Below are 42,997 nucleotides of genomic sequence, written 5' to 3'. Positions count from 1 at the left end.
AAGTATGCCGGGGCGGCCCGGGCGCCCCGGGCTGTGGGGGCGGGGGGGTGCGTTCCCGCGGGAACGCCCCCGTCGGCCCCGAGCGCCCAGTCGTGCCCAGCCTCGCCTCAGCGACCCGTCGAGCCGTACCAGGGACGGCACACGCCCTCGTCCGTCGGCGCCGAGGTGATCTCGAGCAGGTGGCCGGTGGCGGTGCGCACGAAGGTCGGGGAGTAGTTGGGGCAGTAGTTGTTCCACGGCTCGTCGACGGGGACGGGTGCGGGCTCCGTGATCCAGCGGACCCGGCCCTTCAGCGAGCGGCTGCGGGTGCGCAGGACGACCTGGCCGTTCGCGGCGGAGGTCTCGCCGTCCGGTCCGTAGTGCATCTGCGCGCCGAGCAGCACCGAGCCGTCGTCGTCGACCAGCAGCGTCGGCGTGTGGCGCGGCTCGGTGCCGTCGATAGCGCGGATGATCTCGTCCCGGGCCGTGACGGGGCCCCAGTTGCGTGGGTCGCGGGCCGTGCGCACGAAGGTGCGGCAGTGGTCCGAGGGGCCGCAGATCTCGTAGCTCATGGCCCAGTCGCCCGTGCTCAGGCGGCGCACGTTGGGCATCCCGGGTCGGGCGGCGGGATCCGCGAGGGCGATCGTGTCCTCCCGATCGGTCCAGGTCAGACCGTCGACCGAGGTCTGCTGCACGATCTTCTGCGAGTGCCTCTCCCCGTCGGTCTCGTCGCAGTACCAGAGCACCAGGGTGTCGTCGTCGGCGAGGGCGAACTCGGGCTCCCACAGCCCGCCGGCGTTCGCAGCGACGGCCGTGATCGCGATCCGCTCCCAGGTGCGGCCGACGTCCGTGCTCGCCCAGATCCGGATGGTCATGCGGCGGTCCGGCTGGTCCGCGCCCACCGAGGCGCTCCACAGGAGGGTGCCCGCCGGCAGGTCCCCGACGGCGCGCGGCAGCTCGTAGAGGGTCGCGCAGCACAGCCCCTCGCCTCCCGCGGTCGCCTCGTCGGACACGGTCCCGACCTGCGCGAAGGTCTCGCCGCCGTCGACCGACTCCCAGATCGCCCCGTAGCCGGAGGGCCCGTCGAAGGAGACCACCGAGGCGAGCAGCCGGTCATCGGCCTCCCCCTGGTGCGCGAGTCGGATGGCCCGCGGGTAGAGCCCGGTCCCGTCCACGAGCAGCCGGGGCGGACGGTCCCCGGGGCGGCCCGGTCGCCCGGTGCCGTCGGCGGGGTGGGTGCCGTCCTCGGCCAGCGCGGGGGCCGCGAGGGCGGAGGCGGCCGACGCGGTCAGCGCGGCGGTCAGGGCAGTGGTCACGGTGCGTCGTCGCATGGTGCGGTCACGTCCTTCTGTCGGGGTGGGGTCGTGGGTTGGGAGTTGGGGTTGGTCTGGTCGGGGGTCGGCCTGCTGGAACTCCGTTCGTGGCGTGAGCTGACGCTCTGTGGGTCGGTGAGGTCACGTCAGGCGCGGAGTTTCAGCAGGTCCGGCGGTGAGGGGCGGTGGATGGGGGCGTCGCCGGTGGGGAGAGGGGCGTGGCCGGAGGGCCGGTGGGAGGGAGGCCGGCGGTGGCGCCATCGCCCGGTCAGCCCCTCCGGCCGAGGCGGAACATCGCCCAGCTGGTCGGGGGCAGGGTGGCGGTCAGCCGGGGGCCGCTCGCCCTGCCGGCCGAACCTCCCGGGGCATCCGAACCGGCCGAACCCGTCGGATCGTCCCTGTAGGCGGCGGCCACCTCCGCCCCGCCCGCCTCGGCCCCGCCGCCCTCGACCCTCGCCCCCTCGAGCACCCGTGCGACCACGCGGTCGGGATCCTCGGCCGTGTTCGTCGCGTACGGGTCCTCCTCGTGCAGGGCGACAGCCTCAATCAGCTCGAGCCCCGCGAACCCGGTCAGCGGCACCTCGAGTGCGAGCTCCTGGTCGACCGAGCGGTTGACGGCGAGGACCACGAGCTGGCCGGCCTCCGCGTCCCAGGTGGCGACCGCGTCCAGCACGGCGCTCTCCCCGAAGCGGGCGTTCTCGGCGCGCGGGGTGTCGATCGCGACGCGCAGCACCTCGCCGGAGACGTGCCGGGAGGTGAGCGCAAAGGGGTGGAAGATGGTCTGCCGCCAGGCCGCCCCACCAGGAACGGTGCGGATCGGGCCGAGCACGTTGACCAGCTGCGCCTGCGAGGCCGAGGCGACGCGGTCCGTGTGCCGCAGCAGGCAGATCAGCAGCGAGCCGACGATCACCGCGTCCTGCGCCGTGTAGGTGACCTCGGCGAAGCGCGGGGCGACGGGCCAGTCCGCGCCGCTCGGCTCCTCCCCGGCGTCGCCCTGGCCGGAGCCGGTCACGTTCCACTCGTCGACGCTGATCATGACCCGCTTGTCGCCGCGGCGCAGGGCGCGCACGTGATCGACGGTCGCGGCGACGGCGTCGAGATAGGCGTCGAGGTCGTCGGCGACCGCGAGATAGGAGGCCCGGTCGCCGTCGCGCTCGCCGTAGTAGACGTGCGCGGAGACCATGTCGACCTCGTCGTACCCGGCCTCGAGCACCGCCTGCTCCCAGGCGGGGAAGGTGGGCATCGAGGCGTGGGAGGAGCCGCAGGCCACGAGCTCGAGATCGGGGTCGGCGCGGCGCATCGCCCGGGCGGCCTCCGCGGCGAGGCGCGCGTAGTCCGCGGCGGGCCGGTGCCCCAGCTGCCACGGCCCGTCCATCTCGTTGCCGAGGCACCACATCCGGATCGGGTACGGCTCGGGGTGCCCGTTCGCCGCGCGACGGTCGGCGAGCTCGGTGCCGGGGGCGCCGGTCGCGTACTCGAGCACGTCCAGCGCCTCCGGGACGCCGCGGGTGCCGAGGTTGATCGCGTACATCGGCTCGACGCCCGCCCGCTCCACCCAGGTCATGAACTCGTCGAGCCCGAAGGCGTTGGTCTCGGTCGAGTGCCAGGCGAGGTCCCGGCGCACGGGCCGCTCCTCGATCGGTCCCACGCCGTCCTCCCAGCGGTAGCCGGAGACGAAGTTCCCGCCCGGATAGCGGACGGTGCTGACGCCCAGCTCGCGGGTCAGGTCGAGCACGTCGGTGCGCAGCCCGTCGGCGTCGGCCGACGGGTGCCCCGGCTCGTGGATCCCCGTGTGCACGCAGCGCGCCATGTGCTCGACGAAGCTGCCGAAGGTGCGCCGCCGGACCGGGCCGACGACGTGGGCGGGGTGGAGGTGGAGGGTGCCGTGCAGGGTCATCGATGACTCCCGGGAGTGGGGCGGCGGGTGGTTGCCGACTCTAGTTCAACGATGTACCTTGTGCCACACCTCACAGGAATTCGTGACTGCGAGGGGTCGGACGGCCATAGGGGGCCCCGACGTCCCACCCCGGTCGGCACGGGCCGCCGGGTCGGTCTCGACGACGAGACAGAACGGAACACGATGAGACGACGACGATTCCTCGCCGGCGCCCTGGGCGCCGCCGCAGCCGGGGCGACGGGGCTCGCCACCGGCTGCGGCAACCTCCACTCCTCCGACCCCGACCGCCTGACCTTCATGTTCCGCGGCTCGACCGAGGAGCGGGACGTCTTCAGCCGCGCCGTGGACATCTTCCAGGAGCGCACCGGGCAGCGCGTGGACCTGATCTCCACCTCCGCCGACCAGTACGGCACGAAGCTGCAGACGGCGATCCTCGGCAACTCCACCCCGGACGTCTTCTACTTCGACGCCTCCCGGGCCACGGCCTACATGGTCAACGGGGTCCTCGCCGACCTCACCCCCTACGTCGAGGCGACCTCGCTGCCCGTGGACGACATCTGGCCCGCCGGCCTCGAGCTCTACCGCTTCGACGGCGATCAGCGCGGACAGGGCCCGATCTACGGCATGCCGAAGGACCTCGGACCGTTCTCTTTCGGCTACAACAGGACGCTCTTCGAGGAGCTGGGCGTGGAGCCGCCCGATCCGGAAGCACCGCTGACGTGGGACGAGTTCCTGGCCCGCTGCCAGCAGCTGACCCAGGACCGCGACGGCGACGGCGCGACCGACTCCTGGGGGACCTCGGTCAACATCGGGGCCGAGATCCACTCCTACGTGTGGTCGAACGGCGGGAACTGGCTCAGCGAGGACCTCCGCACCGTCACCGTGGACACCCCCGAGTTCGCGGAGGCGCTGCAGTACGTGGTCGACCTGAGGGAAGTCCACGGCGTGACCCCCTCGATCAACGAGACCGAGGGCCTGGACGGCTACCAGCGCTGGCTGCGCGGCCAGATCGGCTTCTTCCCCGTCGCCCCCTGGGACCTCACCCTCTACCGCACCCTCGACTTCGACTTCGACCTCTGCCCGTACCCGGCCGGAGCGACCGGCACCTCCGCGACGTTCATCGGGTCCCTCGGCATCGGCGTCTCCGCGACCAGCCGCAACCCCGAGGCGGCCGCGGAGCTCGCCATGTTCCTGGCCTGCGACCCCGAGGCGCAGGCCCTCATCGTCGGCGAGGGGCAGACCATCCCCAACACCCGCACCCATGCGGCCGAGTGGGTGCAGGACACCTCCTCCGAGCCGCAGAACAAGCAGGAGTACATCGACGTCGTCGAGGACTACGGACGCTTCGTCCCCGACATGCTCACGTACACCCCGGAGTGGCTGAACGCCTTCCACACCAACCTTCAGCCCGTGCTCGAGGGACGCCGGGGAGCGGCCGAGTACCTCGCCGAGACCCAGCCCGTCATGCAGCAGTTCCTCGACACCGGACACGAGCAGTTCCTCATCGACCGGGAGGCGAACGCCCGATGAGCACCCTCACCACCACCACCGCGCCCGCCCCCGTCGGCGTCGCGGGAACCTCCGCGCGCCGGCCCGGCCGCGGCCGACTCACCCAGCCCGAGAGGTTCTGGGGCCGGATCTTCATCGCGCCGCCGGTGATCGGCTTCGCCCTCTTCGCGCTGGCGCCGCTGCTCTTCTCCTTCTACGCCTCGTTCACCCACTGGAACGGGCTGTCGGCCCCGCTGTTCTCCGGCTGGACGAACCTGCGCACCATGGCCGCCGATCCGCAGTTCTGGCAGTCCCTCGCGAACACCGCGTTCCTCATGCTGGGGATCCCGATCGGGCTCGCGATCTCGCTCGCCCTGGCCCTCGCCCTGAACCGGCGCATCCCCGGCCGGGCCGCCTTCCGCGTCATCTACTACCTGCCGGGCGTGAGCTCGGTGGCCGCGATCTCGATCCTCTGGCAGTGGGCGCTCAACGGCGACTTCGGCCTGGTCAACCAGCTCCTCGCCGGCGTCGGCATCGAGGGTCCGAACTGGCTGGCCGAGAAGGTCTGGGTCAAGCCCGCGCTCATCATCATGGGCGTGTGGAAGGGGATCGGCTTCTCGACGCTGCTCTACCTCGCGGCGCTCCAGTCGGTGCCCCGCACTCTGCTCGAGGCCGCGATGCTCGACGGCGCCGGGGCCTGGCTGCGCTTCCGCCACGTGGTGCTGCCGATGCTGAGCCCCGTCACGTTCTTCCTGGTCGTCACCGGGATCATCGGCGGTGCGCAGATGTTCGCGGAGATCAACATCATGACCCCGACGGGCGGCCCCGAGTTCGGCTCCGCCACCATCGTCTGGTACATCTGGCAGCAGGGCTTCCAGAACCTGAAGCTGGGCTATGCGACCGCGATGAGCCTCGTGCTGGGGCTCCTGATCTTCGTGGTCACGGCCGTCCAGTTCTACCTCAACTCCCGCAACGTCTTCACGGTGGAATGAGGAGGCCCGACATGGCTGCCACCAGTGCCGTCCCGACCGCCCCGCTCCCGACCTCCGGCGCCGGCGGGCTCCGCTCCCGGAGGCCCCGGAGCGAGCGCGCCTTCCGCTCCCCGGCCGATGTGATCGTCTTCGTCGTCCTCTGCCTCGGGGCGATCACCATGCTGCTGCCGCTGGCCTGGATGCTCTCGACCTCGCTGAAGACGCAGGAGAACGTGTTCATCCTGCCTCCCCAGTGGATCCCGGACCCCGTCGAATGGGGGAACTACCTGCGGATCTGGGAGGCGGGGCCGCTGCTCAGCGGCATCGTGAACTCCTCGATCGTCTCGCTCACCGTGATCACCGTCGGCACCGTGACCTCGTGCTACGCCGCCTACGGCTTCTCGAAGCTGCGGATCCCGGGGAAGAACGCGATCTTCCTGGCCCTGCTCGCGGGGATCATGATCCCGTTCCCCGCGCTCATGATCCCGACGTTCATGCTGTTCTCGCAGATCGGCTGGGTCGACACCCTGCTGCCGCTCATCGTGCCGGGCCTGTTCGGCAACCTGATGATGGTGTTCTTCCTGCGTCAGTACCTGATGAGCGTGCCCGACTCGCTCATCGAGGCGGCCGTGATCGACGGCGCGACCCACCCCCAGATCTTCGCCCGGATCGTGCTCCCGCTGATCCGTCCCGCGATCGCCGCCCAGGTGATCCTGTGGTTCATGGGCACCTGGAACGACTACCTGGGGCCGATCATCTACCTGAACTCGGAGAACGTGCACACCCTGCAGCTGGTGATCGCGAACTTCAACGCGACCTACGCGGTCCAGACGGACTACCCGCTGATCATGGCGGCATCGATCGTCGCGCTGCTGCCGGTGCTGGTCGTCTTCCTGCTCTTCCAGCGGCAGATCATCGAGTCCATTGCCCTGACCGGCAACAAGGGCTGAGCGATGGCGGAACGGCCCGGCGGTCCGACGGCGGCGGACGCGCCGGTGGGCGGGGCGCTGGGCGGGGTCATGGCCGCCCTCGCCTGGGTGCCGCGGCTGCTGCTGCTCCATCTCGCCTGGGTCGTGCTGGTCCTCGCCGGCGGCGTGGTGGGCGGCCTCGCCCCGGCCACCACCGTGCTGGTCGCCGAGCTGCGGCGCGGCGCGGCGGCCGACGGCGGGGCCCCGCCGGCCGGGGGCCCCGGGCTCGGGGCGCGGGGGCGCGATCTGCTGCGCCGGTACCGGCGCGAGCTGGTCCCCGCGAACCTCGTGGCCGGTCCGTTCGTGCTCCTCGCCCTCGCGGCCGCGGCGAACCTGGCCCTCGGCACGGCCGGGGAGCTGCCCTCCTGGTTCGCCCCGGTCGGCCTCCCGGCCGCGGTGCTCCTGCTCGTCCTCGGCACGATCGGGGCGGCGCATGCCGTCGCCCTCCATGTCCTGCGGCCGACGGCTCCGGCTCCGCTGCTCTGGCGGGGCGCGCTCGCCGGGGCGGTGCTGCTGCCGGTGGCGACGGCGTCCTGGGCGACGACGCTCCTCGCGGCGGCGGCTGCGACCGTGGTGATCCAGCCGATCGGCCTCCTGCTCGGAGGTGGGATCCTGGTGGCTGTGACCACCCATGTCCTCACCCGCGCCTGGCAGGCGCGCCTCGAGCAGGCCGCCCCGTCCGAGGGCGACGCCGCAGCCCGGCCCGCGCTCCGACCATGAGCACCGAGGCCGGGACGCGGCCGCCGGCCGAGCCGCCGCGTCGGCGCAACGCCACCATGCGGGACATCGCCGAGCTCCTCGGCGTGTCCATCAAGACCGTCTCGAACGTCGTCAACAACCGGCCCAACGTCGGCGCCCGCACCCGCGAGCAGGTCCAGGCGGCGATCCGCGAGCTGAACTACCGCCCCCAGGTCGGTGCCCAGCAGATGCGCACCGGGACCAGCGGACTCATCACCCTCGCCATCCCGTCGCTGGCCAGCACCTACTTCTCGGAGCTGGCGCAGGCGTTCGCGGACGAGGCGCAGCGGCGGCGGCGCAGCATCATGCTCCACTCGACCGCCGCCGGGGCCCAGGAGGAGCGCAGCGTCCTCTCCGGCTTCACCCGCGTGCTCGGCGACGGCGTCGTCTTCAACCCGCTCGAGATCGGCGAGGACGTGCTCGCCGCGCTGGACCGCACCATCCAGCCGACCGTCTTCATCGGCGAGCACGTCGAGGAGGCGGACCTCCCGCTCGGCAGCGACTACGTGCGCACCGACAACCCGGGAGCGGCCTACGACGCGACCCGGCACCTGCTCGAGCTCGGCCGCACCCGCCCCGCCTATCTCGGCACCCTCGCCGACCCCATCGCCCGGCAGGCCCACTCCACGAGTCACCTCCGCCTGCGCGGCTACCACCGCGCCCTCGCCGAGGCCGGGGGGATCGAGCCCGTGGAGCAGGTGGTCGGATCCTGGAGCCAGGAGGGCGGCCTCGCCGCGGTGCGGACGCTGCTGGGCTCCCATCCCGGGATCGACGGGATCGTCTGCGGCAACGACGACCTCGCCCGCGGCGTGCTCATGGGGCTGCGGGCCGCCGGGGTCGACGTCCCCGGGGACGTGGCCGTGATCGGGCACGACGACATCCACGACGCCGCCCTCACCACGCCGCCGCTGACCACGATCGACCCCGACAAGGACACCCTCGCCGCGATGGTGCTCGACCTGCTGATCGAGCGGATCGACGGCTACGACGGGCCGCCCCGGGTCGTCCAGGCCCCGCACCGGCTGGTCCTCCGGGGCAGCACGGCGCCAGCGACCTGACCCGGGCGGACCGGCGCCGACGGATCGGGGACGTCGGACCTGCCCCACCCGGTCACCCCTCTGACTAGGATCGTCGTCGACCGTGACCGCTCCGACGACGGAGAGCACCCATGTCCCTGAAGGCCCCGCCGGAGTCCCTCCGCGTCGGCATCATCGGCACCGGCGGGATCTCCCGCGCCCACGCCCCCGGATGGATCGAGGCCGGGGCGGAGCTGCACTGCCACAGCCTCGACGGTGCCGCGGAGTTCGCCGCCGAGTTCGGCGCCCGCCCCCACGAGACCCTCGAGGCGCTGCTCGCCGCGGTGGACATTGTCGACATCTGCGCCCCCACCCCCTTGCACGCCGAGCTGATCCACCGGGCGCTCGACGCGGGCCGCCACGTGGTGTGCGAGAAGCCGCTGACCCTGACCGCCGAGGACGCCCGGGCCGTCGCCGAGCACGCCGAGCGCGCGGGCCGGATGCTCTTCCCCGCGCACGTGGTCCGCTTCTTCCCGCAGTACGCCGCGGCGCAGCGGGCCATCGTGGACGGCGCGATCGGCCGCCTCGCCGTGCTCCGCTTCGAGCGCACCGGCTCCTTCCCGAAGCAGCCGTGGTTCGCGGACGAGGCGCAGTCCGGCGGGCTGGTCATGGACCAGATGATCCACGACATCGACCAGGCGCTGTGGCTCGCCGGGCCCGCCGAGCGGGTCTACGCCCAGCAGTCCATGGCCGACGGCGACGCGACCGTGCGCACCGCCCACGTGGTCCTCACCCACGAGAGCGGCGCGATCAGCCACTGCCGCGGCTTCTGGGGCCCGCCCGGCACCGTCTTCCGCTACACCTTCGACCTCGCGGGTGACGCCGGCCGCCTCCAGTACGACTCGGCCGCGGATCCGGAGGTGCGCCTCGACGAGGTCGCCGCCGCCGGTCAAGGCGCCGACGACGACTACCTGCCCGACGTCACCGGACTGCGCAGCCCCTACGCGGAGGAGATCCTCGCCGCGGTCCGCGCGCTGCGCACCGGCGAGGCCCCGCGCGTCTCCGCGGCCGACGGGGTCCGCGCCGTTGAGGTCGCCCGCGCCGCCCTCGAGTCCCTGAGCACCGGACGGAGCATCGCATGCTGACCCCCGAGAATGCCCTCCCGTCGGCGGCCCCCGTCGAGCCGCTGCGCGTGGCGCTGCTGAGCTGCGCCCACACCCACGCCGCCGGCTATGCCGCCCTGCTCGACGCCCGCGAGGACGTCGACCTCGTCGTCGCCGATCCCGACGGCTTCGGCGACGTGACCGCGCAGCTGGTCGTCGGCAGCTACGACGAGGCGTGGACGGCCTGGCCCGAGGGGCCCGACGCCGTGATCGTGACCAGCGCGAACGCCCACCACAAGGAGCTCGTGCTGGAGGCCGCCCGCTGCGGCGTCCACGTGCTGTGCGAGAAGCCGCTCGCGACCACCGTCGCCGACGCCGAGGAGATGGTCGCCGCCTGCCGCGAGGCCGGGGTGGTGCTGATGACCGCCTTCCCCGTCCACTTCTCGCCCGCCGTGCAGACCCTCCGCGCCGCGATCGCCGACGGCCGGCTCGGCCAGGTCATCGGCCTGACCGGCACCAACAACGGCATGCTGCCCACGGCCCGCGACTGGTTCACCGACGTGGAGCTCTCCGGCGGCGGCAGCCTCGTCGACCACACCGTCCACGTCGCCCAGATCCTCGACGAGATCTTCGGCCCGCCCGCGACCGTCCACGCCGTGACCAACCGGATCCTCAGCGCCGACCGCGCCGGGGCCGGCGCCGAGACCGGCGGCCTCGTCACCCTCACCTACGCGAGCGGCACGGTCGCCACGATCGACTGCTCCTGGTCGCAGCCGGTCGACGCCCCCACCTGGGGCGGCCTCACCCTGCAGGCCGTCGGCACCGGCGGACAGATGCAGATCGACGCCTTCGCCCAGCACGTCGGCGGCCCCGGCCGCTGGCTGCCCTACGGCGTGGACCTCGACGCGGAGATGCTCCATGCCTTCCTCGCCGCGGTCCGCGCCGGGGAGGCGGTCGCGCCGACGGGCCAGGTCGGCCTGGCGACCGTCCGCATCGTCGCCGCCGCCCAGGAGTCGGTGCGGACCGGGCAGCCGGTCGCGCTCGCCGGGGGCTGAGGTGCACACGGCGGGGGAGCCGGTGCTCGAGGACCGGACGCTGCGCTGCATCCTCGCGGTCGCGCAGGCGGGCTCCCTGCGGGCGGCGGCCCGGGACCTGGGCATCGCGCCGTCGGCCGTCCAGCGCACGATCGCGGCCGCGGAGCGCCGGCTGGGCGAGACGCTGTTCGAGCGCGGGGCCGATGGGGCCCGGGTCACGGAGCTGGGGCGGGTCGCGGTGCGCTACGCCCTGGAGCGCCGGGACCTCGACGCGCTGTTCGTCGACGAGGTCGCCCTGGGGAGGAGCGCCGCGACCGGCACGGTGCGGCTCGCGGTGGGCCTCGGCTTCCTCGAGCAGGTCGACGAGCACGTGCTCGACCCCTTCCAGCGCGCGCATCCGGACGTGACGATCGTGGTGCAGGCCGGGGGCACCGACTCGATGGTCGAGACGCTCGCCCGGGACGACGCCGATGTCGCGATCGCCCTGCACCCCGCGCCTCACCCGCGGGTCGCGGTGCTCCGTGAGGCCCCCGAGCCGCTGCGGCTCACCTGCGCGGCCGATCACCCGGTGGCGGCCGCGCATCCCGAGGGCGCGGTCCTCGCGCCGTCGGACCTCGAGGGCCTGGACGTGGCGGTGATGGCCCGCGGGTTCGGGCTACGCGCCCTCCACGACGAGTTCCTCCGCGTCCACACCGTGGGCGTACGGACGGTGCTGGAGACCGACTCGCAGACGGTCCTCCTCGGCGCCGTGGCGCGGGGCCGTGCCGTCTCGCTGCTCCCGCCGGTCTTCCTCAGCCCGCGCCCCGCGGGCCGCGCCCTGCAGACCTTCGACATCGCCGACGACCACCTGCGCGCGGTGCGCTCCGCGCTCATGGTGCGCCGCGACCGTCGACTCCCACCCGCCTCCCGAGCACTGCTGCAGGCCTGCTCCCGCTGGATGGCTGGCGAGAACCCCTGAGCGTTGCCGTGCGGACAACACCGTGTCGCCCGATCGAGGTCTTCCCGGTGCGCCGCGGACCTCCTACGCTCCAAGGATCCCTCCCCACCCGCCGACCCGCGCCCCCTCGACGACGAGGAGCGCCCGTCGGCCCCGTCCCCGAGGAGTCCTCATGGAGACAGTCCGCGGACTGGCCCGGCTCTGGCCCCTGCACCTGGCGGTCCTGGTCATCGGCGTCGTCAGCCAGCTGATCGGGATCCTGCGCATCCCCATCGGCATCGGCACGATCCTGCTGCTGCCCATGCTCTTCGCCTTCGCGCTGGCGCTGCTGCTCAACCCCAACATCGTCCCCGCGGTCTCGCGGATCATGCCCGTACGCCGGGTCGCGGCGGCCAGCCCCCTGATCGTCGTCGCGATCATGCCGTTCATCGCCCGGTTCGGCGCCGACATCGGCCCCGGCATCGAGCTCGTCATCCGCTCCGGCCCCGCCCTCCTCCTGCAGGAGATCGGCAACCTCGGCACGATCGTGCTGGCCTTCCCGATCGCGGTGTGGGTCCTGCGCATGGGCCGCGAGTCCATCGGCGCCGTCCACTCCATCGCCCGCGAGCCGAACATCGCGATCGTCGCCGACCGTTACGGCCTGCGCAGCGCGGAGGGCACAGGCGTGCTCGGCGTCTACGTGATGGGCACCCTCTTCGGCACCTTCATCTTCGCGATCATCGCCTCGCTGCTCGACGGCCTCGGGGTGTTCAGCCTCGAGGCGCTCGCCATGGCCTGCGGCGTCGGCTCCGGCTCGATGATGGCCGCCTGCTCCGGCGCGCTCGCGGCCGCGAACCCCGCGGACACCGAGTCGATCACCGCCCTCGCGGGCTCCTCGAACCTGCTCACCTACGCGACCGGCATGTACGTGAGCCTCTTCGTCGCCCTCCCGCTCGTGGAGTGGATGTACCGCCGCTCCCGCCCCGACGACCCGCTGAACCACGTCAGCTCCACCGCCCGCACCCAGGGAGAGGCCGCCTGATGACCACCGCCGACGCCACCCCCGACCGCCCCGCCGACGACCTCGCCGACCTCGACTACGCCGAGGCCGACGAGCGGAAGATGGATCTGGGGCGCACCCTGCGCGATCTCGCGCTGATCTCCCTCATCTCGGTGCCCATCCAGGCCATCGCGACCGATCTGGGCCTCCTCGACATCGTCATCGGGCTCGCCGTCCTGTACGGCATGTGCATCGTGGGCCTGCTGCTGACGCGCTATGTCCCGCTGCGGCTGCCCTCGGTCGCCTGGATCTCCCTGGTCGCCGTGGTGCTCACCCTCCCGATGCTGCCCTGGGCGGGGGCGGTCTTCCCGCTCGTCGAGGGCATCGACTTCCTGGCCCTCGCGGTGCCCCCGCTCGCCTACGCAGGCTTCGCGATCTCCAAGCTGGAGATCGACGTGCTCAAGCGCTCGGGGTGGAAGATCCTTCTGATCGCCGTCCTCGTCTTCCTCGGCACCTACATCGGCTCGGTCCTCATCGCCGAGCTGACCCTCCGACTGACGGGAGCCGTGTGATGACCGCGCCCGCACCCTGCCCGGACCCCACCAGCTCGCAGGATCTCGCGCCCCGGGCGGTCTTCGGCCTCGGGCACATGGGCGGCGGCATGACCGCGAGCCTCCTCCGCGCCGGACATCCCGTGCTCGGCGTGGATCCCGGCCCCGTCCCCACCCCCGGGGGCGCCCGGCGGGTGTCGGCGGCCGAGGCGATCGCGGAGGCGGAGGTCCTGGTCCTCTCCCTGCCCGGCACCGCCCAGGTCGACGAGCTCCTGCCGGACCTGCTCGCCGCCCCCGGCCCGCGACTCGTGATCGACGCGAGCACCTGCCCGCCGGGCGATTCCCGGCGGAGGGCGGAGGTGCTCGCCGCGGCGGGTCACCTGCTGGTCGACGCCCCCGTGAGCGGGGGCCCGGCGGGGGCCGCCACCGGCTCGCTCACCGTCTTCCTCGGCTGCCCCGAGGAGCGCCTCGCGGAGGTGCTGGCCGCGCTCGAGCCGCTCGCCGCCCAGGTCCACCACATCGGCACGACCGGCGCCGGCAGCACCGCGAAGCTGCTCAACAACCTCCTGTGCGGCATCCACCTCGCCGCGGCGCGCGCCCTCCACGGAGCCGCTGAGGCCTCCGAAGTCGACCTGGATCGCCTGCTCGCCGCGCTGAACACCGCGTCGGGCCGCTCCGCCGTCACCGAGGTGAACCTGCCTCGCTGGGTGCTCAGCGACAGCTACGACTCCGGGTTCCCCGTCGGCCTCATGACCCGTGACGTGGGCCTCGCCGCGGATCTCACCGCGGACCTCGGCGTCTCCTCGCCCCTGGTCGAGGCGGCCCGCTCCATGTGGGACGAGCTCCTCCGCACCACCGGCCCCCGCGACGACTTCAACAGGATGGTGACCGCACGATGACCGTTCCGACCCGGACCCCCGCCGTCCCCGAGCTGAGCCTCTGGACCGAGCTCCTGGGCAGCGACACGGTGGGCAGCTACGTCGATGGCGAGATCCTCCCGGGCGCGGGGGAGGAGGTCACCCTCGTCGACCCGTCGAGCGGCACCGACCTCGTCGCCTACGCCGACGGCGGCCGCGAGGCGGTCGACGCCGCCATCGCGGCCGCCCGACGGGCCCAGCGCGAGTGGTGGTCGCTCACCGCCTCCTCCCGCGGCCGCGTGCTCTGGGCGATCGGGGCCGAGGTCCGCGCGCACCTCGAGCCGCTAGCCCGCCTCGAGTCCCGCACCGCGGGGAAGCTCCTGAAGGACGCGACGGCCGAGGTCACCAAGGTCGCCGAGATGTTCGAGTACTACGCCGGCTGGGCCGACAAGCAGCACGGCGAGGTCATCCCCGTCCCCACGAGCCACCTCACCTACACGCTGCGCGAGCCGTACGGCGTGGTCGCGCAGATGACCCCGTGGAACGCCCCGATCTTCACTGCGGGCTGGCAGCTCGCCCCCGCGCTCGCCGCCGGCAACGGCGTGGTGCTCAAGCCGTCCGAGCTGAGCCCGCTCACCTCGCTGCTCCTCGCGCGGCTGGCCGAGCGGGCGGGCACACCTCGCGGCCTCGTCAACGTCCTCGCGGGTCTGGGCCCGACCGCCGGCAACCGGCTGGTCACCCATCCCGAGGTGGCGAAGGTGGTGTTCGTCGGGTCGCCGGCCACCGGCCGTCGGATCGCCGCCGACGCCGCCGCGCAGCTCACGCCCTCCGTGCTCGAGCTCGGCGGGAAGAGCGCCAACATCGTCTTCGCCGACGCGGACCTCGACCGCGCCGTCGCCGGGGCGGCGGCCGCCGTCTTCTCCGGGGCGGGGCAGAGCTGCGTGGCCGGCTCCCGACTGCTGGTGCACCTCTCCGTCCACGACCAGGTGGTGGAGAAGCTCGCCGCGCTCGCCGCCTCCCTCCGCCAGGGGGACGCGACGGACCCGGCGACGCAGGTGGGCCCGATCCAGAACCGCGCCCAGCTCGAGAGGATCGCGGCGCTCGTGGGCGAGGCTGCTCCAGCGGCCGACGTGCTCACCGGAGGTGCGACGCTCGACCGTCCGGGCTTCTTCTTCCCGCCGACGCTGCTCGCCGGGGTCTCCAACACGGACCCCATCGCCCAGCAGGAGGTCTTCGGACCGGTCGTCGCCGCGATCCCCTTCGAGGACGAGGAGGAGGCGATCGCCCTCGCGAACGCCACCGACTTCGGCCTCGCGGGCGCCGTCTGGACCTCGGCCGTGGACCGCGCGCACCGGGTCGCACGGGCCCTGCGGGCCGGCACCGTGTGGGTCAACAGCTACAAGACCATCAACGTCATGGCGCCCTTCGGCGGCTTCGGCCACTCGGGCTCGGGACGCTCCAGCGGGCACGACGGGCTGCTCGAGTACTCGACGCCGAAGGCGGTGTGGGTCGAGACGGACCCGTCGGCCCCGCTGGCGTTCGGGTACTGAGCCACAGCCTCCGGCGGGCCGCCGGGTGGGCTCGGTACCCGGGCGACGCCTCCAGCCGTCGACGACGGACGGCACCTATCCTTCGACCGCCACGATGAAGACGGTCTCCACACCGGTGCAGGAATCGGGGATCTCCAGGTCGTCAGCACTCGTCGCGGACACATAGCCTCCAGTTCCGGTGAAGTGATCTCCCTCCTTCAGGGTCCGCGGGCGCGCATCATCAGCGCTGAACGCCAGCAGAATCCCCTCGGTGGAGTCGTCGTCATCGTCGTCGACTCCGAGGCAACCATCCACGTCGACGATCGTCCCACTAGCCTCGGCTGCGTCCCCTCCGGATCCGGTCGCCGTGTACTGCACCCAGTCCAATCCCCCGGCCTGGACAGGTGTGCCTTCTGCTTCCCGGTCTCCGCCCGAGGGGGTGCATCCCGAGAGGGCGGCGATGGCGACGATCGTCACGACTCCAGCCACCCGGGCGATCGCCACGTCGGCCCACGCCGCCGAGAACGCGATGGAGGACGTCGTCATCGGAATACCCCGCTCCTGTCGAGAGCGCCCAGTCGCGCTACGCCCTGAGGCTAGCTCCGCAGAGGGGTCCTGAGCAGGATGCAGGACGCTGCGGAGGCCGGATCGAGACCCGACGCGTCAGCGGTACGGGGACGCTCCCGCTCCGGTGCTGGTCGGTGGCGTCCGGGCGCTGACGCACCGCGAGTGTCACCCGTCGGCCGTCCCCGATCACTCGCCGACCGGCGCCGCCCCGTCGGCCGCCCGCCGTCGGCCCCGCGCCGCGAGCGCGATCAGCGCCGCGATGACCACGGCGCCCACCGCGAGCGTCACCCCGCCCACGAGCACCGTGCCGGTCACCCCGATGAACGAGCCGAGGACGGCGAGGGTCACGCCGTTGCCGGTGCGCAGGCCCGTGGTGAGCATGCTGTACACGCCGATCACGCGGCCGCGCTGCTCGACGGGCGCCCGCAGCTGCACGACCGCCTGGCCGATGGTCATCGAGGCGAGGTTCGCGACGCCGCCGATCACGAGCGCGAGGATCGTCAGCGCGTAGCTGGGCGAGGTGGCGACGACCATCGTCGTCACCCCGAACAGGAAGGTCGCGACCACCGCCGCCCGCGTGCTGGGCCTGATCACCCCGGTCGCCTCGAGCAGGAAGCCGCCCAGCACGCCGCCCGCGCCGTTGGCGAAGAGCAGCAGGCCGTAGGCGGCGCCCGCGTCCCCGGCCCCGAGCGCATCGGCCAGCGACGGCATCGCGACCTGCAGCGAGGATCCGACGCCGACGGCGATCAGCCCGCCGAGCGCGATCATCGAGACCAGCACCCGGTCGCCGGCGACGGTGCGCAGCACGCCCAGGGAGCGGATCGGGCCCAGCCGCTCGCGGCGCAGGAACCCGTCCCGGCTGTGCCCCGTGAACGGGGTGCGCAGCATGAGCAGCGTCATCGGCACGTAGAACAGCACGTTCGCGAGGATCCCGATGCCCGGGCCGAGGGCGAGCAGCAGCGCCGAGCCGACCACCGGCCCCGCGAGGACTCCGAGGCTCTTGAAGGTCGCGTTCAGCCGCACCGCGCCGGGGAGCTCCTTCGGCTCGGCGAAGTCGTGCAGCATCAGCTGCTCGGCCGGGCCCCACAGCGCGCCTGCGCAGCCGTGCAGCACCAGCAGCACGCACGCCTGCCACATCTGCAGGCTGTCGGTGAGGAACAAGACGCCCCACGCGATCGACACGAACGCGAACAGGCCCTGCGCGATCTGGATGATGCGCCGGCAGTCGTACCGCTCGGCGAGCTCCCCGAACCACACCGAGCACAGCAGGAAAGGCAGCCAGTGGCTGATCACCTGGAAGCCGACGAGGGCGGAGGAGTGGAAGGCCTGCCACAGGAACCAGTAGGTGATGACGTGCTCGATGTTGTCGGCCATCATCGATAGGCCCGCGGTGATCAGGTACGGCCGCGAATGGCGGTCGCGGAGAGCGCCGAAGCGACGCGGGGCGATGGTGGACGTGACGGGCTCCTCGGGTCTCGGGTCGGCCGGGGCGTGGCGCGACCAGTTAAGGAGCCTAGGCCTCGCGCGGGGCGCCCGGCACGGGGTGGTCCGAGGGGTGGTCGGCAGGGGCGGCCGACGGGTGGGCGGCGGGGTGTGAGCCGTCCCCGAACGCACCCCCGGCGGGCAGCGAGCCGCTTATCCTATGGGAAGCCCGATCCGGGCCGAGCGACCCCCAGCACCTGAAGGAACCCACCATGGCCATTCGACGACAGGTGCTGCGCGATGAGGTCGAGGAGCTGATCCTCCAGCGCCTCCTCGAGAACCGCTGGGCGCCCGGCTCACGCCTCAGCATCGACGGACTCGCCCGTGACCTCGAGGTCTCCCCGACGCCCGTGCGCGAGGCGATGGTCTCCCTCGAGCGCTCGGGCCTCGTGGAGTACGTGGCGCTGCGCGGCTATGTCGTCGCGCCGATGCTCGACGACGGCCAGATGGTCGAGCTCCTCGATGCGCGCCGCACCGTCGAGTCGGCCGCGCTCGGCAAGTCCTTCGATGAGTGGGAGCCGCTGCTCGCCGACCTCGAAGCCGCCCATACTCACCATGCCGAGGTGCTCGCCCGCATCGAGAGCGACGGTCAGATCGACTACGACCTGATCAACGAGCACTTCCAGGCCGACTGGGCCTTCCACCAGGTGTTCTTCAACCACGCCCGCAATCGCTACCTGCTCACGATGGTCGAGAACCTCCGCACCCACACCCACCGGATGCGGCAGACCTGGTCCGGCGGTTCCGTGAGCTTCGACGGCCGTGAGGCGCACGAGGAGCACGGCAAGATCCTGCAGATGGTGCGGCAGCACAACCACGACGGCGCCCTGCGCGCCCTCGCCGAGCACCTCGACCTCGTGCTCGGCCGCTCGCTGCAGGGGCCGACGGGGGACGACGCGGGCGTCGAGGGGCGCGTGGGTGCCGGCGAGAGTGCCGCGGCCGAGGTCTGAGCGCGCCGCAGCCGGGGCCTGAGCGCCCGACAGCCAAGGCCCAAGCGCCTCGCGGCCGAGGCCTGAGCGCGCCGCGGCCGGGGCCTGAGCGCCCGAGCATCACCCCCGCCGGCGACCCAGCTGCTGAGCTCGGGCACCTCCACCTTTCTGCCGCGGGTCGACAGTGTCGGCTGGCGAGCCAGATCGGGGGTGGTTCTGGCTCGTGAGGCGACAGTGTCGACCTGTGCCAGGGGCGCGGGACCGGGGGAGGGAGAGCTGGCCGTGGGGCGCGGACCGGTCGTGTCCATCAAAGGGACGTGAGCGGCACGTGGCCTGCTATATGCAGGGCAGTTGCCGCTCACGTCCCTTTCGTGGACAGACTCGCCCGCTCGGCAGTCTCGGCTGAGCTCGGCCGGGGCCGAGGTCAGGCCTGGTCGAGGCTGCCGTCGTAGGCGCAGATGGCGTCGACCTTCTCGGCGGAGCTGCTGGTCGGGTCGAACTCGAGGTCGAGCCAGACCTTGACGAGTTCCTTGGCGAGCTCGAGGCCGATGACCCGCTCGCCCATGCACAGCACCTGCGCATTGTTGGAGAGGACGGACCGCTGCACGGAGTAGAGATCGTGGGCGGTGACGGCCCGGATGCCGGAGACCTTGTTCGCAGCGATCGCCACGCCGAGGCCGGTGCCGCAGATCAGCAGGGCCCGGTCGGCCTCCCCGGCAGCGACCTTCTCCGCGGCGGCGACGGCGACGTTGGGGTAGAGCTCCTGGTCTTCGCGGGAGAGGACGCCGACGTCGATGACCTTCTCGACGCGGGGGTCGGCTTGGAGGAGCTCCTTGAGGGCGGTCTTGTGGCCGTGGCCGGCGTTGTCGGATCCGGTGACGATGGTGAGAGCCATGAGGGGTCTCCTAGTTCTGGGGAGGGGTAGCAAAGAGGTCGCCCGGCGCCAAGGGCCTGTTTCTCAACCACTATCGGGCCGAAAGTGGCTGAGAAACAGGCCAGTGCGCTCGGTGGGACGAGGCAGGGTCGCCAGGCCCCACCACACCTCAGACCGCGGCGGCGGCCTTGGTGCGGTGGTCGAGCTGCATCTGGGCGTAGACGGCCGCGACGCGGGTCGCCTCGATCATCGACTCGCCCTGGGCGATGCCCTTGCCGGCGATGTCGAAGGCGGTGCCGTGGTCCACGGAGGAGCGCATGAACGGCAGGCCCAGCGTGATCGTGACGGCGTTCTGGAAGTCGTAGGTCTTGCAGGCGATGTGGCCCTGGTCGTGGTACATCGACAGGATCGCGTCGTGGTGGCCGTCGAGGTTGAAGGCGAAGATCGCGTCGGCGGAGAGGGGGCCCACGGCGTTGATGCCCTTGGCCTTGGCGTCCTCGACGCCGGGGGCGATGTGCTCGATCTCCTCGGTGCCGAACATGCCGCCCTCGCCCACGTGCGGGTTGAGCGCGGCGACGCCGATCTCGGGGTTCTCGAAGCCGAGGGCGCGCAGCTCGCCGTCGATGTCCTCGAGGTACTTCAGGACGCGCTCGCGGGTGACGAGGTCGCAGGCCTGGCGCAGCGACACGTGGCGGGTCAGGAAGAAGACGCGCAGGTTGTGGCAGTTGAACATGGTCAGCGCGTACTTCGAGTCGGTCAGCGCCTGGTAGATCTCGGTGTGCCCGATGTGCGGGACCTCGGCGGCCTGGAGGGCGGCCTTGTTGATCGGGGCGGTGGAGACGGCGTCGATCTTCCCGGCGAGGCCGAGCTCGATGGACTTCTCGAGGTAGGAGTAGGCGCGCAGGGCGGCGGCCTTCTGGACCTTCCCGAACTCGATCTGGGCGTCGTTCTCGACGTCGGTCTGCAGCAGGTCGATGGTGCCCAGCTCGAAGCGGGCCTCGGACGGGTCGGAGATCATATGGAAGGAGACCTCGACTCCCTGGATCTGCGCGGCGAGCTCGAGGCTGTCGCGGTGGCCGATCACGAAGGGGTTGCAGATCTCGTAGATCTGCTCGGACTGCATGGTCTTCAGGACGATCTCGGGGCCGATGCCGGCCGGGTCGCCGAGGGTGATCGCCATGGTCGGCTTGCGGTCGCTCATGAGGTGATGATCCTTTCGTCGAACAGTCGGTCGACCGACTGCAGTGCGGTGGTGTCGGTGCCGGTGAGTCCGCCCTTGCAGACCACCGGGAGCTGGGAGAAGGGGCCGCCGACGAGGCGGGCCTGGTCGACCTGCGGGATGACGTAGTCGACCATCTCGAGGCCGTCGGCCTCGAGCGCGAGGCAGGTCGCGACCATGACGTCGCCGCCGGTCAGATACGCGCCCGCGAGCCGGGAGGCGCCGATCTCGTCGAGCACCCGCCGCGCGAGCTCGCCGAAGCGCCGGGTGAGGAGCGCCGCGATCCGGGGCCCGGTGAGGCCGCTCGCGGCCTCGAGGTCGGCCTGGGCGGTGCGCTCCCCGGTCAGCACGGTGTCGAGGGCGAGCAGCGCGACCTGCACGTTGGCCGGGCCGTCGAGCAGCTGCCGCAGGTCGGCGAGCACCCGCGCGGTCTCCGCCTCGACCGTCTCGGCGCCGAGCAGGCGCAGCACGTCGGCCGTGACGACGCCGGTGCCGGGCTCGGCGGCGAGGCGGGTCATCTGCTCGTGGGTGCGCACGGTGGCGCTGCCGGCGATGACGGCGACGACCCCGTGCCGCTCGCGGCTGCCGGCGCCCGTGCGGTCGCGGGCCGGCCGCGCCGCGATCAGGCCGCGCTGGGCGGCGAGGGCCACGCTGAACGGGCCGGGGTCGACGGCGACGACGGGGCCGCCGACGGTCGCGACGGCCCGCGCGATCGTCTCGATCTGCGCGAGGGTCGTCGCGTCGAGGAGAACGACGCGGATCCCCTGGTCGTGCAGGCGGGCGAGGCGCCCGGCGACCTGCGCAGGCCCGGCGAGCACGTCGGCCAGCCCGATGTGCGCGACCTCGCGGCCGAACTGGGTGCCGAGCAGCGTCGGCAGGTGCGACTCGGTGACGGGGGTGCGGACGTCGCGGGCGACGTCGGTCTCCGCGAGCAGCACCGAGTCGATCAGCGAGTAGCCGTCCACGACGATGCGGCGCGACTCCGGCATGGCCGGGACGATGACCGCCATCGGATCCTGCCCCGTGTCCTCGAGGGCGCTCATCATGCCCTCGACCTCGGGGCCGATGCCGCCGCGGCAGGTGGTGTCGATCCGCTTGGACAGCTGCTGCGCCCCGAGGGCGAGGAGCTGCTCGGCGGCGTGCCGCACCCGGCCGAAGGCGACCTCGGGCTCCATGGCCCGGGAGTCGGTGGAGACGATCACGGAGTCCTCCCGCCCGCTGAGCGCGTCCGCCACGTCGTGGTGCCGGAACAGCACGGTGGGGCGGGCACCCGCGCGGACGAGGAGGGCGCCGACGGTGGTCCCGCCCGTGAGGTCGTCGGCCACGATCCCGAGGGCTGTCATGCCGGCACCACCTCGGCCTCGCCGGCCCCGTCGGCCGCGGGGACCTGCTCGCGGCGCGGGCGGATCTCGGAGATGGACAGCAGCAGCACGAAGCCGATCACGAGCACGGCGACGAAGTAGCTGAACGCGATCGCGTAGGAGCCGGTCACGTCGAGCAGCAGGCCCACGAGGATCGGGGCGAAGAAGCCGCCGAGGTTGCCGCCGGAGTTGATGACCGCGATCGTGAAGGGGTAGGTCTTCGCCTCGGAGAGGTTCATCGCATAGGCGGTGAACGAGGACCAGCCGATGTTGAGGAAGAAGCCGGTCAGGACCAGCGCGGTGACCAGCAGCGGGGTGTTCTGCGGGATGACGATGACGCAGGCCATCATGATCGCGGTCATGAGCGCGGTGATCAGGGCGGTGGGCTTGCGGCGACCGCGGAAGACCTTGTCGGAGACCACGCCGCCGAGGACGGCGCCGATGATGCCGCCGATGAACGGGGTCGAGGCGATCATCCCCATGCCGACGGCGTCGAATCCACGGGCCTCGCGCAGGTAGGTGGGCACCCAGGTGATCATGCCGTACAGCACGTTGTTCATGAAGAAGTAGGCGAGCGTGATGCCCCAGACGTTCCAGGAGGTCAGCACCTGCTTGTAGCCGCTGAGCGGGGTGGTCTCGCGCAGGCGGATGATCCGGTCCAGCAGCGGCATGGAGCCGAACTCGCGGGCGGGGGTGGCGCCGGTGCCGGTGTCGGCGATGTGCGCGGCCTCGGCCTCGTTGACGCGCGGGGAGTCCTTCGGTGTGGAGCGCACCACGAGGTAGAAGACGATCGCCATGATCACGCCGGGGACGGCGAACCAGTGGAAGACGGCGCGCCAGCCGGCGGCCTCCGCGATGGCGACGGCGATCATCGGCACCGCGAGCGGGGCGACCTGGGTGGAGGCGATGTAGACACCGGTCGCGATGCCCTTCTCCTTGGTCGGGAACCAGCGGTTGATCGTCGAGGTCATGCCGACGGGGGTGGGGCCCTCGAGGATGCCCAGCAGCAGGCGCAGCAGGATCAGCGCGATCGCCGTGGTCGTGAAGCCCATGAGGAACGTGATCACGGAGAAGAGCAGCACGGCCGCGGAGACGATGCCGCGGGTGCCGACCTTGCCGATGAGCATGCCGGCGGGGATCTGGCTGATCGCGTAGCCGAGGAAGAAGAAGCTCGAGATCGCGCCGAGCGCGGTGTTCGAGATGTGGAACTCGTCTTGGATGTACGGGAGGACGGCGCCGACGTTGGACCGGTCGGCCATCGCGACGATGTAGGTCAGGAAGATGGTCGCCAGCACGAGCCAGCGGAATCGAGTGGGCCGCAGGGAGCGGCCGGGGGGCGTGGTCATCGCACACACTCCTTCGTGAGTCTGAGTACCGGGAACTCTGACTCATAGTTGCATCGAGTGGGTGCTGAGGCGCAAGATGGGCGGGTCAGATGGGAAAATGCGCCATACGGGTGCCGTCGGGACCGACGGTGGGAAGACTCCCACAGCGCAGGTCAGAAGGCACCGCCCCCCGTCGAGGAGGATCCATGACCCCCGCCCCCGCCCAGCGCGAGCGACTCGCCGACGCGGCCGAGCTCTACTTCGTCCACGACCTCAAGGTCGAGGCCGTCGGCCGGGAGCTCGGCGTCTCCCGCTCGACCGTCTCGCGCCTGCTCGCCCAGGCGCGCGCGGAGGGCGTCGTCGAGTTCGTGATCCACCGCGACCCGGACTCGCCGGGCGTGCTCCGCCAGGGCCTCGAGGAGCGCTACGGCATCGAGGCGGTCGTCGCCGACGTCGACCCCGAGGCGTCGCTCGCGCTGCACCGCCTGGCCGTCGGCCGAGCCGCCGCGACCCTGCTGCCCGCCCTCCTCGCGCCCGACGCGACCCTCGCCGTGTCCTGGGGCTCCACCATCGAAGCGGTCTCCGCACAGCTGCCGCACCGCCGCATCCCGGGGCTGCGGGTCGTGCAGATGCACGGCTCCGGCAACGTCGCCTCCCTCGGCAAGAACTACGGCACCCTGATCCTGGACCGCTTCGGCTCCGCCTTCGGCGCCGAGGTGCACCTGTTCCCCGTGCCGACGATCTTCGACGCCGCCGGGACGCGCCGGCTCATGTGGCAGGAGGGCTCGATCCGCCGCACCCTCGACCTGCGCACCCGGGCCGACGTCCTCCTCGCCTCGGTGGGCGTGCCGATCTCCGACCACCCCTCGCGGCTCTACGAGTCGGGATACCTGACCGGCGCGGACATGACCGAGCTCGCCGAGCAGCGGACCGTCGGCAACATCGCCTCGGTGTTCTTCCGGACCGACGGCAGCACCGACGGCATCGACGTCAACGAGCGATCCTCCGGGATGCCCTTCGAGGAGCTGCGCCGGGTGCCGGTCCGCCTGTTCGTCGCGGCCGACGCCGGCAAGACCCGCGCGGTCCGCGCCGCCCTCGAGGCCGGGCTGATCACGCACCTGGTCGTGGACCGCAGCAGCGCGCAGGAGCTCCTGGGGGACTGACGGCGAGGGCGTCAGCGGCCGTCCGGATCCAGCAGCGGATCGGCGGAGCGGGATGCCAGTCGCTGGTCGAGGAACGCGGAGTGGACGTCGAGGCTGCGGGTCACGTGGGCGATCAGATCGTCCTCGACGCGGTCGAGCGCGGCATCGAGCGAGGCGAGCTGCGACTCGACGCTGCGCAGGTTCGCCTGTGCCCGGGCGGCGGCCTCTTCCCGGTCGGTGGCCAGGAAGCCGGCGGTGTTCTCGAGGGCCTCGACGAGGTCGGGGATGTAGCGCTCGGCCATGCCCTCGAGGAGCATGACGTCGTCGTCGGACGGCCGCCGCGACTGCATCGACTCCGTCGCGAGCAGGGCGCCGATCCGTCGCAGCAGCAGGTCCGCGCGGTCGGTGAGCTCGCGGACCGCCGGGTGCCGCACCTGGCGCCGCACCTTCGTGATCCGGCGCTGCTGCGTGCGGGAGGTGCGCAGGATGGCCTCGAGCGCGGTGCGCGTGCCCGTCGGCATCGAGGCCGACGCAGCGACCTGCAGGGTCCGACGGGGGCCGCGGTTCCGCACCAGCAGGTGCGTGCCGCCGCCGATGACGCCCGCGATGCCGAGCCCCGCGAGCGCCGGGCCGACGAGCCCCGCCCCGCCGATCAGCGCCGCGACGCCGAGCACCATGAACGCGCTCACGCCGAGCGAGCCGCCGAGCACCACCGGGACGCCGACGGTCAGCCAGCGTCCGCGCCGACGTGGTCGCGCGACGGCGCGCGTGCGGGGCGCATGGATGGTGCCCTCGAGCGGTCCGCCGAGGGGCGGGATCGGACGGCCGGAGGGGGCCGAGGGGGTGCCCCGGCGCCAGGGCGCGCCGCGCGGGGCGCCGCGTCGATCGGCCATGTCTCCGCCTCCTCCCGGGCTCGCGAGATGGGCGGCCAGGATATCGCCGGAGCCTCCGGGCGGCCTGGACGGGAGGTCGCGGAGTGGGGAGCCGATCGTCGGGTGGGTCGGTGGGACGGGAGCGGCGCTGGGTGAGGCGGACCCCGTCGGCCCGCCTCAGCCCGCGGAGTGGACGGCGCCGATCCGCAGCAGCTCGAGGTAGCCCTCCAGCCTCCACGCCGTGCGACCGACGAACAGGCCGGTCACGTGCTCGATCCCGAGGAGGTCGGCCGCGTTGTCGAGGTTGACCGAGCCGCCGTAGAGCAGTCCCGCGACGCGCCCCGTGTACTCGGCGCCGAGCGCGGCGAAGGGCTCGATGAGCTCCTCGATCGTGGCCGGACGGCCCTTCTCGCCGATCGCCCAGATCGGCTCGTAGGCAATGACCACGCGCGAGAGCTCGTCGGCGGAGAGGCCCTCGAGCGCCCCGGCGGCCTGCTCGAGGATGAACGCGCTCGACCCGCCGGCCTCCTTCACCTCGGTGCTCTCGCCGATGCACAGCAGCGGGGTCAGGCCATGGCGGAGGGCTGCGGCGACCTTCAGCCGCGTCGTCTCGACGGTCTCGCCGAAGTGCTCCCGACGCTCCGAGTGCCCGATCTCGACGAGCTGCGCCCCGGCGTCCTTCGCCTGCAGGATCGAGACCTCGCCGGTCCAGGCGCCCGCGTCCTCCCAGTGGGCGTTCTGCACGCCGAGCAGCACGGGGGCGTCCTCGCCGAGGATCCTGCGCACCGTGGTCGTCGCCGTGAACGACGGGATGATGAACGGTTGCACGCCCGCGGGGGCCTGGCCGGCGTGCTCCGCGGCGAGGTGATCCCGCAGCGCGGTGACCCATTCGCGGGCCTCGGCGAGGGTCTTGGTCATCTTCCAGCTGGTGCCGATCCAGATGGTGGTCATGGGGTCTCCTCGATGATCGGGGGCGTGGCGGTCGGGGCGGCGAGGGGTGGGCGCGCGCGACGCGGGGGATCGTGTTCCGCAGTCTGCCGGGTGTCCCGGACCCGGGCGGCGAGATCTGAGGTGGGCGGGAGGATGTCGCCTGGGCCTGGGCCTGGGGCGTGCTGCGGTGCCGCGGCCGGTTCCGTTCGGGTCAGGCCTTCTCGAGGGAGCCGTCGTAGGCGCAGATGGCGTCGACCTTCTCGGCGGAGGAGGAGGTGGGGTCGAACTCGAGGTCGAGCCAGACCTTGACGAGTTCCTTGGCGAGCTCGAGGCCGATGACGCGCTCGCCCATGCACAGCACCTGGGCGTTGTTGGACAGGATCGACCGCTGGACGGAGTAGAGGTCGTGGGCGGTGACGGCGCGGATGCCGGAGACCTTGTTGGCGGCGATGGCGACGCCGAGGCCGGTGCCGCAGATGAGGAGGGCGCGGTCGGCTTCGCCGGCGGCGACCTTCTCGGCGGCTGCGACGGCGACGTTGGGGTAGAGCTCCTGGTCTTCGCGGGAGAGGACGCCGACGTCGATGACCTTCTCGACGCGGGGGTCGGCCTCGAGGAGTTCCTTGAGGGCGGTCTTGTGGCCGTGGCCGGCGTTGTCGGATCCGGTGACGATCGTGAGTGCCATGGGTGTGGCTCCTTCGGGAGAGGTGGGCAGAGGGGTCGGGACGTGAGCGACCGGTGACGATGGCCCGTTTCTCAACCACTATCGGCCCGAAAGCGGTTGAGAAACAGGCCACCGCGCTCGGCGGGGCCGAGGGCGGGTGGCGGCGGGTAGAGGGCCGGGCCGTCGCCTGACACGGCACAGCCCCGGCCCCGCCTCAGGACAGGTGCTGGCCGAGCTCCGTCATGAGGATCGAGAAGGAGATCGCGCCCGGGTCGGGGGTGCCGACTGACTTCTCGCCGAGCACACGGGCACGGCCGAGGGCGGCGGTGATGTCGGCGGTGGCGTCGGCGGCCCGACGGGCCACGTCGGCGGCGGAGAGGATCGCCTCGGCCGCGTTCTCGCCGGTGAAGGCAGAGTCCAGCTCCTCGCGGAACGGGGCGGCGGCGTCGACCATGGTCTTGTCGCCCACCTGCGCGCCGCCGAGCCGCTGGATCGCGTCGATGCCGGCGTCGAGCGCCCGGACCGTCGTGCTGTCGTCGGCGCCCGCGTCGTCGGCGAAGACGCCGCCGGCCGCGATCAGCGCCGCGCCCCACAGCGCGCCCGAGGTGCCGCCGGCCGACTCCGACCAGGCCTCCCCGGCGCGCACCAGGAGCGTGCGCGCCCCGGCACCGCCCTCGAGGGCCTCGCGCGCCGCGGCCGCCGCGCCCTTCGAGCCGAAGGCCATGCCCTGGCCGTGGTCGCCGTCGCCGGCGATCGCGTCGATCCGGCCCAGCTCGGCCTCTTCCCGCGCGCACACCGCCTCGAACAGGTCGAGCACGCTGGTGATCCGGGTGGCGACCTCGCGGGACTCGGCGCTCGCGGCGGGGATCTCGTCGGCCCCGGCCTCCCAGAAGGAGGTGCGTCGCGGACGATCCGCCGCGGCGGTCATCGACCCGCGGTGGAACGCGGGGGTGTCGGCGGGGGCGAGCCAGAGCCGCTCGAGCTCCTCGTCGAGGAAGACCAGGGTGAGCGAGAGCCCCGACATGTCGAGGCTGGTCACGAGCTCGCCGACCTCGGGCCGGACGGGGGTGATGCCCGCAGCCTCGAGCAGCTCGGCGACCTTCGCGTAGACGACGAAGAGCTCCTCGTACTTCACGGTGCCGAGGCCGTTGACGAGCACCGCGGCGCGTCCCTGGTAGCCGCCCTCGACGCGCTCCGGCTGCTCGGCGAGGAGGCCCTCGACCAGCAGGGTCGCGATCTTCTCGGCCGTGCCGATCGGCTCGTCGCGCACGCCGGGCTCGCCGTGGATGCCGAGGCCGACGCCCATCTGGCCGTCCGGGACGTGGAAGAGCGCCTCGCCCGCGCCGGGGAGGGTCGGGCCGTCGAAGGCGACGCCGAAGGAGCGGGTCGCGTCGTTGGCCTTCCAGGCGATGCGTTCCGCCTCGTCGAGGTCGGCGCCGGCCTCGATCGCGGCGCCCGCGATCTTGAAGACGGGCAGGTCGCCGGCGATGCCGCGACGGTCGCGGTGGTTCTCGGGGGTGTTGGAGATGATGTCGTCGCTGACCTTGATGATCCGCACGTCCACGCCCTCGGCGCGCAGCTTCTCGGCCGCGGCGCCGAAGTGGAGCACGTCGCCGGCGTAGTTGCCGAAGCCGAGGATCACGCCGCCGCCGTTCTCGGCGTTGCGAGCGACGGAGTAGACCTGCGAGGCCGACGGCGAGGCGAACACGTTGCCGCACGGGGCGCCGTGACCCATGCCGGGGCCGACCCAGCCGGCGAAGGCGGGATAGTGGCCGGAGCCGCCGCCGATCACGAGGGCGGGCTGGCCGGCGGGGGTCTCGGTCGCGCGGACCACGCCGCCGTGCACGACGGCCACATGGTCGGGATGGGCGGCGGCGAGGCCGCGGACGGCGTCGGCGGCGAAACGGGCGGGGTCGTTGAAGAGGTACGTCATCGGGTCTTCCTCCACGGGCGCCGACGGGGGACGGCGATGTCGGGTGCCGAGCTCGGGACTGCTGAGCTCGGCAGCGGGATCAGCTCCCCGAATCCTATAGGAATCGGGGGTGGTGGGGTAGGCCGGGCCGTCCCGGCCGTCGAGATCGGGCGCCCGCCCCGCAGAGCTCAGCGCTCGATGGCGGGGATGTCGAGCATCTGAGCGAGGACCCGATCGAGCTCGGCGTCGTCCCAGACCTTGGTCCAGTCGGGCTGGATGATCGACTCGCGGCCGTAGTCCATGGCGCGCAGGCACGCCTCGGAGAACGGGTTCGAGCCGCGCAGGGCGTTGGTCAGCGAGATGAAGATGTGCCCGTAGAACAGGGCCTTCACGGCCTTCTCGGGGATGCCGACCTCGTGGATCGCGTGGTCCATCGAGTCCTTGAGGAACTGGCCGATCATGCAGCCGGTGGTCTCCACGAGGGTGGGCTCGAGCTGGGCGAGCTGCTTGACGGTCACCCAGTGCACGTCGATGACGGGCGCGTAGATGGCACGGATGACCTGCGCGACCTTCTCGCGGATGGCCTCGTCCCCGCCCTCGTAGGCGGCGACGACCTCCTGCGGGGCGGCGATGCCGCCGAAGGTGTCGGCCCACTCCTCGGGGGTGGTGCGCTCGAGGAAGACCGACGGGTGGGCGGGGTGCGCGCACGCCTGGTGGACGCCCTCGCGCTCGGTGAGCAGGCCCGCGTAGGCGGCGGCCGGGTCGAGGGTGAGGAGCACGGAGCCGTCCTTCATCAGCGGCACGACCTGCGCGGAGATCCTCCCAAGGATCACATCGGGCACGGCGAGGATCACGACGTCGGCCGCGGCGGCGGCGTCCTCGAGCTCGGTGACCTCGCGGCCCAGCGCGGCGAGGCGCTCGCGGCCGGCCTCGGAGGCCTCGACGTAGGAGATCGGGGCGTCGGTGAGGTTGAGGTTGTTCGATACGCGGGTGCCCATCTTCCCGGCGGCGCCGACGACGGCGACGCTGATCGACGGGTCCAGCTCGACGGTCTTGCCGAACAGGGGATTGAGCTCCTTGCTGCTGCTCATGGGGTTCTCCTTCGCGGGGGATGGGGTGGTGAGGGGTGGTCGGTCGGGGAGTGCGGTCGGGCGGCCGACGGGCGGTTCGGCCGCGCAGGTCAGGCGGCCGACGGGCGATTCAGCGGGCCGACGGGCGGTGGGTCGCGCGCCAGTCGCGCAGCGCCGCGAGGGTGCGGTCGGTCCAGGCGCGCTCGAGGGCGAGGGTCGCGGGGAGGTCGCCCTGCCACGGCAGCCAGTGCTCGACGATCGCGCTGGGGGCCGAGCTCGCGCCGGACACTGCGCCCCCGTCGGCGCCGTAGACGCTGGTCAGCTCGTGGTCGAGGTCGAGCAGGCCCTCGCCGAGCGGCGCGCCGGAATATGTGAAGCCCACCCAGCCCTCCTGGCGGGCGAAGGCGAAGTCCTTCACGTGGAGGTTCGCCGTGCGCGTGGCGCAGGCCTCGACGACCTGGCGCGGGTGCTCGAGGGCGGAGACGCAGTTCGCGGGGTCCAGGCACACGCCGATCCGCGGCGAGCCGACGAGATCGATGACCTCGAGAAGCGTCGCCGTGGGGATCTGCTCGTAGGTCTCGAGGGCGAGGGTCACGCCGGCCGCCTCGAGCGAGGGGACGCTCGCCGCGAGCTCGTCGGCGACGGTCGGGACGCCCGCGGCGATCTCCTCGCTCTGGATCATCGAGCGGAGGGTGCGGGCGCCCAGCAGCTCGGCGCGGCGGACGAAGCGGGCCAGGTGCTCGCGGCCGACGGTGCGGGTGCCCAGCTCCAGCTCGACGCCCAGCAGCTCGGCCTGGTCTCGGAGGGCACGCAGCTCGTCGTCGTCGAGCTCCTCGAGGCGGGGGTCGTCGCAGATCTGGAACACCTCGCAGTCCAGCTCGGCGGCGCGGTCGATCATCTCGGCGATGCTCAGGGGGGAGGGGTTCCTGGCCTCGAACTCCCAGAACAGGGCGTAGGTGCCGATGCCGATCCTCATGCGCAGGTCACTCCGATGCGGTTCCGTGTCAGCGGGCCACGTCGGCCGCTCGGGAGCACTCTGACACAGTCTTGCGCAATTGGTCAACCGGTTGGCCACCCTGGGCGGAGGGGTGGATCGCGCCGCAGTCTCCGACGGCGGATCCGCCCGCCGCCGCGGCAGGGGGCCCGGCGCCCGCCACTGCCGGCGAGTCGACCGTGGGCCGCCGCCGGCAGGCCGAGCCCCGCGCCCCCTGGCGGGCCGAGCCCCGCGCCCGCCCCGGCAGGCCGAGCCCCCTTGCCCTCTAGCAGGTCGAGCCCCGCGCCAGCGACGGCGAGTGCTGCATCTGGACCGCTATGGCGCCCCAGTGGCGGTCCAGATGCAGCACTCGGCGCGGGGGATGGGGCCGGTGGCGGTCCAGATGCAGCAGTCGGTGCGTGTGGGCGGACTGGTGGCGGTCCGGATGCAGCAGTCGATGCGGGGGCGGCCACCCCGCCCGACGGCGCCATCCCGATTGCCACCCACCCCGACGGCGCATCCCGACCGCCGCCCCGACGGCGCATCCCGACCGCCGCCCCGACGCGCCGCCACCCCGACGTTGACAGGTCAACCGGTTGGTGGTTAGTGTCCCGCCATCCGCCGCGGAGCCCCGGTTCCGTGGCGGAGGCCGACACCACCACCCCGCCGTCACTGCTGAGGCGGGAACCGTGGACGACGCTCGCGAGGCCCGCCCACAAGGCGCCGTCTCCGGTCGTCGCCCGCACGGGAGGAGGGGGCGACGCGATGCCGACGAGGGCATCCGCCCCGGAGCCCCGGCCCCTGATCGACCACCATGCGGACCCATTGCTTACACGTGACAGGATTGCGTGTCATCATCCGTGCTGTCGGTCACTTACACGAGTCACACCTGCATCACCACCGACACCTCCCCTCTCGGGCGAGGCGGCGATGACCAGCCGCCCGCCCCCAGCACGAGCGCCGCAACGAGGCGCGCCTCCGTGAAAGGACTTTCCGATGCTCCGTCGAGACATGCTGAAGCTGACCGGGACCACCGTCGCCATCGGGGCCATGAGCCTCGGCGTCGTCGCCTGCGGCGGCTCGAGCGGCGGGAGCGGCGGCTCCGGCGGCTCCGGGTCGACCACCCTCCGCATGGGCCTCATGTCCGCGCCGACCACCTTCGACCCGGCCGGTGCCGAGTGGGGCAACCGCCTGCCCTACTACCAGGCCCCCTACGACACGCTCCTGCTCGCCGCGAGCTCCGGCGAGATCGAGCCCTATCTCGCCACCGAGTGGAGCTACGACGAGTCGGAGACCGAGCTGACCCTCACCCTCCGCGACGACGTCACCTTCTCCGACGACTCCCCGCTCACCGCGGACGCCGTCGTGACCAGCATGACTCGCTTCAAGGACGGCTCTGGCCCCGACGCGAACTACCTCGCCAGCGTCGACACCGTCACCGCGGCCGACGACCACACCGTCGTCATCACCCTCACCCAACCCGATCCGGCGCTGCTGAACTACCTCACCCGCACCGCCGGTCTCGTGCTGAACCCCGCCGCGGCCGAGAACGAGGACCTCGCCACCAACCCCGCCGGCAGCGGCCCGTACGTCCTCGACACCTCGGCGACGATCACCAACAACATCTACGTCTTCACCAAGCGCGAGGGCTACTGGAACCCCGACGTCCAGCACTACGACCGCCTCGAGATGCGCTTCATCGAAGACACCACCGCGATGGTCAACGCGCTCCAGGCCAAGGAGCTGGACTACGCCAAGCTCGCGAACGCCGAGACCTTCGCGCAGGCGGAGTCCTCCGGCGCCGTGCTCCACTCCAACGAGCTCGACTTCCAGGGCCTGCTGCTCCTGGATCGCGCGGGCACGATGGTCGAGGCCCTCGGCGACGTCCGGGTGCGCCAGGCGATCGCGCACGCCATGGATCGCGAGGCGCTGCTCGAGGCCGTCGCCCTCGGGTTCGGCACCGTCACGGGCCAGGTCTTCCCGACCGGCTCCGAGGCGTACGACGAGGCGCTCGACGAGCGCTACCCCTACGACGTCGAGAAGGCGAAGGCCCTCCTGGCCGAGGCCGGCTACGCGGACGGCTTCGCGGTCGAGATGCCCACCGCCGCGTCCTTCCAGACGGCCGCGAACCTCATCGCCCAGTACCTCAGCGACATCGGCATCACCGCCAACTACGTGCAGCCCGGCAACAACTTCATCGCCGACATGCTCGCCCCGAAGTTCGGCATGACCTTCATGGCCCTCGAGCAGAACCCCGACTGGCAGCTCGCGAACTTCATGATCTCGCCGACGGCGACGTTCAACCCGTTCGGCTACCAGGACCCGGAGGTCGACGCCCTGCTCGAGGAGTACCTCACCGGGGACGAGACGACCCGCGGCGCGACGATGAAGGCGCTGAACACGTACATCGTCGAGCAGGCCTGGTTCGTGCCGTTCTACCGCGCCCAGGGAAGCGTCGCGACCAACGACGGCACCACCGTCACGGCGATGCTGCCGAGCAACACCCTGCCCAACATCTACGACGTGACCCCGGCCTGAGCGGCCGGCGGGAGACCTCCCGAGGGGTGCATCCATGCTCCGTTTCATCGGCCGGCGCCTGATCTCCGGCCTCATCCTCACCTTCGCGATCACCACGATCGCCTACCTGCTGCTCTACATGGGCGGCGGCAACATCGCGCGGCGGATCCTGGGGCAGAACGCCACCCAGGAGCAGGTCGACCAGCGGGCGGCCGAGCTCGGGCTCGACCAGCCCCTGGTCGTCCAGTACGGCGGCTGGCTGGGCCGGGCGATCACGGGCGACCTGGGCCGATCCTGGTTCTCCGGGCAGCTGGTCACGGAGGCGCTCACCACGCGCCTCGCCGTGACCCTCACCCTGGTGATCGCAGCGACCGTGATCTCCGGCGTCGTCGCCGTGCTGCTCGGCGTGTGGGCCGCGCGGGCCGGCGGCTGGGTGGACCGCATCATCCAGTTCGTCTCGGTGCTGGCCATGGCCGTCCCCGGCTTCCTCATCGCCGTCGGCCTCGTGCTGGTGCTCGCGATCCAGCTGGGCTGGTTCAAGGCGACGGGATACACCCGGCTCGGCGACGACCCGGTCGAGTGGCTGCGCTCGGTGACCCTGCCGATCGTGGCGCTGTCCATCGGCGGCAGTGCCGCGGTCACCCAGCAGGTCCGCGGCTCGATGCTCGACGCCCTGCAGAAGGACTTCGTGCGGACCCTCCGCTCGCGGGGCCTCGACGGGCGCAGCGTCTTGCTGAAGCACGCGCTGCGCAACTCCGTCGGCCCCGCCCTCGCGGTGCTGAACGTCCAGTTCGTGGGCATGCTCGGCGGCGCGGTCGTCGTCGAGCAGGTCTTCCAGATGCCCGGTCTCGGGCAGCTCTCCGTCGGCGCGACCAACCAGGGCGACATCCCCCTCGTGATGGGCCTGGTCCTGGTCACCGCCGTGATCGTCATCGTGGTCAACCTGCTGATCGACATCGTGCAGGGACTGCTCAACCCGAAGGTGAGGCTCGCATGAGCACCGCACCCGTCGCGGGGGCCCCGGTCTCCGCCGCCCCGGCCTCCGCCGCCACGGTCCGGCCCAGCGGCCTCCTCCGCCGCGTGCTGAAGAACCCCGTCGGCCTCGTCTCCTTCGCGGTGCTCGTGGTCGTCGCGCTGCTCGCGCTGCTCGGCGGGGTCCTCGCCCCGCACGACGCGAACCAGGCCGACGCCCGAGCGATCCTCGCCGAGCCCAGCGCGGAGCACCTGCTGGGGACCGACGGCTCGGGGCACGACATCCTCTCGCGCCTCCTGGTCGCCACCCAGATCTCCCTCGGCGCGGCACTCGTCGCGGCGATCGTCGCGCTCGTGATCGGCGTGACCGCCGGTCTGCTGGCGGGCTACTACAAGGGCTGGCTCGACAGCGTCTTCAGCTGGGTCACCGCGCTGACCATGGCGCTGCCCGGGATGATCGTGCTGCTCGCCGCGCGGGCCGTGGTCGGCCCCTCGGTGTGGTGGTCGATGGTCATCTTCGGCGTGCTGATGTCCCCGGGCTTCTTCCGCCTGGTCTACGCCTCGGTGAGCGCGGTCCGCGAGGAGCTGTACGTGGACGCGGCCCGGGTCGCGGGTCTGACCGACGCCCGGATCATCTCCCGTCACATCCTCGGCGTGGTCCGCGCCCCGATCATCATCCAGTCCGCGATGGTGCTCGGCATCGCGATCGCCATCCAGTCCGGCCTCGAGTTCCTCGGCATCGGCGACCCCGGCACCCCCACCTGGGGCTCGATGCTCAAGAACGGCTTCGACGTCATGTACCGAAATCCCGTCACGATGGCCTGGCCGGCCCTCGCGATCGGCGTGACCACCGTGGCGCTGACCCTGTTCGGCAACGCGCTGCGCGACGAGCTGGAGCGCTCCGCCGCCCGCACCACCCGTCGGCGGTCCGCGACGTCGGCCGTCCGGGAGCAGCATCCCGCGACGATCCGGCACGAGGACGACGAGCGGGCCGCGGGCCGCAGCGGCTCCGCGCTGCTGGAGATCGAGGATCTCCGCATCGGCTACGACCTGCCCGACGGCTCCGTCAAGGAGGTGGTGCGCGGGATCGACCTGACCGTGCGCCGCGGCGAGGTCCACGGCCTGATCGGCGAGTCCGGCTCGGGCAAGACCCAGACCTCCTTCTCCGTGCTCGGGCTGCTGCCCGCGGGCGGCCAGCTGATCGGCGGGTCGATCCGCTACGACGGCCAGGAGATCGCGACGGCCGACGCCTCGCGGCAGAGCACCGTGCGCGGCACGAAGATCGCGTACATCCCGCAGGAGCCGATGAGCAACCTCGACCCGATGTTCACGATCGGCAGCCAGCTCGTCGAGCCGCTCGTCAAGGTCGTCGGCCTCTCGAAGGCTGACGCCCGGGCGAAGGCCCTCGAGCTGCTCGGGACCGTCGGCATCCCCGATCCGCAGCGCACCTTCGACGCCTACCCGCACCAGGTCTCCGGCGGCATGGCGCAGCGCGTGCTCATCGCGGGCGCCATCTCGATGGGACCCGACCTGCTCATCGCCGACGAGCCGACGACCGCGCTTGACGTGACCATCCAGGCCGAGGTGCTCGACCTGATCCGCGACCTGCAGGAGCAGATGGAGATGGCGGTGCTGCTGGTCACGCACAACTTCGGCGTCGTCGCCGACCTCTGCGACCGGGTCTCGGTGATGCAGAACGGCCTGCTCGTCGAGGCCGGGCCGGTCCGCACCATCTTCCGCGACCCTCAGCATCCCTACACCCGCTCCCTGCTCGATGCCATGCTCGACGAGGACACGGTGCGCCCGCCCCTGACCGAGAGGACCGCGTCATGACCTCCGCAGACTCCGCCGCCACCGATCCCGCCGCCCCGCTGCTGGAGGTCACGGACCTCGACGTGATCTATCCGGGCGGCCGCGGCCGCAGCCCCTTCCACGCCCTCCGCACGGTCTCGCTCGACGTGCGCCCCGGCGAGACGGTGGGCCTGGTCGGCGAGTCCGGCTCCGGCAAGACCACCCTGGGCCGGGCCGTGCTGGGCCTCGCCCCGGTCAGCGGCGGCTCGATCCGCTTCGACGGGCAGGACATCTCCCGTCTCGACCGTCGCGGCCGGCGCGCCCTCGCGAAGGACATCCAGGTGGTCTTCCAGGACCCCTACTCCTCGCTGAACCCCTCGATGACCATCGGCGACATCCTCACCGAGCCGCTCACGGCCAACGGGGTCGCGGCCGGGGACGCCGCCTCCCGCGTGGGCGGCCTGCTCGAGCGGGTGCACCTGCCGGCAGACGCCGCCGCCCGCCTGCCCCGCGAGTTCTCGGGCGGGCAGCGGCAGCGCATCGCGATCGCGCGAGCGCTCGCGCTCAGCCCCCGGCTGATCGTCGCCGACGAGGCGGTCTCCGCCCTGGACCTCTCGACCCAGGCCAAGGTGCTCGAGCTGTTCATCGAGATCCAGGAGGCGACCGGCGTCGCCTACCTGTTCATCACCCACGACCTCGCCGTGGTGCGTCACGTGAGCCATCGCGTGGCGGTGCTGTACCACGGCGAGATCGTCGAGCAGGGCGAGACCGCCGCGGTGACCGGCGACCCCGAGCACCCGTACACGCAGCGCCTGTTCATGGCTGCCCCGGTCCCCGATCCGGACCGTCAGGAGCAGCGGCGCGCCGAGCGTCGGCGCCTGCTTGCGATCCAGGCCGAGCAGGACGCCCAGGCGGGCGCCGGTCTCGGCGCACTCTGACCCGACCATCCGCCGTCCCGGAAGGACGCCATGACCGGCTACACCCCTGACTCCCGCCTCGGCGACGTGCTCGAGAACCCGGCCGCCCGCTCGGTGCTCTCGAGCACCCTGCCGGGCCTCGTGAACTCCCCGATGCTCGGCCAGCTGCGCAACATGTCGCTGCGCATGCTCGCCGACCACGAGACCGCGCTGCGCGACGACCCGGAGCGCTCGGCCGCCTTCTGGGCGAGCCTCGCGGCGATCGAGGACACGACCCCGCCGCGCGCGGAGGCGCCGGCGATCGCCCCGGATCCCGATTACGAGGGCGAGGAGGTCCCCCGGGGGAGCGCGGAGCTCACGGTCCCGACGGACGCCCGCGTGCACGGCCCGGTCGAGATCGTGGTGCATGGCCCGGCCCACGGGAACCCCTTCGTGGACGTCGAGCTGGAGGCGCGGGTCGAGGGCCCGAGCACGAGCCTGCGCGTCGGCGGCTTCTACGACGGCGACGGCCGCTACCTGCTGCGCTTCCTTCCCGAGGAGCCGGGCACCTGGCACCTCGTCACCTCCTCGACCGCCCGCTCCCTCGACGGGATCAAGGGCTCCCTCGAGGTCTCGACCGAGCCGGCCGGGCACGGCGCGGTGCGGGTCGCGGACCGCTTCCACTTCGCGCACGCCGACGGGACGCGGCACGTGCCGCTCGGCACGACGGCCTACGCGTGGACGCATCAGGGGCAGGAGGTCCAGGAGCGGACCCTCGCCGCCCTCGCGTCGAGCCCCTTCACCAAGATCCGGATGTGCGTCTTCCCGAAGGCGTACCTCTACAACACCGAGGACCCCGAGCGCTTCCCCTTCCCCCGCGCGGAGGACGGCGAGGGCTTCGACCTGACCCGCTTCGACCTCGAGTACTTCCGGCACCTGGAGTCCAGGATCCGCGACCTGGACGCGCTGGGCATCCAGGCGGATCTCATCCTGTTCCACCCCTACGACCGCTGGGGCTTCGCCGAGCTGGGCCGCGCCGCCGACGACCGCTACGTGCGCTATCTCGTGCGGCGCCTGGCCGCGCTGCCCAACGTGTGGTGGTCGATGGCCAACGAGTTCGACCTGATGTGGACCAAGGCGGAGGAGGACTGGGAACGGCTGGCCGCGATCGTGGTCGCGGAGGATCCCTCCCGCCACCTGCTCTCGATCCACAACTGCCTGCGCTTCTACGACTACTCGCGGCCCTGGATCACCCACTCCAGCACCCAGCGGATCGACGTCTACCGCACCGCGGAGAACGTCACCGAGTGGCGCGAGCGGTGGGGCAAGCCGGTGGTCGTCGACGAGTGCGCCTACGAGGGCGACCTCGACCAGGGCTGGGGCAACATCACCGGCGAGGAGATGACCCGGCGCTTCTGGGAGGGCGCGGTGCGCGGCGGCTACGTGGGCCACGGTGAGACCTACTTCCGCGAGGATCACGAGATCTGGTGGTCCAAGGGCGGCGACCTGCACGGCACGAGCCCCGACCGCATCGCCTTCCTCGCCCGGATCCTCGCCGAGGCGCCCGGCGGGGTCCTCGAGCCGTTGCCCTCGGAATGGGACACCCCGTGGGCGGGCGTAGCCGGCGAGCACCTCCTGCTCTACTTCGGCTTCAACCGGCCGCGCTTCCGCACCGTGCGGCTTCCGGAGGGGCGCCGCTACACGGTCGACGTCCTCGACACCTGGGGCATGACGATCGAGCGCCTGCCGGAGACCGTCGAGGGCAGCGCCACGATCCCGTTGCCCGCGCGCCAGTTCATGGCGCTGCGCTTCATCGCGGTGCCGTGAGCGGTCAGGCAGCGGGCGCTCAGTCGGTGCGCTCTCAGTCCGTGCGGACAGGCGCCGCCGTCTCCCGCTCGACGAGGACGGCATGAGCCGGACCCGGGAGAGGGACCGCCGGGTCCTCGCCCGGGCCCGCCTCGATGATCGCCTGGGCGGCGTCGAAGATGCCGCGGGAGTAGCTCGCGATGTCGAGGGAGACCGTGGTCAGCGGCGGATCGAGGTAGGCGGCCATCGGCTCGTCGTCGATCCCGATCACGGACAGCTCGCCGGGGACGTCGATGCCCTCCGCCCGGGCGGCGCGCAGCAGCGCCCCGGCCCAGAAGTCGTTGTAGCAGGCGACCCCGTCGACCGGTTCGTCGCCCGAGCGCCACTCGCGCAGCACGGCGCGCAGCGGCTCGAGCTGCTCGGTGGTGACCATCATCGGATGCGCCGAGACGGGCGGCTCGGGCAGGCCCGCGGCGAGGGCCAGCTCCCGCACCGCCTCCTGCCGATCGCGGGCGAACACGGCGAGGTCGTCCTCGGCGGCGCCGAGATAGGCGATGCGCCGGCACCCCGCTGCGAGGAGCCGCTCGACCTGCAGCCGGCACACGATCGTCAGCCCGTCGGCGTCCCGCAGCCGGGCCCAGCCGTCGACGTGCGGGATCCCGCTGCGCTCCAGGATCGCCGCGACCTCGGGGGAGAGCGGCAGCGAGGTCTCGATCAGCTGCGGCTGCAGATGCGCGATCGTCGCCTCGAGCGCGGCCGCGTCCCCGGACTGGAACGTCACGACCGAGTAGCCGCTCTCCGCCGCGTAGCGGGTCAGCGCGTCGGTGAGCTCGCCGAGATTGCGGCCGAACGGCATTGCGGTGCTCACCTGCAGGATCACCGGCGGGAGCTTGCCGCGCAGGGCGCGGGCGCTCGCGTTGGGCACGTAGGAGAGGGCGCGCGCCGCCTGCTGCACGCGGCGGCGGGTGGACTCGGGGATCGACTGGTCGGCCCGGTTGTTGAGCACGTAGCTGACGGTCGCCCGGGAGACCCCGGCCCGCTTCGCCACGTCGGCGCTGGTCGCGCGCTTGCTCCTCATACCGCTGGGCTCCTCCGCTGGACGGGCCCGCTGCGGCCCGGTCGTCGAGCCCCGGCGGCCGACGGACACCCGATCCTAGCGTCCGGGGGCCGTCGACCGGGGCGCCCGCCCCGGGGCGTCCTCGCGCGCCGGGGTGACCGCCCCCGTCGGCCGCCCTGTCGACCCGCCCGCCGCGCCCGACGACGACCGTCCCACTGATCACCCCACCCGCCGCATCCTCCCGCCCCGAGACCCAGGAGTCCCGACCATGACCGCTCGCCCCACCCCCGCCACTGCCGTCGCCGCCGACGGCACGATCTTCCGCGACCTCGACCACGACGGCGTGATGGCGCCCTTCGAGGACCCCCGGCTCGGCGCGGCCGAGCGCGCCGCGGACCTCGCCGGCCGCCTCACCCTCGAGGAGAAGGCCGGGCTGCTCTTCCACGCGATCGTGGAGACCTCGCCCGACGGGACGCTCGCCGAGGGTGGCGGCCGCATCGCCGAGCGCGGCATCCGCGAGATGGTGCTGGAGCAGGGCATCGTGCATGTGAACGTCCATGCCCTCCCGCCGACCGCGCGGCTCGCGGCCCGCTGGGCGAACGCCGTCCAGGCCCTCGCGGCGGAGGGTCGCTTCTCGATCCCCGTCACGATCTCCACCGACCCGCGGCACTCCTTCGCCGAGAACGACGGCGCCGCCTTCTCCGCGGGCGCCATGTCCGCGTGGCCGGAGCCGCTGGGACTGTCGGCCCTCGACGACCCCGAGGAGGTGCGCCGCTTCGCGGACGTGGCCCGCCGCGAGTACCGCGCCGTCGGCCTCCACGCCGCCCTCCACCCGCAGATCGACCTCGCGACCGAGCCGCGCTGGGGCCGCCAGTTCCACACCTTCGGCCCGGACGCCGAGCGGGTCTCGCGCATGGCGGAGGCTTACCTCGACGGCTTCCAGATCGGCCCCGAGCTGGGGCCCGAGTCGGTGGCCTGCATGGCCAAGCACTTCCCGGGCGGGGGCCCGCAGCTCGACGGCGAGGACCCCCACTTCCCCTACGGCCGCGAGCAGGTGTACCCCGGCGGGCAGTTCGAGCTGCACCTCGAGCCGTTCCGCGCCGCGATCGCCCGCGGCGTCTCCGCCCTCATGCCGTACTACGGGATGCCGGTCGGCCTGGTCCGGAACGGCGAGGCGATCGAGGAGGTCGGCTTCGGCTTCAACCGCCAGGTGCTCACCGGGATCCTCCGCGAGGAGCTCGGCTACGAGGGCGTCATCTGCACCGACTGGGGCCTGCTGACCGACACCGTCGCGATGGGCCTGCCACTGCCGGCCCGCGCCTGGGGCGTCGAGCACCTCGACCTCCCCTCCCGCGCGCAGAAGGCGCTCGAGGCCGGGGTCGACCAGTTCGGCGGGGAGCAGTGCCCCGAGGTCATCGCGGAGCTGGTCCGGGCAGGGCGCGTCGCCGAGGAGCGGCTCGACGCCTCGGTGCGCCGACTGCTCGAGGTGAAGTTCCGGCTGGGGCTGTTCGAGGACCCCTTCGTCGACGAGGACGCGGCCGAGCAGGTCGTCGGCCGGGAGGACTTCGTCGCCGCGGGCCGGGCGGCGCAGGCCGCCTCCACCACGGTGCTCGCCGATCCGCAGGGCCTTCTGCCGCTCGAGGGCACCGACCGACGGGTGTTCGTCGTCGGCCTCGACGCCGACGAGGCCGCCCGCCTGGGCGAGGTGGTGGACCGGCCCGAGGACGCCGACCTGGTGATCGTGCGCCTCGAGGAGCCCTTCGAGCCGCGCGCGGACCTCTTCCTCGAGCCGTTCTTCCACCAGGGGAGCCTCGAGTACCGCCCCGGCCTCGTCTCCCGGCTGCGGATCCTCGCCGCCCACGCCCCGCTGGTGGTCGACGCGACCCTGCTGCGCCCGGCGATCCTCGCCCCCGTCGCCGAGGTCGCGACGACGCTGGTCGCGACGTACGGCTCGGGCTCCGCGGCCCTCATCGACGCCCTCACCGGAGCGGTCCCGCCGCGCGGCACCCTGCCCTTCGAGATCCCCGCCTCGATGGACGCGGTGCGGGCAGGCCTGGCCGACGTCCCCGGCGGCACGACCGACCCGCTGTTCCCCGTCCGCCACGGCCTCGGCGCCCGCGACTGACCCACCCGATCGGAGAGCACCATGTCCATGCAGAGCATCGTCACCACGCATCTCGGGCCGGTCCGCGGCCAGATCCTCGACGGCGTCCACACCTTCCTCGGCCTCCGCTACGGGAAGGACACCGGCCCGCGCCGCTTCCTCCCGCCCGAGGAGCCGGAGCCGTGGACCGATGTCGCCAACGCCTTCCAGTACGGCCCGATGGCGCCCCAGCACGATCCCCGCCACCCGGTCGACCGCTCCACGAACGCCATCAACCGCATGATCGGGCTGACCGACAACTTCCCGGAGTCCGAGGACTGCCTGGTGCTGAACGTGTGGACGCCCCGGACGGGCGCGGATGCCGACGGTGCTCCGGTGATGATCTGGGTCCACAGCGGCGGCTTCGCGACGAACTCCGGCTCCGCGCCCTCCACCGACGGGGCCCGGCTCGCCCGGGAGCACGGTGTGGTCGTGGTGAGCTTCAACCATCGCCTCGGTCCGCTCGGCTTCCTGCAGGTCACGGATGATCCCGAGTCTCCCTACGCCACCTCCGGCAACGTGGGGATGCTCGACGTGGTCGCCGTGCTGCAGTGGGCGCGGCGGAACATCGCGGCCTTCGGTGGTGATCCCGGGAACGTGACCCTCTTCGGCCAGTCCGGCGGCGCCATGAAGATCTCGACCCTGCTCGCGATGCCCTCCGCCCACGGCCTCTTCCACCGGGCGATCCTGCAGTCCGGGGCGACCACCGCCGTCCGCTCCGCCGCCCTCGCCCGCGAGGTCGGCTCCGAGCTGTACGCCGCCTCAGGGATCGCCGACGGGGATGCCGCCGCGCTCGCCGCCCTGCCCCTCGAGGACCTGATGATCGCGGCACAGGACCTGATGGCGCGGCGCGGGCTGGCTGCGGCGGCGCCGGTGGTCGACGGGCGGGTCATCCCCGCCCCGCCGCACAAGCCCGGCTCCGTCACGGCCGACGTCCCGCTGATCATCGGCGACCTCGACACCGAGTGCGCCCTGTTCCTCGGCGGCTCCGCCGCCGCGCTCCGCCCCCGTACCGATGCGGAGATCCGGGCGAGGATCGCCGCGGTCGCAGGGGAGGAGGCGGCCGATGCCCTGGTCTCGGGGGGGGGAGGGGCCCCCCCTCCAGCCCAAGGCGGTGGTCCTTCCTTTGGCCGATCCT

General features: G+C 72.5%; 36 protein-coding genes. 21 read left to right on the top strand and 15 right to left on the bottom strand.

The features are described 5' to 3' along the window. Positions 1 to 107 precede the first annotated feature (107 nt). On the bottom strand, positions 108 to 1,310 hold the full coding sequence (locus V1260_RS05935; protein WP_329745888.1) for a sialidase family protein: 1,203 nt from the start codon (positions 1,308 to 1,310) through the stop codon (positions 108 to 110). A gap of 250 nt (positions 1,311 to 1,560) precedes the next feature. Then, on the bottom strand, positions 1,561 to 3,189 hold the full coding sequence (locus V1260_RS05930) for an alpha-N-arabinofuranosidase (RefSeq protein ID WP_329745887.1): 1,629 nt from the start codon (positions 3,187 to 3,189) through the stop codon (positions 1,561 to 1,563). A 183-nt stretch (positions 3,190 to 3,372) separates the two neighbouring features. On the opposite strand from V1260_RS05930, the gene V1260_RS05925 reads away from it, so the two are divergent. The 12 genes from V1260_RS05925 (at position 3,373) to V1260_RS05870 (ending at position 15,381) form a co-directional block, all read left to right on the top strand. Next, complete coding sequence (locus V1260_RS05925) at positions 3,373 to 4,719, top strand: ABC transporter substrate-binding protein (protein ID WP_329745886.1); 1,347 nt, start codon at positions 3,373 to 3,375, stop codon at positions 4,717 to 4,719. Continuing rightward, positions 4,716 to 5,669, top strand: coding sequence for a carbohydrate ABC transporter permease (locus V1260_RS05920; RefSeq protein WP_329745885.1), 954 nt, complete (start codon positions 4,716 to 4,718; stop codon positions 5,667 to 5,669). The genes V1260_RS05925 and V1260_RS05920 overlap by 4 nt, the downstream gene beginning before the upstream one ends. Positions 5,670 to 5,680: 11 nt before the next feature. After that, entirely contained in the window at positions 5,681 to 6,598 is a 918-nt protein-coding gene (locus V1260_RS05915) for a carbohydrate ABC transporter permease (protein ID WP_329745884.1), read from the top strand. Positions 6,599 to 6,601: 3 nt separating this feature from the next. Continuing rightward, a complete protein-coding gene (locus tag V1260_RS05910; RefSeq protein ID WP_329745883.1) occupies positions 6,602 to 7,336 on the top strand; it encodes a hypothetical protein in 735 nt (244 codons plus the stop codon). Beyond that, on the top strand, positions 7,333 to 8,412 hold the full coding sequence (locus tag V1260_RS05905; RefSeq protein ID WP_329745882.1) for a LacI family DNA-binding transcriptional regulator: 1,080 nt from the start codon (positions 7,333 to 7,335) through the stop codon (positions 8,410 to 8,412). The genes V1260_RS05910 and V1260_RS05905 overlap by 4 nt, the downstream gene beginning before the upstream one ends. 110 nt (positions 8,413 to 8,522) lie before the next feature. Then, the gene (locus V1260_RS05900; protein WP_329745881.1) at positions 8,523 to 9,515 is read left to right on the top strand and encodes a Gfo/Idh/MocA family protein; all 993 of its coding nucleotides are present in this window, start codon (positions 8,523 to 8,525) and stop codon (positions 9,513 to 9,515) included. Then, positions 9,509 to 10,528, top strand: a complete 1,020-nt coding sequence (locus V1260_RS05895; protein WP_329745880.1) for a Gfo/Idh/MocA family protein — start codon at positions 9,509 to 9,511, stop codon at positions 10,526 to 10,528. The genes V1260_RS05900 and V1260_RS05895 overlap by 7 nt, the downstream gene beginning before the upstream one ends. Before the next feature lies 1 nt (position 10,529). After that, on the top strand, positions 10,530 to 11,465 hold the full coding sequence (locus V1260_RS05890) for a LysR family transcriptional regulator (protein WP_329745879.1): 936 nt from the start codon (positions 10,530 to 10,532) through the stop codon (positions 11,463 to 11,465). 151 nt (positions 11,466 to 11,616) lie between these two features. Further along, the gene (locus tag V1260_RS05885; RefSeq protein WP_329745878.1) at positions 11,617 to 12,465 is read left to right on the top strand and encodes a DUF3100 domain-containing protein; all 849 of its coding nucleotides are present in this window, start codon (positions 11,617 to 11,619) and stop codon (positions 12,463 to 12,465) included. After that, positions 12,465 to 12,995: a hypothetical protein gene (locus tag V1260_RS05880; RefSeq protein ID WP_329745877.1), complete on the top strand. Its 531-nt coding sequence runs from the start codon at positions 12,465 to 12,467 to the stop codon at positions 12,993 to 12,995. The genes V1260_RS05885 and V1260_RS05880 overlap by 1 nt, the downstream gene beginning before the upstream one ends. After that, positions 12,995 to 13,873: an NAD(P)-dependent oxidoreductase gene (locus tag V1260_RS05875; protein WP_329745876.1), complete on the top strand. Its 879-nt coding sequence runs from the start codon at positions 12,995 to 12,997 to the stop codon at positions 13,871 to 13,873. The genes V1260_RS05880 and V1260_RS05875 overlap by 1 nt, the downstream gene beginning before the upstream one ends. Next, complete coding sequence (locus V1260_RS05870; protein WP_329745875.1) at positions 13,870 to 15,381, top strand: aldehyde dehydrogenase family protein; 1,512 nt, start codon at positions 13,870 to 13,872, stop codon at positions 15,379 to 15,381. The genes V1260_RS05875 and V1260_RS05870 overlap by 4 nt, the downstream gene beginning before the upstream one ends. Before the next feature lie 75 nt (positions 15,382 to 15,456). Here V1260_RS05870 and V1260_RS05865 read toward each other — a convergent pair whose 3' ends face one another. Both V1260_RS05865 and V1260_RS05860 read right to left on the bottom strand, forming a co-directional pair. Beyond that, positions 15,457 to 15,906: a hypothetical protein gene (locus tag V1260_RS05865; RefSeq protein ID WP_329745874.1), complete on the bottom strand. Its 450-nt coding sequence runs from the start codon at positions 15,904 to 15,906 to the stop codon at positions 15,457 to 15,459. Between the two features lie 207 nt (positions 15,907 to 16,113). After that, complete coding sequence (locus tag V1260_RS05860) at positions 16,114 to 17,322, bottom strand: MFS transporter (RefSeq protein WP_329745889.1); 1,209 nt, start codon at positions 17,320 to 17,322, stop codon at positions 16,114 to 16,116. 299 nt (positions 17,323 to 17,621) lie between these two features. On the opposite strand from V1260_RS05860, the gene V1260_RS05855 reads away from it, so the two are divergent. After that, positions 17,622 to 18,359 (top strand): GntR family transcriptional regulator, encoded by a 738-nt coding sequence (locus V1260_RS05855; protein ID WP_329745873.1) that lies wholly within the window; start codon positions 17,622 to 17,624, stop codon positions 18,357 to 18,359. A 403-nt stretch (positions 18,360 to 18,762) separates the two neighbouring features. Here V1260_RS05855 and V1260_RS05850 read toward each other — a convergent pair whose 3' ends face one another. From V1260_RS05850 to V1260_RS05835, 4 genes are all read right to left on the bottom strand, one after another. Then, positions 18,763 to 19,233 (bottom strand): ribose-5-phosphate isomerase, encoded by a 471-nt coding sequence (locus tag V1260_RS05850; protein WP_329745872.1) that lies wholly within the window; start codon positions 19,231 to 19,233, stop codon positions 18,763 to 18,765. Positions 19,234 to 19,381: 148 nt separating this feature from the next. Further along, complete coding sequence (pdxA, locus tag V1260_RS05845; protein WP_329745871.1) at positions 19,382 to 20,413, bottom strand: 4-hydroxythreonine-4-phosphate dehydrogenase PdxA; 1,032 nt, start codon at positions 20,411 to 20,413, stop codon at positions 19,382 to 19,384. Next, entirely contained in the window at positions 20,410 to 21,774 is a 1,365-nt protein-coding gene (locus V1260_RS05840; protein WP_329745870.1) for a four-carbon acid sugar kinase family protein, read from the bottom strand. Before V1260_RS05840 ends, pdxA begins: the two co-directional genes overlap by 4 nt. Beyond that, complete coding sequence (locus tag V1260_RS05835) at positions 21,771 to 23,138, bottom strand: MFS transporter (RefSeq protein WP_329745869.1); 1,368 nt, start codon at positions 23,136 to 23,138, stop codon at positions 21,771 to 21,773. The genes V1260_RS05840 and V1260_RS05835 overlap by 4 nt, the downstream gene beginning before the upstream one ends. Before the next feature lie 185 nt (positions 23,139 to 23,323). On the opposite strand from V1260_RS05835, the gene V1260_RS05830 reads away from it, so the two are divergent. Continuing rightward, positions 23,324 to 24,280, top strand: a complete 957-nt coding sequence (locus V1260_RS05830; RefSeq protein WP_329745868.1) for a sugar-binding transcriptional regulator — start codon at positions 23,324 to 23,326, stop codon at positions 24,278 to 24,280. A gap of 11 nt (positions 24,281 to 24,291) precedes the next feature. Here V1260_RS05830 and V1260_RS05825 read toward each other — a convergent pair whose 3' ends face one another. The 6 genes from V1260_RS05825 to V1260_RS05800 form a co-directional block, all read right to left on the bottom strand. After that, positions 24,292 to 25,152 carry a hypothetical protein gene (locus V1260_RS05825; protein ID WP_329745867.1) on the bottom strand — a complete coding sequence of 287 codons (861 nt, stop codon included), beginning with the start codon at positions 25,150 to 25,152 and terminating at the stop codon, positions 24,292 to 24,294. A 156-nt stretch (positions 25,153 to 25,308) separates the two neighbouring features. Then, entirely contained in the window at positions 25,309 to 26,082 is a 774-nt protein-coding gene (locus tag V1260_RS05820) for a triose-phosphate isomerase (protein ID WP_329745866.1), read from the bottom strand. Between the two features lie 190 nt (positions 26,083 to 26,272). After that, positions 26,273 to 26,743, bottom strand: a complete 471-nt coding sequence (locus V1260_RS05815) for a ribose-5-phosphate isomerase (RefSeq protein ID WP_329745865.1) — start codon at positions 26,741 to 26,743, stop codon at positions 26,273 to 26,275. Between the two features lie 193 nt (positions 26,744 to 26,936). Next, positions 26,937 to 28,655 carry a dihydroxyacetone kinase family protein gene (locus V1260_RS05810; protein ID WP_329745864.1) on the bottom strand — a complete coding sequence of 573 codons (1,719 nt, stop codon included), beginning with the start codon at positions 28,653 to 28,655 and terminating at the stop codon, positions 26,937 to 26,939. 167 nt (positions 28,656 to 28,822) lie between these two features. Next, positions 28,823 to 29,725, bottom strand: coding sequence for a phosphogluconate dehydrogenase C-terminal domain-containing protein (locus tag V1260_RS05805; RefSeq protein WP_329745863.1), 903 nt, complete (start codon positions 29,723 to 29,725; stop codon positions 28,823 to 28,825). Positions 29,726 to 29,834: 109 nt separating this feature from the next. Then, the gene (locus tag V1260_RS05800; RefSeq protein WP_329745862.1) at positions 29,835 to 30,680 is read right to left on the bottom strand and encodes a sugar phosphate isomerase/epimerase family protein; all 846 of its coding nucleotides are present in this window, start codon (positions 30,678 to 30,680) and stop codon (positions 29,835 to 29,837) included. Between the two features lie 993 nt (positions 30,681 to 31,673). Here V1260_RS05800 and V1260_RS05795 point away from each other — a divergent pair. From V1260_RS05795 to V1260_RS05775, 5 genes are read left to right on the top strand one after another with little or no spacing between them, the layout of a single operon-like run. Further along, on the top strand, positions 31,674 to 33,215 hold the full coding sequence (locus V1260_RS05795) for an ABC transporter substrate-binding protein (RefSeq protein ID WP_329745861.1): 1,542 nt from the start codon (positions 31,674 to 31,676) through the stop codon (positions 33,213 to 33,215). Positions 33,216 to 33,249: 34 nt separating this feature from the next. Then, a complete protein-coding gene (locus V1260_RS05790) occupies positions 33,250 to 34,191 on the top strand; it encodes an ABC transporter permease (RefSeq protein ID WP_329745860.1) in 942 nt (313 codons plus the stop codon). Next, entirely contained in the window at positions 34,188 to 35,999 is a 1,812-nt protein-coding gene (locus V1260_RS05785) for a dipeptide/oligopeptide/nickel ABC transporter permease/ATP-binding protein (RefSeq protein ID WP_329745859.1), read from the top strand. Before V1260_RS05790 ends, V1260_RS05785 begins: the two co-directional genes overlap by 4 nt. After that, positions 35,996 to 36,895: an ATP-binding cassette domain-containing protein gene (locus V1260_RS05780; protein WP_329745858.1), complete on the top strand. Its 900-nt coding sequence runs from the start codon at positions 35,996 to 35,998 to the stop codon at positions 36,893 to 36,895. Before V1260_RS05785 ends, V1260_RS05780 begins: the two co-directional genes overlap by 4 nt. A gap of 30 nt (positions 36,896 to 36,925) precedes the next feature. After that, positions 36,926 to 38,680 (top strand): DUF5605 domain-containing protein, encoded by a 1,755-nt coding sequence (locus V1260_RS05775; RefSeq protein ID WP_329745857.1) that lies wholly within the window; start codon positions 36,926 to 36,928, stop codon positions 38,678 to 38,680. Between the two features lie 34 nt (positions 38,681 to 38,714). On the opposite strand, the gene V1260_RS05770 is transcribed toward V1260_RS05775, so the two are convergent. After that, positions 38,715 to 39,737, bottom strand: coding sequence for a LacI family DNA-binding transcriptional regulator (locus V1260_RS05770; protein WP_329745856.1), 1,023 nt, complete (start codon positions 39,735 to 39,737; stop codon positions 38,715 to 38,717). 247 nt (positions 39,738 to 39,984) lie between these two features. Here V1260_RS05770 and V1260_RS05765 point away from each other — a divergent pair, with 247 nt between their 5' ends. Together V1260_RS05765 and V1260_RS05760 are read left to right on the top strand one after the other, a co-directional pair. Further along, a complete protein-coding gene (locus tag V1260_RS05765; protein ID WP_329745855.1) occupies positions 39,985 to 41,841 on the top strand; it encodes a glycoside hydrolase family 3 protein in 1,857 nt (618 codons plus the stop codon). 21 nt (positions 41,842 to 41,862) lie between these two features. Continuing rightward, positions 41,863 to 42,997: carboxylesterase family protein (locus V1260_RS05760; protein ID WP_329745854.1), on the top strand; the 1,135-nt coding region annotated here is incomplete at its 3' end.

The sequence above is a fragment of the Brachybacterium sp. J144 genome (genome assembly GCF_036321705.1).
In the GTDB taxonomy this organism is placed as follows: domain Bacteria; phylum Actinomycetota; class Actinomycetes; order Actinomycetales; family Dermabacteraceae; genus Brachybacterium.
This window is presented reverse-complemented; position numbering and strand designations above follow the sequence as displayed.

Coding starts and splice junctions, on each gene's coding strand:
- V1260_RS05855 (WP_329745873.1), top strand. CDS start 17,622: ATGGCCATTCGACGACAGGTGCTGCGCGATGAGGTCGAGGAGCTGATC.
- V1260_RS05810 (WP_329745864.1), bottom strand. CDS start 28,655: ATGACGTACCTCTTCAACGACCCCGCCCGTTTCGCCGCCGACGCCGTC.
- V1260_RS05935 (WP_329745888.1), bottom strand. CDS start 1,310: ATGCGACGACGCACCGTGACCACTGCCCTGACCGCCGCGCTGACCGCG.
- V1260_RS05880 (WP_329745877.1), top strand. CDS start 12,465: ATGACCACCGCCGACGCCACCCCCGACCGCCCCGCCGACGACCTCGCC.
- V1260_RS05895 (WP_329745880.1), top strand. CDS start 9,509: ATGCTGACCCCCGAGAATGCCCTCCCGTCGGCGGCCCCCGTCGAGCCG.
- V1260_RS05840 (WP_329745870.1), bottom strand. CDS start 21,774: ATGACAGCCCTCGGGATCGTGGCCGACGACCTCACGGGCGGGACCACC.
- V1260_RS05930 (WP_329745887.1), bottom strand. CDS start 3,189: ATGACCCTGCACGGCACCCTCCACCTCCACCCCGCCCACGTCGTCGGC.
- V1260_RS05770 (WP_329745856.1), bottom strand. CDS start 39,737: ATGAGGAGCAAGCGCGCGACCAGCGCCGACGTGGCGAAGCGGGCCGGG.
- V1260_RS05910 (WP_329745883.1), top strand. CDS start 6,602: ATGGCGGAACGGCCCGGCGGTCCGACGGCGGCGGACGCGCCGGTGGGC.
- V1260_RS05920 (WP_329745885.1), top strand. CDS start 4,716: ATGAGCACCCTCACCACCACCACCGCGCCCGCCCCCGTCGGCGTCGCG.
- V1260_RS05915 (WP_329745884.1), top strand. CDS start 5,681: ATGGCTGCCACCAGTGCCGTCCCGACCGCCCCGCTCCCGACCTCCGGC.
- V1260_RS05780 (WP_329745858.1), top strand. CDS start 35,996: ATGACCTCCGCAGACTCCGCCGCCACCGATCCCGCCGCCCCGCTGCTG.
- V1260_RS05765 (WP_329745855.1), top strand. CDS start 39,985: ATGACCGCTCGCCCCACCCCCGCCACTGCCGTCGCCGCCGACGGCACG.
- V1260_RS05870 (WP_329745875.1), top strand. CDS start 13,870: ATGACCGTTCCGACCCGGACCCCCGCCGTCCCCGAGCTGAGCCTCTGG.
- V1260_RS05785 (WP_329745859.1), top strand. CDS start 34,188: ATGAGCACCGCACCCGTCGCGGGGGCCCCGGTCTCCGCCGCCCCGGCC.
- V1260_RS05795 (WP_329745861.1), top strand. CDS start 31,674: ATGCTCCGTCGAGACATGCTGAAGCTGACCGGGACCACCGTCGCCATC.
- V1260_RS05815 (WP_329745865.1), bottom strand. CDS start 26,743: ATGGCACTCACGATCGTCACCGGATCCGACAACGCCGGCCACGGCCAC.
- V1260_RS05830 (WP_329745868.1), top strand. CDS start 23,324: ATGACCCCCGCCCCCGCCCAGCGCGAGCGACTCGCCGACGCGGCCGAG.
- V1260_RS05775 (WP_329745857.1), top strand. CDS start 36,926: ATGACCGGCTACACCCCTGACTCCCGCCTCGGCGACGTGCTCGAGAAC.
- V1260_RS05885 (WP_329745878.1), top strand. CDS start 11,617: ATGGAGACAGTCCGCGGACTGGCCCGGCTCTGGCCCCTGCACCTGGCG.
- V1260_RS05850 (WP_329745872.1), bottom strand. CDS start 19,233: ATGGCTCTCACCATCGTCACCGGATCCGACAACGCCGGCCACGGCCAC.
- V1260_RS05790 (WP_329745860.1), top strand. CDS start 33,250: ATGCTCCGTTTCATCGGCCGGCGCCTGATCTCCGGCCTCATCCTCACC.
- V1260_RS05905 (WP_329745882.1), top strand. CDS start 7,333: ATGAGCACCGAGGCCGGGACGCGGCCGCCGGCCGAGCCGCCGCGTCGG.
- V1260_RS05865 (WP_329745874.1), bottom strand. CDS start 15,906: ATGACGACGTCCTCCATCGCGTTCTCGGCGGCGTGGGCCGACGTGGCG.
- pdxA (WP_329745871.1), bottom strand. CDS start 20,413: ATGAGCGACCGCAAGCCGACCATGGCGATCACCCTCGGCGACCCGGCC.
- V1260_RS05875 (WP_329745876.1), top strand. CDS start 12,995: ATGACCGCGCCCGCACCCTGCCCGGACCCCACCAGCTCGCAGGATCTC.
- V1260_RS05820 (WP_329745866.1), bottom strand. CDS start 26,082: ATGACCACCATCTGGATCGGCACCAGCTGGAAGATGACCAAGACCCTC.
- V1260_RS05835 (WP_329745869.1), bottom strand. CDS start 23,138: ATGACCACGCCCCCCGGCCGCTCCCTGCGGCCCACTCGATTCCGCTGG.
- V1260_RS05825 (WP_329745867.1), bottom strand. CDS start 25,152: ATGGCCGATCGACGCGGCGCCCCGCGCGGCGCGCCCTGGCGCCGGGGC.
- V1260_RS05900 (WP_329745881.1), top strand. CDS start 8,523: ATGTCCCTGAAGGCCCCGCCGGAGTCCCTCCGCGTCGGCATCATCGGC.
- V1260_RS05800 (WP_329745862.1), bottom strand. CDS start 30,680: ATGAGGATCGGCATCGGCACCTACGCCCTGTTCTGGGAGTTCGAGGCC.
- V1260_RS05805 (WP_329745863.1), bottom strand. CDS start 29,725: ATGAGCAGCAGCAAGGAGCTCAATCCCCTGTTCGGCAAGACCGTCGAG.
- V1260_RS05925 (WP_329745886.1), top strand. CDS start 3,373: ATGAGACGACGACGATTCCTCGCCGGCGCCCTGGGCGCCGCCGCAGCC.